The sequence below is a fragment of the Neptunomonas qingdaonensis genome, from assembly GCF_900113275.1.
In the GTDB taxonomy this organism is placed as follows: Bacteria; Pseudomonadota; Gammaproteobacteria; order Pseudomonadales; family Balneatricaceae; genus Neptunomonas; species Neptunomonas qingdaonensis.
This window is the reverse complement of record NZ_FOOU01000007.1, coordinates 57672-115342: the sequence shown is the minus strand read 5'-3', so window position 1 is coordinate 115342 and position 57671 is coordinate 57672. Positions and strand designations below refer to the sequence as shown.

Below are 57671 nucleotides of genomic sequence, written 5' to 3'. Positions count from 1 at the left end.
GACAGCACCGAAGACGAACGCTGCAGGGACAGGCAACCCTGCGAGCCACACGAGTGTTCCAACAAGCAAGGTGGTGAGGAAAACCTGGGCGCTTCCCAACCCAAGAACCTGATGCCGCAGCGCATTCAATTGGGGTAATGAGAAACTAAGCCCGATCGTAAATAGCAAAAAGACGACGCCAAATTCTGCTAGCGATGAGAATTGCTGCAATGCAACCGTTGGCCCCAGCGTGTGTGGGCCAAGAATCACCCCCACTAGCAAATAGCCGAGACTGGTGGGTATCTGAAGGCGCTGAAAAGCCACAACGACAGCAATTGTCACGGCCAGCAAAAGGAGAATTTGTGTGAGATGTTCCATCATTAGTTGTCGTCCCTGTCAGGCCTGGCGCCGCCAGAACACTTAGGTCCAGCACCGCAAGGCTGCTTGTGGCTGGCCTTGTTAAACTTTTATTGCATATTTAGCTGCAGAGAATATATCCAAAGCTGCAAAGTACAGGGCAAGTCCCCTAATATTTTGCCCTTTAAAATCTTTCTTGAGAAGGCTCAGATGAATGAGGTGCTTTTTACCAGCGAGCCTGAATCTGAGTCCCAGCACCACATATTGTCGGGCGTTAAATGAACTCCGCCAATCCAACGATCTTGCTCAATGATTTCTAACCAGTTCCTTTTTCCGGAAAGAACGTCTTTACCCGCTTGGGTAAGAGACAATTCCTGATCAGGGCTCATTGGCAAAGTTAACTCCTTACCTTGGGGTAATTTAAGCAATGCTGGCGATGACGCTAAGAACTCGTGCAGTATTCCCCAAAAACTTGAATCCCCTAGAAACCTCCGATCTTCCGTCGCTTGGGATAAACCAAATATTCTCCCGGGACGTTTTTCGCCCTGTAGAATAATTTCGAGAGCTTTCTGTGCTGTCCGGGACAGGCCATTAACGCAACTCGGATATTCTTCTAACATCCTGATAATGGCCCCTTCCAGAAATGGCAATGCACTAGTATCCGCTTTCAATAAGGCACTCCACTTTTCAGGAGAGCCAGATCGAAAGGCTGCCCAAGCCTTACTGGCGAGCCTCAGGTGGCTTTCTGTAACAGCTTCTTCGTATTCAAATAAACCACTCATTTCATCTGGTGAGAGCATTCCCAAATATTGATCAACACAGATAATTGATAAGGCTGTTTCTTTACGTCTGTTTTGATTAAACCAATCGAGTATTTGCAATATCTGTAGTTGGTCATACAAATCATGTTCAAACCACAATATTATTTTTTCATATTCCTCAAATGAATTAAGCGTTTTATCTCTTTGAATGAAATGTTGTTTGATATGTTCAGGTTCTCCCCACCCCTGATCTATGATGAACTGCGCGCGCACTTGGGAAAGTTTTTCCAACGTAAGATCTGCTGGCACAGGTCCATCATGCAATACATCACGCCATGGTAGAAATACACCTGGAATATCTGCTTTTTCCATTATTTCAACAGCGCAATCACCATTTGTAATGTTTAGGATATTTATCACTTTGTTTTGCATTTACCATTGCACCGATACATCTTGGACTTTCAATGTCTCGCGATCAAAACCGATTGCCCAAAAAACTTTGTACTCACTCTTAGTATATTTTGCCTTGCATAGCGTAAATTTCGAGTCTTTTCTCATCAGGCATTCAATTGGCTCAATCCCTTCTAACACACCCATTTCATTTTCTATGTCCGTACACATATTTATATACATTTCTTCTGTAATTAGCAGCCCCCTGGGATCCCTAGGACTGCTCATTTGAGTCAGAGCGATTGCTTCTGCTCGTTTCAACCCGGCGTTTCAGTGGATAAATCAATCAAGCGTAGCCGTTCCCCAATAAAACATCCCCGATTTTTTCCCTAGGATCGTTGCCGAAATGTGACTATCACTGGGCTTTTCCGCGAGTCCGTAACAGACGTGTAGCGGCAGAAGGTGCTCCTCACGGGGATGACAAAACCGGGCGTAAGGTGCTCTATCCCAGTGGGTCAGTCGCTCCGCGCGCTCCGATTCCTCCATGCCAGCATCGCTACAGGTCTCCTCCAGCCAGTCTTCGAAAGCCTCGTTGCTGGCCTGAATCTCCGGAGTATTTGGCGCAAAGAACGCGCGCATGTTATGGAAAGAGAAACCGGAACCAATCACCAGTAGGTTGTCGTAATCCAGTGCCTGCAACGCACGACCGATCGCGAGGTGCGTGCTGGCATCCAGACTGCTCACCAGTGACAACTGCACACATGGAATATCCGCTTGCGGGTACATTAGTTTGAGCGGTACAAACAGACCGTGATCAAATCCCCGCTGATCATCGAGCCGCGCAGAAATACCAGCCTTTCTCAACGCTTCGTGGATCTGCACCGCCAGCGCAGGCTCACCGGGGCAAGGATGCCGGATCTCATAGGACTCCGGCGCAAAGCCGTAGTAATCGTAGATCAGCGGCGGATTAGTCCCCGAGGTGATGGTCGGTACAGATTCCTCCCAGTGGGCACTGATGACCAGTATGGCGGAGGGCTTGCGCAGCGTGGCAGCGATCTCCGTAAGCCGGTCCACCATTTCACTGTGGCCCGGATCCCCCAGCAACGGCATGGGACCACCGCCGTGGGAGATGAATAGAACGTCGGTATTGGTGCTCATGGCGGCGGTTCCTCAAGTTACGCTTAATGGTCAGGATTGCATCGATCAAGGTCAGATTTCACTGGGTCCCACCGGCACAATCCCAGTGGGATTCAGCGCCTTAATGGAGTAATAGCCTGCCTTGATATGATCAATATTTACCGTGCTTGCAACCCCCTCAAGCGCCAGGATTCGGCGCGTGTAGGCGTGCAGGTTCGGCATGGCCCTCAGGGTGTTTCGGTTGCATTTGAACAGCCCGTGATAAGCGGCATCAAAGCGCACAAGGGTCACGAACAAGCGCACATCGGTTTCCGTCAGACGGTCGCCGAACAGGTAAGCGCGCCCATCGTTCAGCCGCGATTCAAGTTCATCCAGCGCGGCAAACACTTTGCCGTAAGCTTCGTCATAGGCTTCCTGGCTGGATGCAAAACCGGCCTGATAAACACTGTTGTTCAGATCGGTGTAAATGTATTCGTTCAGGACGTTGATCTCGCCGGCAAGATCCTGCGGATAGAGGTCCGGCCCCTGATCCACAATCCCCGCGAAGGCGCTGTTCAGCATTCTCACGATATCCGCAGACTCATTATTAACGATGGTTTCGGTCTGCTTATCCCACAGCACCGGCACAGTGGCACGACCGGAGATCTGCGGATCCGCGAGGGTGTACAACTCATGCATGTAGCGCGCACCATTGAGTGCATCCTCGTCGACACCCGGGTAGCCGCCGAACTGCCAGCCCTGATCGGTCAGCCTCGGGTTGACGACGGTGACACTGATAACATCTTGCAAGCCTTTCAGCTCACGAACCATCAGCGCCCGCGACGCCCAGGGACAGATATACGCGACATACAGGTGATAGCGCCCTTTCTCAGCCTTGAACCCTCCAGAACCCGTGGGACCAGGCGCGCCATCCGGCGTGATCCAGTTGCGAAACGACGAGGTCTGGCGAATAAACCGTCCGTCTTCGTCTTTCGCCTGCACTGGCTGCCAATTCTCTTGCCACACACCGTTAACCAACATAATTAACCCTCCTGTAAGATGACACAAGCGCTCTCGACTCGTAAGAGCGCGTCAGTTCAATCGTTAGACGGTACGCTGCCCGTTTCCGGCACCAGCAAAACGCTCCAGCAGCACCTTATCCAGTGCGAAGCGTCCACCACCCTGAATTGCGAGGGCCAGCGTGACCACAAACAGGGTCAAAGCATACTCGTAGCCGTTGTTGGACATGAACAGGCCATTACCGATATGCACGGCGAAAATGGCGACCAGCATAGCGAAGGCCGTAACCAGCGCAGCCGGACGGGTCAGCAGGCCGAGCACCAGCGCCAGACCACCGAAGAACTCAGCACTACCGGCCAGCAAGGCCATCAGGTATCCCGGCTCAAGGCCGATGCTGGCCAACCACTGCCCGGTCCCTTCCAGACCATAGCCACCGAACCAGCCGAAGAGTTTCTGAGCGCCGTGAGCAGCCAGGGTCAGTCCAACCGGTACCCGTAAAATCAGTGCAGCATAACCGCCATTGGAATTGAATAAAGTCTGCGCAAGTTTGGAGTTCTTCATAGTTACCTCGAATTTTGATCTGTTGATTTGTTCTGAAGCCGCGCTTCAGAAGATGAACACACTTTACTATCACCGGATCAAAAGACTAAGATGCCAATTATTGCTTTATTATAAACAATATGTTGATAGTATTCGAAAGCCACTAAATAAAACCACAAAGACAGGACAAACCAATGGATCGTATCGAAACCATGCGCGCCTTCGTCACCGTGGTGAACGCAGGCTCTTTCACCCGCGCCGCCGACCGGCTGGAAATGTCCCCGCAACTGGTCAGCAAGTACGTTTCCCAACTAGAGCAACATCTGGGGGTACGACTGCTCAACCGCACCACCCGCAAGATCCACATGACCGAGGCGGGAGTGAGCTATCACCAGCGAGCGCAACAGGTACTGAACGACATCGATGACATGGAGAGCCAAGTCGGAGACCTGCAAAGCCAAGCTCAGGGGCTGCTACGTATCAGTGCGCCTGTGTCCTTCGCTATACGCCACATGGCGCCGTTCTTAAGCGAATTCCAGAAAGCGCATCCGGGCGTAGGCATCGATCTGCAACTGAACGACCGCAAGGTCGACGTCGTCGAGGAGGGGTTTGATATAGTGCTGCGGATCGGCCACCTGAAAAGCTCCTCACTGATCGCCAAACGGATCGCACCGGTACGGCTGGTGATGTGTGCCTCACCAGCCTACCTGAAACAACACGGCACCCCCCAACGCCCTGAAGATCTCAGCGGCCATCGTTATCTGCGCTACAGCTACATGGAGCTGGACGCCCGCCAGCCGGTGCATCGCTGGCTGCAAAGCAATAGCCAGAACAACAACAGCAACATGATCAGCAACAACGGTGATGTGCTTGTCGAAGCCGCCATCGCTGGTGCGGGCATCGTCTTACAGCCTACTTTTATTTCAGGCTCTGCAATCAAAGAAGGAAAGCTACAGGTCATCCTGCCGGAGTATGAACCTGAACCGATGGGGCTGTATGCGGTGTATGCACATCGCCAGTTACTGGCGAGCAAGGTTCGAAGTTTTATCGACTTTATACAAGATTTTTATGGTGATCCGCCCTACTGGGATTGAACTTCACCTATTCAGACTTTTGCCTGACCATGTCATATCCGGTCATTTCCAGATAGCCTTGGCCGCGGGGTGCTCCGCTTGCGGCGTCGCTCACGCTAACCGCACCTTCCCAGTAAAGCACCGAGGTATTCATCCAACGATTCGCTTGGCGTGCCACTATCTCCAGCTCGATATTCTGTTCCGGCAGCGTCAAACGCCAGCGCAACGGCACGCGATGGCCGGCGGCCTTGGCGCTTTCCAACGGCACAAGTGTTAACGTCGAAGCATTCAACGGCGTTACCTCGCCATCGGGCGAGATCCAGCTGCCGGAAAGATAATCGTCTTGGTTTGCGCCCCCGCCGCGCAGGCGAAAGGCCATCAGCCTGGCGCCGCTGTCCAGGTGCAGTGAAAACCAGTCCCAGCCGGTTTGACTGGCGCTCAGCAACTGACTACTCCACTCCCGGTCCAACCAGGCGCGACCACTGACCGCCACGTGCTCGCCCTCCAGCATTACCTCGCCACTGACTCGATAAAAGGGCTGGCTGTAATACATAGAGCCCTGCCCATCGGCCGATTTCTGGCTAAAGCCGCGAATGCCATGGCGCACCAGCGGGCCTTCGGCTTCCAGTTCAAGGCGATAGCCAAAGGGGCCATTTTCGTCCTTGGCCTGAGCGGTCAGGCGAAGGTGGTCCAGGGCATCGTCACCGGGATTCCTGGCCTGGCTTTCAAGCTGCCAGTCATCCAGCCAGGCACGAAAGGGTTGAGCCGTGACGCCAGCCTGCTGTGCTGTGTTTGGCAGTGGCACGCTAGCTCCCCGCGCGAAGCGTTCGGCGACGCGATGGTTCTCGCCGCGGGATAGCGCCATGTGTGCCATCCATATTTGATCCGTGGACCAAGGCTCTGCTTTATGCTCAGACTTGGGTTCGGCTTCGATCTTCGCTATTGGCTGCTGAGCCTGGCGGAACAGCGTCCACTGCATCCCCAACGGCTCGCCGTTGTCGTCTACCAGATTAGCCGTGAGATACCACCACTCGATACGAAAATCCGGGTGCGGGCCGTGATCCTCAGGAAAACTGAGATAGGTTGCAGAGCTTGCGTGAGCATAGCCTTGACTTGCAGCCCCCAGATTGGCAAAGCCAGCTCTGCCGCCACCGTTTACATCAGCACCACTATTTTTAGCGCTGTCCGCACGCTTAGCAGACTCAGTCACAGGCTGAGTTTGAGACCCGTGCTCAGAAGCGGGGCCGCAGGCGCCGAGCAGCAGCAGGCACAGCACAGATAAGCCTCGTATCAATGAGTTCAGGTGCCACTGATTGTTCATCAGGTATCCTCCTCGGCTAGCAGTGACCGGGGCGGCGTGCGCCACAGCTTGAGCATTGGCAGGCCCGCCGCCAGCAAGGCAACCAACACGGCGGTTATTAGCGTCAGGCTGATCTCGCCGGGGAAAATATAAAGCGGTAGCCGCCAACCGAAGGCGGCCACATTGATGCCCCACACCAGGCAGGCGGTAATAGCGATGCCCAGAGGAATAGCCAGTAGGCCCGTGATCAGGGCGGCTCCGGCCAACTGAGCCAACTGGATGCCAAGCAACTGACGCAGTGGCACGCCAATCGCCCAAAGTGCTGCCAGCCGTCGGCGTCGTTCCTGGGCCTGAGCCAGCAGCGTCGCCAGCAGCGCCAGCGCCGCCACACCGAGGGTCAGGCCATTCAACGCCCGTGTGATAGCAAAGGTGCGCTCGAAAATCTCAGTAGCCGTGGCCTTAACCTCCCGCTGGTCTCGCAAGCTATGCGCTGTCAGCTTGAAGCGCTCGATCAGCTGCTGGCTTAGCAAGCCCGCATCCTCGCCAGGATGCATCACAATGCCGATGGAGACAGGCGGCACCCTAAATAATTGCTGCAGTTGATGCGTGGCCAGCACCACCTCGCCGCGCGGGTTGCCGTAATCTGGGTAGATACCCACCACTGTTACCGATTCGACGCCGCCGGGCGTGGCCAGGCTTAATCGATCGCCTGGTGCGATGACCTCACCCCGGGCCAGCTGCTCATTGATAAAAGCGTCGCCGTGTTGTAATGCTTGCCAGGCAGCGTCCCGATCGCCAAGGGTGTTGAGCAGCGGCCAGTCAGCCATCAGTGTTTGCCCCGGCGTGATGCCAAAAACCGATAACGGCAGGCCCGGACGGCGGACGCTCTTGTCTGTTGTGTTGCTTGAAGTGATCTCAAGCAGCTGCGATGTGGCGTCGGCGGTGATCAGGCGCTCGTTGACCGCATCGCGCTGGGCAAGCCAGGCATCAATATCGGCGAACTGCGCCGCTGCCGGTCTGAGGTAAAGATCCGCCATCAGCCGCTGGTCGAGCCAGTCAAGGAAGGTCAGGCGAAAACCGCCAACCATGCTGCTGACGCCGAGGTTGGCAGACAGCGCAATCAGTAGCGCCATCATGGCCAGCGACAGCCGGGGCAGCTGCAGTTGCAAATCGGCCAGAGCCCACTGGGTGAGTGGCCAGCTGCGAGCCAAACGGGTTAAATGTGACAGCCCGCTGAGCAATAAGGACAGCACCAAGGCCAACAGCGGTGGTAGCCACAGGGCAGCGGCCAATATGATGGCCGCGACCAGTCCGAAGCCTCCGACCAGCCCCAAATCTAAGCCCTGCCCTTCGCGGGTGCTAAGCCATAGCAGCGCTACAGCCGACAGTGCAGCCGCCCCGCCCAGCAGAGTCTGCACCCGCAGCTGACGTTGAAAACCGGCTCGCCACGCCTGAGCCTGACCTAACCCCAGCAGACTGATGCGACTTGCCCGCCACAACACGCCACTGCCAGCAATGAACAGGCCGCCCAGCGTCACGCCAATACCGCCCAGCCAGTAATGCCACGGTAGGCTGAGCTTACCGCTAACGTCGGCGCCGTAAAGGCTTTGCAGAGTAGCGGCGACGTCTGGCAACAGCGTTTTGGCCAGCCACAGCCCGCTGACCAGCCCTGCCAGTGCGCCCAACAGCCCCAGCAGAACCAGCTCCAGCGCCATCAAGACAACTAACGTGCGGCCCGACACCCCAAGTGCACGTAGCGTGCGCAACAACCCCAGGCGCTGCTCCAGCGCCAGCCCCAGCGCCGCCTGAACGATAAACAGTCCGACAATCAGCGCCAGCAGCGCCATCGCAGTTAGGTTGAGATGAAAGCTTTGGGTCAACTGACCGGGGCTAGTCCGGGTATCGGCGCGAACCAGAGTGAATCCCCGGGGAGCCGCGGGTAGCGCATCCGCGGCGCTGACCAGCGCGGTGATCGAATCACCGGTAGTCAGCAGCTGTGCGACGATGGCGATATCCATCACCAGCGTATTTGGCGGCAATGCGGGCACATCAACCATTGGCGGAAACGGCGTGCCACTGTTCAGTGTCGGTTGGTTGCCCAGTTGGGCGCGGGTATCCGGCGCCAAGCGGGTCTGCCAGGGCGGTGTGATAAAGCCCTGCAGCCCACCAGACGCTCGGGTGCGGGCCAGCGAACTATCACCGGGCAAGGTGAGCGGATCGATACCGATGAGAGTGAGTTTCTCGCCGCTGTCGGTAATAAGCTCACCCTCAATGAGCGGCGACACCAGCACGCCTGCGCGGCGCAGCTGAATGAAGTCATCCCGGGTCAGTGTTTGACCATCCTCACGTTCGAGACGATCAAAGCCGCTACCCAGCAGCGCCTCAGCCCGTGCATAGTTGTCACGCGCCGAGGCATTGATGGCCTGTACACCGCTCCATAGCGCCCCGGCAACCCAAAGGCCCATTAATAGCATGGCCAACTGACCAGGATGCCGGCGATAGTGCGATAACAGCGTCGCCAGCGCAACGCCGATCAAGCGCATGGCAAGTGGCTCTCGGCGGATTCGGCCAGTAGCTGGCCACGGCGCAGGATCAAGCGACGATCCAGCGGGGCGGCTACTTTGAGGCTGTGCGTCACCATCAGCAGACTACTGCCGCTTTCGGCGACCAGCTCCAGCAGCAGCTCGAGCACCGTCTCGGCGGTAGTTTCGTCAAGGTTGCCAGTGGGCTCATCGGCCAGCAGCAGCGCTGGGCGAGGCGCCAGCGCGCGACCAATGGCTAAACGCTGTTGCTGACCACCAGACAGCTGCTCGGGATAATGGCTCTCGCGTCCTGCCAGGCCCAGTCGCTGCAGCAATCTGGCTGACCACGCCGGATCTTCACGCCCCGCCAGTCGGGCCTGCAGGCGCAAGTTGTCAGCCACGTTGAGGCTCGCTACCAAATGAAATTGCTGGAACACCAAACCGAGAGTCTCGCGTCTGACGCGCGCCCGGCCGGGTTCATCCAAGCTGGCCAGTGACTGCTTGCCGATGCATACCTCGCCCCGGTCAGGCAGATCGAGTCCCGCGGCCAAGTGCAACAGCGTCGACTTACCGCTGCCCGATTCGCCCATCAGCGCCAAGCTTTCACCGGCGCGAAGCTGCAGGTCCACGCCTGACAACACACTTAGCGGCCCCTGAGGGGTCGTATAGGTCTTGTGGACATCGCGAAACTCGAGCATAGCGGACTCCGTGTTGCGTAAAGCCACAATAGTGGCATAAATTCCTGGCCGTCCCCAACTGCCGCGATGAAGTGATGTGTTGCGTTCAAGCAATAGGGACAAAGGGTCAGGTTTTATCTCAAACAATATAGATAGTGATTATCCATAAGACTGCAGGCATGACACGGCCAAAAAATGACTCAACCTATCCAAAGCTGCAAGATGCAAGATCTGCCCCCAGCACAACTTCACTAGCAACTTAGCCCCCTAGCAACATCAGGGCTTTGGTGTCCATTTTGCTATCGAAAACAATATGCCAACCGCTATGCAGACTATAGAGTAAACAATTGAAACAACCTCAACCGTATCATTAGCAACAACAAAGAGATCAAAAATGTAAAGGACGTTATCGACGGCAAACAACGTGAAAGGAATGGTAATGGCGCCAAGATAGTACAATATTGGATCTCCCTTGCATTGAACGGACAGTGATACTGCGAAAACTGCCAAAGCGCAGAGCCCAAGAATGAACCCTATTCCGAGGGGCCCTAGTATCATGAAAAGCAAAAGAAGAAACGCCTCCTGCCCTAACGCGATTTCGAATAGGGTGAGTAGCAGTATGCTAAGTCCCAGAGCAGTGAACAACGCATATGCCTTTTTTTGTTTTCTAATATCTGTCATCTTGTAGGTACACTCCTAATGCCCGTATTTGAGGCTGGTTTGAAGCGCAACGAAAAACCAGTCCGCCAACATTCACCTGATACTTGTTCAGCCTTATCCTGAAGATCTCGACATCGGTGTTTAATACATACCGAACATGTCAATTCTGCATTTCTCTTTGACGCATGGGCATTGCGTCAATTTCTAAGAATATTCCCTCTAAGTCCAGACGGTCTTGCCAGGACTTTACGTCCCCATCTTTACCTATCAAGATGACCTGACCCTCCCTCATTTTATATCTGTCGCGAGTATTATTTAACAAATCCTCTGACAAGGTGCCCGAGTAGTTAGAGAAAGCGTGATCGCCTTTGATTATTAGCCAGACTATGTCTCGGTCATTGATTTCAATTATATTTTTTTCAAAAGCAGCCAAAATACTCTCTTCGTTCTGAACATCATTAACCAGAATAATCCTATTGTCCCATTTCAAACTGGTGAGGTCAGAAAGCATAGGCAGCTCATTACTATTCACTGAAATACTAAATAAGAGAAAAATAAATTGAGTCAAGTACTTCATATTTAACTCCAAGAAGCTAATAACCAAATATAAAACAATCCTGAAATTACTATGTACGTAATTTTAATACGCACAATCAACAAAAAAGGATCATCTCACCTACAAATCAGAAAATTCAAAAGTAGATTCAAAAATTTAGAGTTTATCTAAATCATTTAATAACTCAGCGGCTTTATTTCTAATCTCAATCTTCTGCGCTTCTTCCATTTTATTCCAGTTGCGGATAGGAAAACTCATTCTCTGATTTGCCGAAAACTTATCATAATGCTGGTCAATGAAATTCCAATACAGACTATTTAACGGGCAGGCATTGTTGCTGAGTTTTTCTTTCACGTTATAGTGACAATTTTTGCAGTAGTCACTCATTTTGTTAACGTAGTTACCACTGGCCGCATAGGGCTTCGTGGCAATCCAACCACCGTCAGCAAAAAGTGCCATGCCGCGAGTATTGGGTAATTCCACCCATTCAATAGCGTCTATATATATGCCTAAATACCATTCATCGACTTGACCAGGTGCCAGCCCTGCCAGCAAAGCGAAATTTCCGGTAATCATCAATCGTTGAATGTGGTGCGCATAAGCATGTTCAAGCGATTGCGAAATAGCGCTCTTTAAACAATCCATTTTGGTATCACTACTCCAAAACCAAGCAGGTAGGTTTCGTTTGGCATCCAAAAAGTTTTGTTCCGCATAGTTGGGCATATTAGCCCAGTACATCCCTCTCACATATTCTCGCCAGCCTAAAATCTGCCTGATAAACCCCTCTATTTGCGGAAGAGTAATTTTTCCCTCTGCATCTTGATAAGTATTTAATGCTGCTTGAATCACTTCCATTGGGCTTAACATCTTACAGTTAAGTGAAAAGCTAAGACGAGAGTGATATAAACTCCATGCGTAAGGGGACGCTACCGTCATTGCATCCTGGAAATTTCCAAAGTTAGCCAGTTGGTGCTGACAAAAATAGTCCAGCAATACCAATGATTGCTCACGATTAATAGGGTACGACACGCTTGACGCAACATGCCCTATCGTTTGAATATTGTGTTTTTTTATACGCTCTAAGTAAGCATCAGCAGAATTTTCAAACACCAGCGGCTTAGGAATAAACTTAAGGTCAGATTTTTTAAATGATTGACGATTATTAGCATCAAAGTTCCATGCACCACCCGCAGGCGCCTTACCATCCATTAAAATAGAAAAGCGCTTGCGCATATAACGATAAAATTTTTCCATTCTTACATGAGTATCGGCTTTAAAATGATTGGATAGCTCATCAAAAGGTAATAAAAAATGTTCACTGTCTGCTTCAAATACAGGTAAATCTAACTGATCAGATAAGCCAGTTAATTGTGCCCGTAACCTGAATTCATCAGGCCGTTGATAAGCAAAGGTTTCACTGGCATATTCAGACACTAATGTGTGTATGAGTTGGTTAATATCTTGATATTGGGCGGTATCATCTAAGGTTAAGTAACAAACACGATGCCCTTTACTTTCAAGGTACTTAGCCAAGTGAGCCATGGCCGAAAAGAATGCTGTTATTTTTTGAATATGATGCTTGGTATAAGTTGCTTCTTGATGCAGCTCAGCTATGACATAAATAACATCCGAGTCAACACATTCAAACCAACTGTGCGTAGGATTAAGCTGATCGCCCAATATAAGCCTGAGATGCTTTGCCTGCATTAACTTACCTTTCTGTTAATCGAACTTTTACATCGTCGGCATCGCTCTGAGCATTACAAAACACTTCCCCAGCAGTTTTCCCATTTCTTGCGCCATACAAAATCTTTGTTACAAGTAAGGCAACTTTTATGAGGTAATAATAGTTTTTTATGCATTGCTAAGAGATACGCTTCACCGTCAATTGCACACTGCCTGAATTATTCTCATACAGGCTCCAAACATCATTTGGAAAACAGTATAAATAACCGGCGTTTTTAATCTCTAGTGGTGTTTTGTTGTACTGCGCCAACTCGACATATTGATGAGGGCATGGAGTGCCATCATTTGCCACCACAGCTTGTTTGCCGTCATCGTTAGCAATAGCCCCCACCAAGGTAAACCAATTTAAATTTTCCACACGTTTAGTCAGCAAAAAGTCCGTGCAGTTATTGTCGGTTAATCGTTGGTAGGCGTTTTCAAAAGAGCCTAAAAAAGAGCCGGCCGAGCGAATAATGTCGCCAATCGTTAATTTGTCATCCTGGGTGCCCTTCCAGTCACAGACATCATTGCTGTCTTTCCATTCGCCGGTGGCTGAAAATAGATAAGACTGTCCCTTCTCCAGAAATAAGCCCGTTTCATTCCAACGCGTATCGGCAAACACATCGATGGTGACTTGTTCGCCCACTTTCAGTTGTTGAGTGGGGTGGTAACTTGGAAAGTTAATGGGTGAAACTTCCTGACGCTTCAGAACACTTGCATCAAAACTCGCTTTATTGGTTTCGGCAATTAAACCAAAACTGCGAGGCCGTGAACGCATTTTTGAAAACAGTCCGCGGTAAGAGTTATGGATATACCCAACAGGGTTGCCACCCAGACTTTCGACGGCCTCTTTTCTAAAGATCAGCCCAATCGATTCGCTCTCTTTTATCATCCAGCGCAGGGCGATATCCGATATATCGGTATTGGCATAGCCGCCACCGACATCCGAATGCACACCCGGAAACCAAACCTCTTTAGCGTCTTTATGTTTGGCTGCATTATCCCAACGGGTGACCGTAAAACTGGAACGCCTTTCATCCAGCGCCATCGCGTGTCGGGCAGTTTTAATGTGTTTACCCAGTAGCGTGTTATGAAATTCCCACTTGGTTTTATCGTCGAGGATATTTAATATTTCTAAGTCATTAGGTACGCCTAACGCACCCACAGTATCCCACGCCCCGACAAATTGGATATCCACCGCTTTGCCTTGATTAAAAAAACGATAGTCCGCCTTTGCCCAGCTGGCCTGTTTGGAGTTTTTAACGCGGTAGCCTTTATCGTAAGCACGATGCACGCGCTCCCAGGACGCTTTTGAGTTGACTCCTGTAAGGTCTAACAAACCCTTTGCGATAAAACCGGCAAGCGAGCGAACCACAAACGCCCCTCGACTGAATCCGTAAAGATAAATCTCGTCCCCCTCTTCATAGTGAGAGGCTAGCCAGTGATAGGCACTGCAAATGTGCCGGGAAATACCTGCCCCAACCGCACCACCAGCAAATTTCTTAATTAACCCGCCTTCACCGCCTACTCCCGGGTGGTAGTAACGCAATTGGGCAACATTGTTGTCATGATCGTGAGGACTGATCGAGTTAAAAATTTTAACTACATTGGTGGGTGACAGTATGCCGTTATCTTCTTGTTCGGGGTTGTTCCAAGTACCGTCACAGCAAACAATTAACCGTTTCATGGTTGAGTCCCTCTTCAAGTATCCATTAAAAATCAATGTTCCATACTTGGATAAAACGCAAAGGGTCAGGTCGAGACATCACCCACCCCCATGTGAATTACCCCCTAAAGATAATACTCTTTAAATTTATAAATCGAACACAAATCACTCAACATATCCAAAGCTGCAAAATGCAAGACTTGCCCCCTAGGGTTCTTTCAAGTCCTGACCCCTAGGGGGCTTCTTTTAGAGTTTGCTTACCCAAACACCTACATCAAGTTTTGACTTAGCGGAACCAGCGTAAGACCCGGATATAGGAGGGACAGCTTCAGCCAATCGCGATACGGCTACGGGTATATGATCCGTTCCGACAATATCGCCGATCGTCGGGTCAAAGCCTTTCCAGCCTCCCCCGGGTAGATAAACCTCAGCCCATGCATGAGTGGATCCAATCTGACTGGACATAAGCGGCGCATGTAAATATCCGCTGACAAAACGGGAGGCAAGGCCCAGGCACTTAACTGCCTCCATAAAGAGCAAGGCAAAATCACGACAAGAGCCAGAACCGAGCGACAGTGTTTCCTCGGCAGATTGGACTCCGGGTTCTTCTCTGACCTTGTAAACCAGTGTTTTGTTGATAGTTTCAGTAAGCCGCTGAAGTAACGTATAGGTTTGAACCTGCTCTCCCGACTTCCAGACCTGAAATATCCAGTTATTTAAAAGCTCTCGCGTCTTTTGATCTGGCAATACACGATAGGGTGACAATAAAAACTGGTCTCCCTCAGTATAAGAAAAAGGATAATTAATAGCATAATCGGCCACTATAAAATCCAATGGAGATTCATTGTATTGCTGAATAATAACTTCACTTTCAACCGTGAGCTGCTGGGCTGGGCCAGTAAAATTAGCGATGGCAACTGAATTGTCTTCAACATCCCGATGCCAATATATTTGCGCATCGGGTGTAACCTTTAGCACAAAAGACTCGATACGCAGGTCATGACCTTCGCGGGGGCGCAACAGTAAATGATGCGCGCCAAGCGTCACAATATCCGTATAATTGTAATAAGTACGGTGAATGATTTTATAACGTTTCATAATGACCCCGAAATGGAATTTTTTATTACTTAAGGGATCTCTGAATAAATCCCATAAAATCATGTAAAGTCTAAAGCATCATACCCCAAGCGCACTTTGTAGGGGGAAAAACAAAAACACACAAAGCGTCATATTTGGTCCCTCAGGTTCGCAAAGCATTGTAAGCTCCATTTGGAAACGCTACGAGATATAGGCCAGCTCATCACCAAAGTGACGATCTGGCCTTATAGTTAGTTTAACGTTACTGCTTTAACTTTCGGTTGCAAGAGTCCGTAATACATAGTGCAAAATACCACCGTGCTGGTAATAGCCCCACTCACTTTCAGTATCTATTCTTACTTTAAGCTCAAAATTAACGATCTTACCGTCTGTTTTCTTTGCTTGGGCTTTAATGTATTCAGGCTTACCATCTAAGCTACTGAAACTAAAAATCTCAATGCCCTCTAAGCCTAAAGATTCAGCACTGTCGCCCGGCAAATACTCTAGTGGGAGCACGCCAAAACCGACTAAATTGGAACGGTGGATTCGCTCGTAACTTTGCGCAATGACTGCTTCGATACCGAGTAATTTTGTGCCTTTGGCAGCCCAGTCCCGGCTTGAACCTGTACCATATTCTTTGCCCGCCAACACCACCAGTGGTGTTTTGTTTTTTTGATAGCGCATTGCGGCATCGTAAATACTGGTCACTTCGTCATTTGGGAAGTAACAGGTAAAACCACCTTCAGTTTCTGGCGCTAACTGATTACGCAGACGTGTATTAGCGAAGGTACCGCGCATCATCACTTCATGATTACCGCGCCGTGAACCCAAGCTATTGAAGTCTTTAACTGCAATACCCTGGCCCTGCAAATAATGGCCCACAGGACTGTCGGCTTGAATAGCACCTGCCGGTGAAATATGGTCGGTGGTAATAGAGTCACCTACTTTAACAATACAACGGGCGCTTTTTATCGTCGGCAACTCAGGCACATTACGAGTAATACTCTCAAAAAACGGAGGGTTTTTAACGTAAGACGATTCAGGCCAGCTATACGTTTTACCTTCAGGCACAGGCAGTTCCCGCCATTGTTCAGTGCCTTCGAATACGTCTTGATAGCGCGACTTAAACATTTCAGCAGACACCGAACTGGCTATCAAATTGCTGACTTCCTGAGCGGTGGGCCAAATATCTTTTAAGAATACTGGCTTGCCCTCATGATCATGACCCAGAGGTTCCTTGGTTAAATCTTTTGTCATAGTACCTGCTATGGCATAAGCAACCACTAACGGTGGTGATGCCAGGTAGTTGGCACGCGTATCCTGATGAATTCTGCCTTCAAAATTTCGGTTACCGGACAGCACCGAACTGACCGTGAGTTTACCTTTATGGATTGCATCACTAACCACCTTCGGGAGAGGGCCTGAGTTGCCAATACAGGTGGTGCAACCAAAACCCACTACATCGAAGCGCAGTGCCTGAAGATCATCTAATACGCCCGCTTTCTCTAGATAAGCAGGAACAACCTGAGAGCCCGGTGCGAGCGACGTTTTAACCCATGGCTTGGTGGTTAACCCGCGAGCTCTTGCTTTTTGTGCTACTAACCCCGCAGCGATCATCACAGCCGGGTTAGACGTGTTTGTACAAGAGGTTATCGCTGCAATTACCACGTCACCATGTTGAAGGTAGTGAGTGTTGCCATCAATTTCTATTTCTACTGCACCTAACACAGGTTGATTGCCAATGGCGGTTGAACCTCCTTCATTGGCAAATCGACTGAGTGTGTCGTTATCAAGCTCAACGCCTTGTAATTGCATATGCTCAAGGAAGGCCCGTTTCGCATCAGTGAGCGCTATTTTGTCTTGAGGGCGCTTAGGACCCGCAATGCTAGGCACAACCTCTGCTAAATCAAGTTGTAAGCTATCAGAGTAGTTTGCGGGTGTAGCACCCTCTTCGCGCCACAGGCCTTGCGCTTTGGCGTAGGCTTCAACAATTCGAATCTGGTCTTCTTCGCGACCACTTAAGCGCATGTAGGTAAGTGTTTCATCGTCAATCGGGAATATGCCGCAAGTAGCACCATATTCAGGTGCCATATTGGCGATGGTAGCGCGATCAGCTACGGGCAGATTGGCAAGACCATCACCATAAAACTCAACAAATTTACCGACGACGCCTTTCTCGCGTAAGGTTTTGGTTACCGTTAATACGAGGTCGGTTGCTGTTGCGCCTTCATTCAGAGATCCTTTGAGTTCAAAACCTATGACCTCGGGCAGCAACATGCTGACGGGTTGTCCTAACATGGCAGCTTCAGCTTCAATGCCACCAACGCCCCAGCCAAGCACGCCAAGACCATTAATCATGGTGGTATGTGAGTCAGTACCGACTAAGGTGTCTGGTAGCAAAAACGTTTCGTCCTCTTTTGTTTTTTGCATAACAACATGCGCGAGATATTCAAGGTTAACCTGATGCACGATACCCGTACCCGGTGGCACTACACGAAAATTAGAGAATGCTTTTTGCCCCCAACGTAAAAACTGATAACGCTCTTTGTTGCGTTCAAACTCAATAGCGGTGTTCTTGCTCAAGGCGTCTGTTGAGCCATAGAAGTCGACCATCACCGAGTGGTCTATTACCAGATCCACAGGAACTAATGGATTGATTTGGTCTGGATCGCCATCGAGTTTAATCATAGCATCGCGCATTGCTGCTAAATCGACGATTGCAGGTACACCGGTGAAATCTTGTAACACCACTCGTGCTGGTGTAAATGCAACTTGTTGCTGGGACGGCGTTTTAGCATCCCAGGCACATAAGGCTTCAATATCTTGTTTGTGAGTATGATGACCATCCTCATTTCGTAACAAGTTTTCGAGTAAAATCTTCATGCTATAGGGAAGCTTTTGCACAGCATCCTGGTTTGGCAAGCGGCTAATATCGTATATTGAAAAAGTTGACTGGTTAACTTCTATGGTGCGTTTAGTATTAAAGCTATTGTTGCTCATGTGTCTGAACTCCTTACTTATATACATTAAACCTGGTCTATCAAGAAGAACAAAAGGTCAGGCCTTGCATCTTGCAGCCATTCTAATTGATCGACTGTGCGCCGAATAACTTACACCGCTGATCCCACCCAAGTAATCACCGACACATCTCTATCTTTGCATTTCTCATCATAATATGTGAGCTCTTTTCTGAACCATCGATTAAAAATCACACGACCGCATGTAAAGCTACAATATGCAAGACCTGCCCCTGGACCCCCGACGCACTAGATTATCGCCCTTCCACAATTTGACATTATTCAACGTACCGCAACCCAAACCCTTACTGCTATACTTCGCCCTATTCTCCTTATCACGACCTATCTGAGCCTCTATGCCATTTTCAAACCTTGGATTGTGTAATCCTATTCTACAAGCGATTGAAGACTTGGGTTATATAGCCTTTACTCCTATCCAGAACCAAGCCATTCCCATCATTCTTTCTGGTAAAGACCTGATTGCCACCGCTCAAACCGGAACAGGCAAAACCGCCGCGTTCGTTCTACCGATTTTAGAGATCTTTAACAAAGAGCGTACATTGCGTGGTAAACGCATACGCGCGCTTATCCTGACCCCGACACGTGAATTAGCGGTTCAGGTTGCTGCGAGTGTTGCTGCCTACAGTAAACATCTCAACCTTAGCTCCCTGGCGGTTTATGGCGGTGTTGATTCTGAGGCCCAAAAGCAGCGCTTAATCGAAGGCGTTGATATTTTAGTGGCGACACCGGGCAGGTTGCTTGATTTAGCTCATCAGCGGGCACTGCATTTTGATGAGCTTGAAATACTGGTATTAGATGAAGCGGACAGAATGGTAGATATGGGTTTTGTTGATGATATCTATAAGATCATTGACCGCTTACCCAAAGCCCGTCAGAACCTATTGTTTTCGGCAACCATGAGCGACGACGTTCGCGCCCTCGCCTTTGAATTTTCTGATAGCAAAACGAGCAGTCCAGCCGCTGAGATATCGACTTCACCCAAAACCACAGCGGCAGCCACTATAAACCAGTGGTTAATCACGGTAGATAAAGACACAAAGTCCGCATTGTTGAGTCATTTAATTAACGAGCAACAGTGGGATCAGGCGCTGATTTTTATCGAGAAAAAACACGGTGCCGCCAAACTGGTCGCGCAGCTTGCAAAACGCGGTATTCAAGCCGAGGCCATTCATGGTGATAAAAGCCAAGCCATGCGGGAAAAGATTTTGGCCGACTTTAAGTCTGGCAAACTAAAATACTTAGTCGCCACAGGGGTTGCCGCCCGCGGTTTAGATATTGGTGAGCTGAGTCGCGTTGTTAATTACGACCTACCCTTTAAACCAGAAGAATATATCCACCGCATTGGCCGAACGGGTCGTGCGGGTGCCACAGGTGAAGCCATCTCGTTTGTTGCGATGGGCGATTTTAAAAACCTATGCGCCATTGAAAGCCGTTTAAACCATATAATTGACCGCAAAGAAATTGAAGGTTTTCCGGTAAGAAAAGTGGTGCCCGTTTCAATTTTGAATTATGTGCGCAAAAGCGAACGGTAATCTAAAGTCACATCAAAACCTAAAAAAGTGCACATGGAAGTTCACATAGGGTAAGGTCTAGCGAGTGTTTTGATTTGTCAGCCAAGCTTGGGCAATTCTTGATAGACTTTCTGCACTAGGTCTTTACCATGCTTACGTTCCAAACGCCGTACAACAAAATGTCCTTTAGCCATATCCTGAAAATGATCCATGAATACTGTATTAATGATGGCGCCTCCTGCAGCACCAATGGCAGGCAAGGCCTGAGCAGCTGCCTTTTGAGTTATTTGTACGCTAAATCTCTCTGCAACCTTGGCAATAAATCTAATTAAAAAAGGAGCGCCCTCCTCAGTAATGGTTTTAGCTGTCAAAAATTCTGCTGCATCTGCTATCGACTTAGCTAAAACAGCTCTAACTGCATAGTATCCACTCTCGGTTCCATCATCAGATTCACTAGGTCCGCCAAGTGCAAAAACTTCAAGGCAGGCAAGCTTAGCCTCTATTTCCGAGATTGACTCCCCTTCACTCCTGGCAATGTCCGCAATTGACCTAAGCATGATGGTGGTCGAAATAGGCAGTTCTACAGCGATAGCGGCTATCCCAAAAAAACCACCCACCCCGCCCGACGCAGCAACGCCTAATTTGTGCCATATATTTGATGATGATTCTCCGGGAAGGTCTTTCATGGTAAAAATTGCAGCGTCTGAAGCTTTCATTAATGCCGTTTTAGTGACGTCACCAATGCTTGCTTTCCAATTATCAGGCAGTAAACCAAGACCTTTTTCTATTGGTGTACCAATAAAATTGGTGACCTTTGCTGCGACTCCGGGGTTTTCCAACAGGTTCTTTGCAGATTGAAGCTCTTTCCTATCACTTTCGGGGAATGCTATTTCCATGTTTTATCATCACTCAAGTTTTGAATGGGGTCAGAACAGATTTATTTTAGAGTACATTCATTTTCAGCCAAACTGGTAGCACAGCGTGCAACACTCGCTATTCAAGCCAATGCCACTCATGGTGAGAAAAGTGCTGCCCTTTTCGATTTAGAATGTAGAAATGTCCTACACGCCGGTGAGATTTCCTATTTATTGCGCTTAGCTTTGCCCTTTTTATAGGAACCCTTTAATAGCTTGCCGAGCACATCACACGCGGGGTGTTCAGGGTGCTTTTCGAGGACCTCGGCTGCGCGTTGAAGACCTATCGGATATCGATTGCGTCTGCCAACGCCAACGCCCATTGCGACCAACTTACCCACTTCTTCATTTAGCAATAGCGCTGCGACGGCATTGTCATCTGTGGTTATTGGATAATCCACCCAAACATCGATGCCTCCACGAGCGCCCAGAATCAACCCATCAACGTCCCATAACAAGATGACTTCGACGCGATGGCGCCCTGGTGAATCAAAAGCAAATCCATTCTGGCTCCAGAATAAGGTCGCTTCAGCCTTACGTGACGCTCCCGCTTTTAGCGCTGACACCGGGTGACTTGAACATGCAGCGGTTACTACCGATTTCATATAACGAATAGCGCCTGCAGGGTTTGTCACACTTATATGAGCAGCATGGCCATAAGTATCAATCTGATCTGGAGTTGGGATGCTGGCATCAGATCTGTTGGTCAAAGTCCAACTTGCATTGACCGGCTCGCCTAGTTTAACTCTCGTTTTTAGCTTAATCACAAGCTCAAGATCGTCAGTGTCAAAGAAGTTAACGTCGGATTCGGGAACAGAAATTGAATTCCCGAAGAATTGCATGGCGCCTGGGCGGACTGCCGGGTCTGGCAGATGTATGAGGTGGCGTTGAACTGTTGCGTTAAACGCTAGATCGATGTCATCAGGAAACGTCTCACCGGCGCCATCCAGTACGCTAGCGACAGCAGGGGTAACGGTCATAATGGAATTATCTGAACCACTCTCAAAGCTTTGATGAATTTGATTAAAAGTGTGGCCAACTTCATGGGCCGCACTACGCAAAAAAGCACGGGGATGATCTTTTTGCAACTCGTTTTCGGCAATACCGTACTCAACACCATCTCCGGACGGATAGCCGTCATGGCTATGCGTAACGGCACCTTCACGGCCAATACTGTTGACGTCACCACCGCTATTAATACTGTCAAACATCCAACCACGACTGCATCCCAGAGCTGCCGGGATAGCAACAAGATAAGCCTTCCAGCGTGAATCCAGAATGCCAGGATCATAGCCAGGCAAAGAATCCATCAGGTCATGCATATTGTCAAAATTTGGATTCCAACAGGTATCAGGATCTTGGACACCCGCCAGACTAGCGGGCAATGCTACAGCTGTGTCATCGCGAGTGACACTCAAATGCCAACCTGCAGTAGCGAAAATACTGGAGAAATCTTCGGTACCAGTACCGGAAGAAGCTGTCACGGGTTGAGGGATAACCGCACCCTCCAGTCGTTGTATTTTAAGTTCGGCTCGCCGAAAAAATGGCGAGACCCACTCCAGTCTGATACTACCTAGTTCGCTGTCCCCGCTGTAAAGTTTGCCCTCAAAGTAATCAGCCTTATCAGTTTCTTTCAACTGCATCCGGATTGTGCGATCGGCTACAGCGGGGAAGGAACCATCGAAACCGGAAGCGGGATGAACATAGAAAAACTCGTCGAAGGTCAACGAAAAATTGCAAGGCCTTCCAACGAACCCTATAGAAGAGAGTTGAGCAGACACACCTTGAAGATAAGAGTAGTACCTATTGCGTGGGTAGATGGGGATAGTCTTAACCGGTGGTAGTTTAGCGGGGCCAACCGTCGGGGCTTCGGGTTGCCGGAACCCAAAGCCGATACTCTGAGCTTCCTCACCGATAGTAAGATGTCCCCATCGCTGCTTATACTTTTGGGAAATCCGATAGTATTTGAGGGGAAAGATAGTTTTGAACTTGTACAGATCGGCACTAACAATAATCTCGCTGCCCTTTTCTTCGAAACGCATTGTTCCTTTGTAGGTTGTAGCAAAGAGTGTCGGGCGAAGCCCTGACTTTGGGAAAAACGTTAAACGATAGCAGCCCTGCAGAGGCTTAATGGAACAGCGCTTAAAGAGCTTCGCTTTTAAGTCCAGGTCAGGGGCTGTCGGTTGCAGATCGTCGAAGAGTCTCGGGATTATATCCGCAGTGGGAACGGGAAATCTTCCAATGCGCTGATCAAATTCATTGCGGTTTTTCATCGTTATTACGCCTTATGAGTATTGGCAGGTAATCCCCTTACTGTTAGCGGAATTCACTGGATCAGTTGCGCCCTCAGGCGGTCAACTGCAGCCGCTTTTTAAACGCAAGAAGCATCAGATACCTCAGCGATAAGCCTCACTGGCTCAAATGGTTCGCTTTATTACTTACAACGATCGTTACAAGTTCCGTGCCAATAGCCCGCATAACCTAATGAGTTGAAATAAATGGAAACATCCCATATCACCTCATCGTTTATTTATCTAAGCGGGTCAAAACATCCCCACCACTCACAACAAATAATCACAATAATTCTATTTTATATATGAAAATCAGTGGTTTACTGATAAACTAGCTGGACAGGTAGGGTGGGGTATAAACAACCCGCCTATTGCAGGGGAAAAACCAAGTTGCTCTCAACTATTTAAATAACAACTAAATTGCACATAGGGTTAGGTCTTGTATTTTGAATCCCCGCGTGATTTGCCTTGTATGACAATTTATTTACGTAAATCTCGAACGGCATAATCTTTAACAACATCAACCCCACCAAGTAGCAATCCTACTTTCTTCACCAGCGCTTTCCAAAAAATATCTCTTAGCTTGAGAGCCGCAATGTAGTCAGATATCTCCCATGTATCACCCGCTTGCCCCGCCTTGATTGGCGCCAATAAGCCACTCACAATCAACTCACTTAATTGAGTCCATTCATTTTTCAGTAATAGGGTTGTAATATTCAGTGGTATCGCTTGAGAAAAATCAAACGTCCCAGTGCCTTTATTTATATCAAATACATAATCAACAATAATTAAATGAGACCCGCCGTTCTCCCGCCAATTTAACCGGGCTTCTAAATCAGATATGCAGGCAATGTAACTATCTTCCATATAAGCAGGCCCTGCATCATATCCCCAACCCAAGAATATGCCATCAAAGTAATGTGCCGTTCTGGAGTTCCAATATTCAAAACTACTCATTACCTCCCTCGCTAATTTTGAGCCGTTCGCTCCGTCCTCTCGAATTAAAAACAAGCCCACCGGCCCCCTAAAAACACTCCCCTTTTCTGTAGTTTTATTATTCGTCATTCGTTCTTTATATATAGAAGCAAGAATCTCTTCTGCTGAATTTATACTGTCAATTGCAAACATATGCTAATACCCCTACTAAATAATGGATACAATAACTCCCACGCGATATCACCTCCGTTTATCCTAGAATAAAATCCACAACCCGCCAAGACTCTACCGATTGTTTATTGCACAGAATATTTTCTTTCTTTATTCTAATAAAATCAGAAGGAGATTGAATGCTATGACAGACCTTTTTATTTTCGTATTCGGTGCGTTTATTGGTGGTTTGGTATCCTTTTTTATCGGCTATGAATTTTTAATAAGAGCCGAACAACTAAATGAAGAGAAATTCTCTTATGGCAGCAGCGAATTACCCTATTCAGTTGAGAAAGTATGGGAATTTTTAACCAACTCAAATCTATTATCTTGCTACAAATCTTATGAAATAGCTGACTTGAGCAGAGATTTATCACAAGGCCTGCAACCCGTTTTTGAAGGAGCAAAAATTAATACTCGTGCATCCGATGTGTTTATTAATAAGTGTCAGGAAAAAAGCTGTTTGTATTATGGCATGAGCCCTTTCTCTTCTGACCATGCCTTTCATATATATCCGTTATCATCTGACAGAACACATATTGAACTAAAGAGAACAGTCACCCCTGACGACTTACTAAAACGATCGACAATTACCAGGTTTATTCATTTCCTTACTCCCAAGAAGTATAGATTTTATCAGCCTGACAGCTTAGCAAATGTAACATTATCAACAATAGATTATGGCTTGAATCGCTATTATGAAAAACTTAAATAAATGATTGTAATACAACCAAGGCACATGCAGTTCAGCCCTGCTTTACAAGATCGCTCCCATGCGCCTGAGTACAAACTCAGCGTTAAATTTTCCTAACTATTTGCAGCATGTCTTTTTTCGAACGCTTGTACAAAAAACAAACAAGGAGCAGAATTAAATCAGTAACACACGAAGGGAGGTCGTTTCGATGGTCGTTTCAATGATAGCATCGCAAATTTTCTCAAGTGTTGGCATAGGATCACTGATAGGTATTCTACTGGGCTTGTCCAGCTCACCTGTTGTTGGTTTGGTTGTCGGTTCAATCACTGCATTGCTGGCATCGTTAATAGGTTTAAAAACCCCAGCCACAGATGATGATTCAGGTTCTCAGGTTTTAACAGGCGCTCAACTTAAATTGGCTGGTTTACGTACCGGGTCTTTTGGACTGGCTTGCGTGCTGGGTATTTTTGTTGGTATTTATATGAGAACGCATAATGTACTTTCACCTACAGAACCCACCCTTCAAGTCCAATTTAGCGAGCTGACTCAAATTGGCTTCAGCCCAAAAGAAGCGAGAGACTTGTTAGTTCTTAAGAAATTTAATAATAAAAGCACACAAGATAAGAGCCCAGGTTCGTCACCAACAGCATCATTAGAGAAAACAGTGCTGTTCGCCACTGACTCAAAGTTATGTGAAAAGATTGCTGTTGATCGTTTTGAAAATTTTAGTGCTTTGATGAGCTTCTATCGTTCTATGGAGTTGACTGAACTTTCTGCCATGGCCGTGGCTATTAATCAGCATGTAACTGATGAGGATACCAAAATGGCTATTATCCGATCCACAGTGGCAGGCATATGCACCCCCGCATAGCCCGTTATTTTTGTGGCTTAGTTTGTTTCTTTATATCACTGTGCTCAGCGGAAGTTTTTGCGCAGCCGGCACATGAGGTATTGGAGCGAGTCAGTCAATCGGTTGTTAAGATAGAAGCGGGCACCTCATCTGCTACTGGCTTTATATGGAAAGAAACTCAGTTTGTGGTGACGTCGTTACATGTAATAGATGGTCAACGAACAATCACAGCGAACTATGTGAATGCTAACGGGCAGATTGTTGCATCGTCTCCGGCAGTGGTTGATCGAGTCTTAAAAAAATCTGATCTGGTACTGCTACGCCTCCAGAATCCACTAGAACGGCCGGTACTAGATGCAGATTCATCTCCCTTAAAAGTTAAGCAGTCTCTTGATGCGGTAGGTTTTCCGCTTAATATTGCGGGATATAGCAGCACGGAAGTTAAAGTGCGATTTGGAGGAGATCAGTTGCGCTCTATTCTGCCTTCCAAAGTCCTGCAAAAGATAGGTGAATATCCAAGTACTACCCTGAAAATATTAAACCTGGAAGGTAATTTAGTGCCTGGATTATCGGGCGGTCCTATTGTGAATAACAAAGGACAAGTGGTAGGTATTGTAGATGGAGGGCTGGAGAGTGGCGCTATTGGAATAAGCTGGGGAATACCGGCAAGTGAGTTACAGCACCTTGATCAATCAACAGATAACCAGCTACCTAATGCACCAGGCATTACTGAGCTGTTCGCTGCTGATTTAGATGCCAATGTTGGAAAAACGCAGTTGGTGGGAGATATTCGTTTAACCAAATTACGAAGCCGTTCTTTTCAGCAACTCGCTGAAACAGCGGATGATAAATTAGGCCTCAACCAGCTTGCCTCTTTATTTAATGGCTTTAACCCTTATGCTTTTAACTATGATATTTATCAGGACCTGGGCTCAGGGGCGACAATCGTTGTGCCAATGGGAGCTGATATTAGTAAAGCTGATAATTTTACGACTGTCGCGCTGGGCGATCCACGCATGGAAATGGTATTTAATATCTGGCGTGTTCAGAACTTCAACGAAGCGCAATATTATTCTATCGAGTTTGAAAATATATTGACCCAGTTGGATAGCTACTCGCAAGTTTTTCCAGACCCCTATTGGAGTTACTTAACACCACTATCTCAGTTTGGTGTGACTGTGAACCGTAAGGCGATTTATCGTAATATTTTTAATGGCATGATGTGGCAAACAGATAAGTATTATTTTGAAACGCTGGCAACCAACGGCTCAACTTTACTCGCGGTTGCTGCGGTTAATCATGATAACAGCCCCGAGATGCTGCAACTTGAAATGTGGTGCGCCCAAGGGGGTTACCACAATGACTGTGCGCAAGTCGCGGCTTCCAGAAAGCTATGGGCTCAAATGGTGTTAGGTGTCCAGTTTGCAAGCTTCCCGCAACATCAAATGCAGTAATTACAAATGGCTGCCCATTTTCATAATCTTACCCAATGCAGAACAAAGGGTCATATGGCCCGCCCTTCTTTGTAAGGCCTTCACATGGCGTTTCTAGTAAACTAGCGGAGTTTTGTATCAAATTAAGTAGGAACTCATCATTTTGCATACGCTTTCTCAACTTAAATCTGGCGAACTCTCTGGTATTCGGCACTTAACATTATCAGAAAATTTAACATCATTTCCTTTGGAAATTTTATCCCTGGCTGATAGCTTAGAAATTCTTGATCTGTCCAACAACCAATTAACATCGCTGCCAAAAGAAGTCATACAGCTGCAAAATCTTAAAATATTTTTTGCCTCTAACAACCATTTTGAGACAGTACCGGAAGCACTTGGCCAATGCCGCAACTTAGAAATGGTTGGTTTTAAATCAAATAAAATTAATCATGTCCCTGAAAACTCATTACCAGCAAAATTACGTTGGCTCATTTTAACTGATAACCAGATAAGCGCGCTGCCTGACTCGTTGGGCGAGCGGCCCAGACTACAAAAATTAGCATTAGCGGGTAATCGCTTAACCCACCTACCTCAAACCTTAGCTCAATCGACAAACCTTGAATTAGTGCGTATTTCAGCTAACCAGTTGGTTGAGTGTCCTGATCAATTACTAAGCTTACCCAAACTTGCCTGGTTTGCGTTTTCTGGCAATCCATTTAGCCAGTCCGATGTCAACATTCAGTCAGTTCCAGAAATGCCATCAACGAGTTTCACATTACAAGATGTACTTGGACAAGGCGCGTCTGGTGTTATTTCAAAAGCACAGTGGAATCATCATCAAGTTCTCTTTCCTGATGATATTGCCGTGAAAGAATTTAAAGGCGAAGTAACCAGCGACGGCTATCCAAAAGATGAATTACAAGCGTGCCTAAAAGTAGGCAACCATCCAAACCTGGTTAAGTCTGTGGCTCAAGTGAAGGAAGATGGATATTTAGCGTTAATCATGAGCTTGATACCACCTCACTATAAGAATTTAGGCTTACCACCCTGCTTTCAAAGCTGTACACGTGACACCTTCCCACTTGGTTTTTCTTTATCAATTGAACAGATTGATAAAATCGTTACTCAAATGGAAGAGGTGTTTATACATTTACATGTAAACCAGGTATGCCATGGCGACTTATACGCACATAACGCCCTGTTTGATGATGAAGCCAACCTCATTGTTGGCGACTTTGGTGCAGCAACGATGTATCACATGCTTAATGAAAAACAACAAGCGCAAATAAAGCAAATTGAACATCGCGCACTTCATCACTTTATTGACGACTTATTAAGTGTTTGTGCAGATGACGATAAACTCAGCAAACAGTTTATACGTCTCAAACAGAAGATTACTCATTGTTAAATAAAAAGTGGGGGCAGATGTAAGACCCGGATCACCCTCTTTTTATTCGTACTACTTTCATCACTTCAAAATTCATGCCCGCGACAGTTTCCTGTTCTGAGTAATACGTCATATTCACTCTGGCACCTTTTAAGCTTTGATAATTACCTTTGCGCTTAAATTTAAACGGTACATCACAACCCTCTACCATTAAGGAATGCAAAATCCAATCGCCCTGCTCTCGCTGAACATGTGAGACTACCTTCATTAATTCGGAGTGGGTAAGGTTTCTGTTTTTTTCTACCAGTTTTTTGGGATCTGATTGCATATTAGATATTTTTTTTAATTATTAATTTGTTAGTCCATGGGGTCATATATGACCCCATGTGAAGTGTTATGACCCACGCTGACCCGTCCCAGTCGCATCCGGCGATGAAGAACTGCTCACTTTTGCCGCATCGACCAGATGCTCTTCCGCCAAGACGGTCCCGGGGTCGATGCCGCAGCGCAAGGCGCTATCGTACACCGCCGTACGAATCATTGAACTGCGTTTGAGAAGACGGCGGAACGGCCGTTCGGAAAGCACTAGCAGAGTCGAGGGCACGATCGTCCGGACCTTGATACGTTTGGGCCGGTGCGGCGACACCACCATCTGACTAAACATTTCGCCCCGACCCAGGCGCCAGGTTCGCCCCGAAGCTTCGACTTCGACAGCACCGGAGGCGATGAAATACACACTTTTTTCCACGCTGTCTTTATCTACGACCGTCGTTCCCGCACTAACGTAGCGCATCTTCAGACTGCCGCTCAAACGCTTCAGTGCGACCTTGTCGAGGTCGGCGAATAGCGGAAACTGTTGTACAAGTTCAGTGCGCTGCACAACCAGATCGAGATTTGGACGCTGTTCAGCTATGCTGCGTCGCGTGCTGATGTCCTGCATCAGCGCCGTATACACTTCGGTGCCAATCAGACCGTCGGCACGCAAGGAGCCGTACTCGCGCTCTTCCAGACGCAGAGCCGTTCGGCGAATGAAGCGACGACTGATTTCTTCAGCGTAGCCGGGGAACTGCAGTCGCATACCATCGAGTGCCGTCTCGACCATCTCCTGACGACTGCGCAGTATCCCGCGTAACAGATCCGCCACCCGCCGACCGTGCAGGCGCCGGATACGGGCATCGATAAAGCCCTCCAGATCGCGCAGTATCAAACGCTGCGAAAGCAGCACGCCGAAGCGCTCTGAACTCATCCGCGCCAGCGGGGCCGACCAGTGCAGGTGATTGTAAGCGAACAGCGCGGCACGAAAATACCGCCCGTACCTGAGGTTTCTGCGAGCCGTGCGCTGATAGCCGACACGCCCGCCAGAGCGCGCACCTTCGATCAGGCGGCTCGCATCAGCAACCGCGCGCTCGGCCAAGCGAACCGAAAACGTACGTTCGCGGATTCGGTCGATGATGGCGTTGCGCTCGGCAACCGCCAGAGCGATCAAACCGAGTGTGATGCGATCACGCTCAAGCACGCCGGCGTTTTCCTCGGCCTTGCCCACCGCCTCGTCGAGGCGCTCGGCGAAAAGTTTTGCTTCCGAGCGCTGCAGATCATGTGGCAACTCGAACTTGCTGGCAGTATCGCGCATGTCATCGCGCACCTTCTGTAATGCCACCGCGATAACCTGATTGGATAATGCCTGATCGATAGGCGAGAGACGGTCGAGTCCGAGACGGCTGATCACCCAACGAAGGGAGGGCCCCTGGACGATCAGCGTAAACAGCGTGAAACCCGTGGCGAGAACGCCAACCAGACGTTTGATCTCGACGGGTACCGCAGCATTTTCGGTGACGGCAAGCGCCAGCGCCAACGTCACCGCGCCGCGTAGGCCACCCCAAAGAATCGCCGCGCGATAAGGCACATCCACCACAGGCGAGATCCGTAACAGCGACAGCAGAGGCATAAGTCCAAACAGGATGGCGGAACGCGCCGTGATCGCAGCAGCGACAACGACCAGAATCAGCCCGATGTCGCCGATTTCCACCGATTCAAGCAGCCGAGGAATCAGCAACGCGGCCAGGATGAAGATCAGAGCCCCGGCCCAGTGCGCCAGCAGATCCCATGTTTCCCGCAGATTTGCCCACGACACCGGAGGCAAACGGCTGGGACCGGCAAGCGAGAGCGTCAGGCCTGCTGCAACGACGGCGATGACTCCGGATGCCCCCACGGTTTGCTCGGCACCGATGTAGGCAAGATAGGGCAGCGCAACCGACACCGAAACCAATGCGCGGTCGTAGCTTGCAAACAGCGCCATGATCCATAGCGCGATGCGTGCCGCAACCCATCCGGTGAGCGCTCCGCCAATAATCAGCACCGGGAAATGTGCCAGGGCACCGCTGACTGTGGGATCGGGCACGTTGAGCATGACATAGCCTAAAAACACGCCGAACAGCGCAATCGCTGCCGCATCGTTGAGCAGGCTTTCCCCTTCGATGATCCGCACCAGGCGCCGCGGCGCAGCAATCGAACGGAAAATACTCACCACGGCCGAGGGATCAGTGGTCGATACGATAGCGCCTATCAACAGACATGCGGTCAACGGCAGAGCACTCGTCCAGACGAGCGCAAACCCCACCGTAAACGTTGCCACAACCACCGCCAATACTGCCAGCACCAATATCGGCACCCAGTCGTCGAGCATTCGCCGCAGATTCATTCCGAGTGTGGCCTGAAACAACAGCGTCGGCAGAAACACGTAGAGAAACACGTCTGCCCGTATTGGCAAATCGAGAATCGCCTTCGCTACCGGATTTAAGGCATCGGTCAGTTCGGTGTTGAGAAAAAACGTAGCCCCTAAACCGATCAGAATGCCGAGCGCAGCGAGCATCGCGGTGTAGGGTAGCCGCAGCCAGGCGGCCAGTGGCTCGGCCGCCGCAATAACCAGGAACAACGAGGTAATAATCGTGGTAAGTAAGACGATATCCATAATTAAAAACCGATTTTCCCTCTATGGGTTAGTTGCGCGGGTCGTGAATCTTGCGCCGTGCTGTCGAGTAGCTGAGTATATCCGCCTGCTACCCCTTTGTGTAATAGGGCCTGTCCCTTATTGTTGAAGAATGCAATCTTGTCACTCATACCATAAATTTACATGGATAAAGGAGTCTTTTTTGGTTTGAGTGAGGATTCACTCGACTCAATGCCTTCGTTATTCATCGTCAGAAAATGGAGAATTCGTTGCTCAAGATAGAAGCGTGGTTTGAGTGGAGTGCCGCCATCAATAAAGCCGACATGCCCACCATGTGGATGCAGTTCATACGTCACATCTGTGCCGAGCTGGCTAATTGCGGGAATAACATCGGCAGTCATAAACGGATCATCAGCGGCATGTATCAGTAACGTGGGCCGATTAATCTTGCTTAAGTAGCCAAGCCCACTCGATTTAGCGTAATAATCATCAACACCCTCAAAACCATGCAAAGGTGCAGTGACCTGATGATCAAATTGATAAAAGGTTTTCAGCTTACCAACTTGCTTCAAAGTGATGGCTGCTTGATTGACACTGGTTTGATTGGCACTGGTTTGATTGATAAAAGTTTTTTTATTCAATTTATCGATGACCTTCTGCCTAAGCTGCTTAATCAGATGCCATTGGTAAACAGTCGAAAACCCCTTTTCCAGCCGTTTGGCGCAGGCTGATAATTGCAGAGGAGCCGAAACAATAACGGCGCGGTCTATGGCGCTATTACCTTGCAACTCTCCAAGATATTTGGCCAACACATTACCGCCTAAGCTATAACCGACAGCATGCAGCTTTGCTTGAGGAAAATGCTGTTGGAGATACGCTAAGGTATGACTAATATCCTGGGTATCCCCACTATGATAACTGCGAGCCAAACGGTTGGTTTCGCCAGAACAACCACGATGATGATGCACAACAGCGCATAAGCCTAGCCGATGACAATCCCGCAGTAAGCGGCGCACATAATGGGAATCAGAGCTACCTTCCAGCCCATGCAAAATAACAACAATGCTGCTGGCGTTACAGGGATCGCCTAACCAATCAAGATCAATAAAATCGCCATCGCTTAACTCCAGGCGTTGACGCGATAGCACTGGGAGGTCGACCTTTGTAAGCACAGGTAAAATCGTCTGCACATGTGGATTTTTTGCCCACCAAGGCGGTAAAAAAGGTCGCGTCATGTTCGATAAACTCTTATCAAGAGGTTATTTACGTTTACAAAAAAGATCTTCATCACTTAGTGTTGAAATGCTTAAAAGATAGCGCCGCTTTTACGATCAACAGTAATGGAAACAAACCATGCAGTAAAAGATCAAAAATATCTATGCCGCGGGATAGCTCCCCATTGATAAGCATTTGTATTTTTTCAAACAGATGTGGCTGAGGGGTAAAAGGAGCCAAGCCTAGCGTTATCGTTCCAAGGATCAGCACAACCCAGGGTAACCTTCTCATCAAGTTTGTCATAACTCCTTTCCTTTTAGTGCGAATAGCTGAGTGTGCTCTTATAAATAGGTTACAGAATTATTCAACGTGACCCAAGCTGTAAAATGCAGACCTGTCATCCAGGATTCTGTAAAGTAGTTATACATGCAGCGCTACAGCACTGTAAAATCAGCCGTTTTTCTCTATATCGGTATCTCCACATTACTGCTTAAGTATCTGAGGTGTTTCAAGTGACATTAACTATGCTGCGGACTAAAAATGTTTAAGCGCTTTCGTAACTGGTTGGAAAATCGTCGCGTAAAAAAAATGGGCCTTAGTGCTGCGCAGTGGGAGGCCGCTATAGCGGACTGGCCGGTGATGCATCGCTATCAGGGTGCTGAGCGCGAAGCTCTCCACGACATGACGTGTCGCTTCCTGGTTCGCAAAAACTTCACTTCCGGCGGTGGTTTTCAATTTACCGATACCATGTGTCTGAAGCTCGCCACCATGGCCTGCGTTCCCATTCTTCATCTTGGCTTAGACTGGTACGACCACTGGTCCACTATCATTATTTACGAGGGTGATTTTGTTCCCAATCGCCCCTATCACAGTGACGATGGTGTCGTTCATGCCAAAGGGCCCGGCTTGAGTGGAGAAGCATGGCTTCGGGGGCCGGTGATTTTATCGTGGCAATCAGTTCGTGAGAGCGGCGCACACGTGCGTCACGGTAAAGCCAGTAATGTGGTGATTCACGAGTTGGCGCACAAGCTTGATATGTTACGTGATGGTGCCAACGGAGCACCGCCCATGCACCCCGATATGCGCGCGGGTGAATGGCACGATATTTTTACCGCAGCGTGGCAGCGATTGCAGAAAGATTGGAAACACCACCGCCCGTTGCCACTCGATGACTATGCGCTGACCAGTCCGGCAGAATTCTTTGCAGTGTGCAGTGAGACTTTTTTCGAGGCGCCAGAAAGTATCAAAGAAAAGATGCCTGAGGTGTATCGGTTGCTGTGCCAGTTTTATCGTCAACAGCCTGCAACTGGGCTTGCAACTGTGATCTGATCCCTTTTTTTTACCGACCCGAAGAGAACGGCAGAACTTTGTCCTGTTCGGCGGGGTCATTACGAGCGACGACGGCCCGCGCAGGTTCGGTTTCACTGAGATTGATTGCTTCGTGAGGCATACCCGGCGGGATAAAGAGGAAGTCGCCTGCCTGGCTAATCACTTCATGCTCCAGTGCCGGTCCCCAACGTGTGCATACGGTACCTTCCAGGACATAGATACCGGTTTCGTAACCGACGTGAATATGAGGCTCTGCCCGAGCGCCTGGTGGGATAACCACCAGATGCATGGAAAGTCCCGTGGCATTGACTGTCTGTCCAGAAATGCCAATAAAGTAGGGCAAACGCTGTTGCGTCATGACTTCACGGTCTGGCCTGACACTCTGAACCTTTGGCTCGTGGTTGTTCATTGCGGTAGTCCTTCAGTATAGGTGCTCATGATGTCTAACAGGTAATGAAAAAGACGTAGCCTTCATACCCTTACAGGTATTCATTCCCTTATTCATGATCATAAACCTCCTACATTAAAGATCTATTAGTTATCACTATTTCCCCTAAACTCTGCACACCATTTTGCAGCCATCGCATCGCTCACGTGCCATCAACCAACCCCTTGTGGGACTGAGTTCAGCAGAACAATGCAGTTATATTAGCAACAACTGTGATCTGACCCCATTTTTATAAAACTGCAACAGCCCCATCGTAGTCTGGCTCATCAGCCGTTTCAGCTACCTGTTGGGTATAAAGTACGGTTCCATTATCATCAATGACAACGATAGCCCGTGACAATAACCCCTTTAAGGGTCCATCAACAAAACTCACACCATAGTCAGTACCAAAAGTTGCACGAAAACTGGAGCCCGTCTCAACATTTTCAATGCCTTCGGCCCCGCAAAAACGAGCGGCGGCGAAAGGTAAATCAGCAGAAACACACAATACTTTAGTATTGTTTAGCTTACTCGCTTGCTGATTAAATTTTCTAACCGATGCTGCACAAGTGCCGGTATCCACTGAAGGGAAAATATTCAATATCAAACGTGTGCCCTTATAATCGCTCAAGGTAACTTCGGATAAATCAGTTTTAACTAAATTAAAATCCGCAGCCTTGTCCCCGACAGCGGGTAAACTGCCAACGGTATTAAAAGGATTGCCTTGTAAAGTCACTGTGCTCATATGTTCACCTGATAATATAGATGCTAATAAATGCGGCTAACGTTAACAAAGTTTCCACTGAAATATAGCCATTGCGTTAACCTTACAAGATTAACATAAATGGGGTCACATAAATGGGTCAGAGTAGAATGGCGCTAAGTTAAGCGTGCTTAGCAGCCATCGCAGCGCTCACGTGCCATCACCCCACCTCCTTGTGGGTCCGATGTTCAGCGGAATAATGCAGTTATATTAGCAATAACTGTTATATGACCCCATTTTTTCTGCGCTAGTCAAAAGTAGTTATTTTCCACGTACAGAATTCAGTAATGATGAAACCTCTGCGATAGAAATGCTCTTTTTTGTGCATAATACAGAGCCAAGTACTGCGAGCATAAAGGAGGCAAACAAAAAGTATGATACGTTTGATTTATCTTCCCAGCTCAAGCATAGAGCAAAGAGTAGGCTCAATAAGCTGAAGAGAAAGACAGTAAGAATTGAAAATGTGAGGTGATCTTTAAGAGTCACGGCTGCCCCCATTATGACAGTATACCGTCCTCCTTGACGCCCGAACGCACCATCATGGTACGAGAAATAAATTATGTTGGTTAAAGTATCCACTTTTATCCTTGGTGTCAACTTCAGTGATTCCTAACATCGCCAACCACTTATTACAGGGAGAGTTTACTAAACCCAGCCTACTTTTAGGCCCAGGTTTTCCTTTACGTAAAATATGCTTTGGCGGAACTCCGAACTCCGGGGATAATTTACATAGTCCAACCTACCTTAAGAAATTAATGAACTGCCCCCCGGAATTCGATTTTTTCTTGACCCATTTTTTCGCGGTCGGGAATTCCGGGGACAGTTTACTTAATTCAATTCTGACCCGATTTATTTACCTAGGATTTTGCCGTTATATTAGCAAAAACTGTGATCTGACCCCGTTTTTCCTGGTAGTCCAGCCCACACTTTTTATGGGCGATTGTGATTTGCCTTGTTATGCATTAAGCCTTTGCCAAACTTCTTTTTCTGGGAACTCCGGGGCCAATTTACTTAATACCTTAAGTAAACTGGCCCCGAAATCCCTATTTATCAAGCTAAAAAAGGTAAGACCTACCCCTAGAATTCTGCAGCTATATTATTAACAACTGTGAACTGTCACGTTCCACCTTCATGAAAAACTCCTGTTTTAAAAAGAACTACTTTACATTAGTAGGGTGGTGGATTTCATACATAGATCAGGCCGATATTAGAACAGTGAACCGGTTTTATTTTTTATAGATTCGATTTTGTTCGTTAACTTTATTTTCTCGTCAGCTTTTTTAAACGCAAAAGCACTCATATGAGTAACCAGATTCTCTAGATCATTAATTTCAGCAACCCGAACGAATAGCTTTTCTTTATTAACGTATACTCTAGATTTTTTCTCGGAGCTAAGTAACTCAATAGTATTACTAAGTGTCCCTGTACTTTTGGTATCCCAGATCATTAAACCGAAATCACAATCTTCGGCCATAGCTAAGTCTTTAGCTGTAAAATAAGCCCTAGTACCTTTGGTTGCGGTACTTTGAATGTTTTTTACTGGCCACCTACCAACGTTGTTTCTTGGTTGACCGCCCGTACAATATACAGTTACCTTTGAGTAGGTATGTTGAAGGAAGAAATTTTGAATAGATGCATCTACGCCATCAGCATCGCCAACGATAACCTCATAACCAGATTCAATAATATGAGTTAAGCGGAACTTTACATTATCATCTAAATTTTTGATTCTCATCGAACCAGATATAAAAACTTTACCCATTAAATAGTCCTAGTAACAGTAGCAACCAATACTTGATCGATTTTACCACATTCTCTTAGTTTTTTAGTTACGGCCTCTAAAGATGTACCTGTATCAAAAAGATCATCAATAATGAATATATTATATTTTTCTTTCGGTAGCCTATTTTTCACAACATTAGTATTAACCACAAAAGCATCTAGCAAAGTATTTACCCTATCTTCTCTATTCTCTATATCTTTCATTTGAGGAGTTGTTTTAGACTTTATAAGGATGTCGTTAATGCATGGTTTATCTGTAAGTTTAGATAAAGCATGTCCAATTTCAATGACAGGCTGCTTAGGCCTGACTTTTGAAGGAGGCATTGCGAATATGAATGAAACAAAAGGTAAAAGTGGAACTATAAGATTATTGAGATTAGCTGCAATCACATCACATTGAGAAAAATCGGCTTTATATTTCAATTGATACAAAGCCTCACCAATATCAGTACGTAACGTATTAAATGTTGGGTGTCCATATTCGTTTTCTCCCGCATAAGTACTGCTAATCTTATGTTTATCTAGTGAAAAACCTTTATCCCATACGCCATTAATTTCTTTAACATTTACGTTCATAAATCATCCCTAAATATATGCCAATACTGATTATTGAAGAGGCCTAATTCTTTTATAGCGGGCAGCTTGTGGCGAAGCCACTCTTTAGGCTGCTCAGACACGAAGTGGCGTTAGTTAATAAACTTTTTAGAGCTTACTTAACTTTTATCCAATTCTTGGATGTTTCATAAGTCTCTAGTATTGTTTCATCAATTTTTTCTGATTTTCTTAGCCTTTCAACTTTCTCAGTAAGCTCGCCAATAAATATTTCTTTATCTGTATAGTCGCCGCCTAGGCTGATATTTTCCCAATTTCCTTCAGCATCTTTCATCATTATTAATAATGCAGGTTTTGGTGATTGATCTGTACCTACTAAAGGCTCAACTTTATCAATGTATATACTCCATACAAGCGATCCTATTGCTGCAACTGAGGCAGTATGACCAAGCACGCCTTTCCAATTGATAGATGCATATACTACGCCGGGCTCAAATACTTGAGTAAATAAGTGAAAATCATCAACTTCCTTAGATAAAGTTTCTAGAACTGTGTTTTTCTCAGGGCCATGCTCAATGTATGCGAGGGCACTGAAAAACTCTATTGATTTTGGCACAAAACCTCCTTGGCTCTAACAGCTAATGATAAAGCACCTAACCTGATAACTCGTCGCCCCTTACCAAGGAGACAAGCAATAAGGCTCGCAGTAAAAATATTAAAAATCAATAACTTGAAGGAGGCACGGGCGGGTTGTCGGCTGACAAAAGAAGCTTCCATGCGCTTGCTGTTATTCATTCCGTTAATGCGATAATAAACCTCTTGTTTCAAAGATCAATCAGTTATCACTGTTTTCCCTAAATTCTGCACACAACTTGGCTGCCATCGCAGCGCCCATCATCGGGTGAGGTATTGGCGCTACAGCCAGCACGATATCGACGGCTGGCAGTTCTGGTAGTTTAGCGGCCTGATCAACTACCAGCAGCCCCGGTGATACGCTGGAACGGGCCATGGCGCTGATGCCTACACCGCGTTTTATCAGGCTTTTGATGGCGGTGGCGCTGGAGGTGGTGCAGACCAGATGGTAGTTTTTTCCCTGTTTTTCTAATCCATCAATCGCGCTGCTGTGGAACTTGCAGTCGGCTTCGTACATGACCAGTGGCAGGATTTGTTTTTCGAGTAACGCTGGATAGCCGCCATGTACCCATACGCCGCTATCGTGTTTGAGCAGGTAGCCTTCCTCTTTTTCGGGTGCGCGGGTGAGGATGGCGATGTCGATCTCGCCGTTATCCAGCATTAACCTTAACTGGGTGCTGCAGTCGCAGTGGATTCGCAGACATTGCTGGGGTAGCTGTTGTATTAATAGCTCGGTGAGTTGTGGCAGTACGGATTCGGCATAATCGTCCGGGCAACCGATGCGTATGGGTGGATGCACAGCATGGCTGGCGAGTGAGCCAAGTACTTCGTCATGCATGCCAACGATGCGCCGCGCATAGCTGACAAGTGATTGCCCCTGATCGGTTAAGGTGAGGTAACGGCCATTTTTTCTGAACAATACCTGCCCTGCTTCCTCTTCCAGCTTTTTCATCTGCATACTGACGGCACCTTGGGTGCGGCACACTTGTTTTGCTGCGCGGGTAAAGCTACCGGTATCAACAAAAGCGATAAAGCTTCGTAATGCTTCTATATCCATGCGGTTAGCTCCTGCGCTATCTATTAGTTATTCAAATAGGTGCTATAAAAACTATTCGATAGTCAGACACAAAGCAAGATTGCACAATGATCTCGACTTAATACGTGAATACAAAAAGTGAAGCTAAAAAGTAAAGCCAAAAAGTGAAGCTATGTAGACACAGAACTTCACAAAGCATCACTTCACTTCACAAAATCAGGGTAGGAGAATCACATGGAACTGATCATCGGTAATAAAAACTATTCGTCCTGGTCGCTGCGGGCATGGTTTATGTTGAAGGCATTTGATCTGCCTTTTACTGAAACGCGGCTGGCGCTGTTTGAACCGGATTTTTATTCGTCATTAGCGAACTACTCCCCTGCCGGAAAAGTGCCGGTGCTGATTGATACCGACATCACTGTGTGGGATTCGCTGGCGATTTGTGAATATATCAACGAAACCTATCTTTCGCATAAAGGCTGGCCTGCCGATGTGGCTGATCGGGCGTTGGCCAGAGCGATTAGTTGCGAGATGCATTCGGGTTTCTTTGGTTTACGTCATGAGTTACCGATGAACTGCCGCGCCACACGTGCGGTTACTCCGACAGACGCAGCACTTAAAGATATCGCCAGAATTGATGCGATCTGGACAGAGCTTTTGCAAAAGAACAGTGGAAACGGCCCTTGGTTATTCGGCGATATCAGTATTGCGGATATGATGTTTGCACCGGTAACGCTACGTTTTCATACCTACAATGTAGAAGTATCAAAGCAGAGCCGTACTTATGTGGAGACGGTGTTGGCGCATCCGGCTATTCAGGCATGGGTTGCTGCGGCAAAACTTGAGTCCGAAACGATTACTGAAGAAGAAGTGGGCGAGCCTGTTTAGCCTTTTTATAATCAGTAATCTTGCTGCTCGTAATCGCAGCGATTAAGCGGCGCTGCTTATAAATGGCAGCGCACCTGTGGTTTTTTGCTTTGTTTACTATCGCCGCGCACACGGCAATACACCAGCTGCCCGCTGCTTGTCATGGCGTATGCTGAGGCGATAGCAGGATCACTATTGATAATCGCTTCGACACTGGCAAAACGCAGTCTATTCGGCTGATCTTGCCCGTAACACTGAATAGCCGCGCCTTTATTTTCACTGCCTTTTGTAGCGCCCTTTGTACTGCCCTTGGCTTCGCTGCGGCAATATTCTATGCTGCTATCGGTACGAATCACCCATACATCAGCGGACGAACCCGCAGAAAAAGACTGTATCGGGAAGACCCGGGTTGATGCACCACCTGCTGTTATTTCAGCCGACGCCGTTGCTGCCAGAGAGATAAGGATAATGCCCGCACTTACCGCTCTCCCGCTCATGCCAGCTATCGATTTTATACGCGTGATCATCTCTTATACTCCTTGACGATATGTGAAAGCGCTTACGCCCCTGCTACCTGTTCTCTTACGCCCCTTAATACAAATACTATTCCTCGGCGAATACAAACACTGCTCTGCCAGCTTGGGCTTTTACTCAGAGTAAATCTAGATTAAATTTGATAACATTAGGGCATTCACCTAGGAGCCTGTTGGACTCCTGGCAGCAAACAAATTTGATGATGGGATTTTACTATGGCTTTTAACGGCTCCGAGCGCTATGTCGCTACCGATGAATTGCAGATGGCGGTTAGGGCATCAATCACCATGCAGCGCCCGCTGTTGATTAAGGGCGAGCCCGGTACCGGCAAAACTATGCTGGCCGAAGAGGTCGCGCTGTCTTTAGGCAAGAAGCTATACCGCTGGCATATTAAGTCGACCACCAAAGCGCAACAAGGCTTATACGAATACGACGCTGTATCGCGTTTACGTGATTCGCAGCTGGGCGATGAGAAAGTCTATGATATCGGCAACTACATCAAGAAAGGCCTGTTATGGCAGGCGTTTGATGCCGATGAGCAGGTCGTGTTGTTGATCGATGAGATTGATAAAGCCGATATCGAGTTCCCCAACGATCTGTTGGTCGAGCTGGATAAGATGGAGTTTTTTGTTTACGAAACAGGTGAGCGTGTCGTCGCGAAACACCGTCCGATTATTATCATCACATCGAACAATGAAAAAGAGCTGCCGGATGCTTTCCTGCGTCGCTGCTTCTTCCATTACATCACCTTCCCGGACCGGGCGACGATGCAGCAGATTGTTGATGTGCATTATCCGGGTATTCAGCAGGCATTAGTTAACGAGGCCTTAGAAGTTTTCTTCAAAATCCGTGAGATGAATAACCTGAAGAAAAAGCCATCTACGTCTGAACTCATCGATTGGCTGAAACTGCTGATTGCTGACGACATTCCTGTAGACCTGCTACAAAACAAAGATATTGCTCAGGCGATGCCGCCGCTGTATGGCGCTTTGTTGAAAAATGAGCAGGATGTGCATATGTTGCAGCGTCTGGCATTTATGGCAAGACGAGAAAACCGCTAATGCTGATCGACTTTTTCAACACGCTGAAACGGGCTGATATTCCCGTTTCTTTAAACGAACTGCTGGTGTTGCTCGATGCGCTGAAAAAGGGCGTCGCGTTTGCCAGCGTCGATGATTTTTATCTGCTCAGCCGTATTTGTCTGATCAAAGATGAAAAGCATTTTGATCGATTTGATCGTGCTTTTGGCCATTACTTCAAAGGCCTTGACGCACTCAATCTGTTTCCTGATAACGTTATTCCGGAAGACTGGTTACGCTCAGAGTTTTTGAAGAACCTCTCAGAAGAGGAAAAAGCCAAGATTGAAGCGTTGGGCGGGCTGGATAAGCTGCTTGAAACGCTGAACGAACGTCTTAATGATCAGCATGATCGCCATGCAGGCGGTAATAAATGGATCGGCACCGGCGGCACCTCTCCTTTTGGGCATAGCGGTTATAACCCGGAAGGGATTCGGATCGGCGGCGAGAGTAAACATAAGCGTGCGGTTAAAGTATGGGAAAAACGCGAGTTTAAAAACCTCGATGATCAGGTCGAACTAGGCACGCGCAATATGAAAGTGGCGTTGCGTAAGCTGCGAAAATTTGCCCGCACCGGCTCCGCCGAAGAACTGGACCTGAACGATACGATTCGCTCCACCGCGGCTAATGCCGGGCTGCTGGATATCAAGATGGTGCCAGAGCGCCACAACGCCGCTAAAGTGCTGATTTTTCTTGATATCGGCGGTTCGATGGACCCGTATATTCATCTGTGTGAGCAGCTGTTTTCGGCGGCACGTTCTGAGTTTAAGCATCTGGAGTATTTCTACTTTCATAACTGCGTTTATGAAAAAGTCTGGAAAGATAACAACCGCCGCTACCATGACACACTGTCCACCATGGATGTTATCCACACTTACGGCAAAGACTACCGGGTGATCTTTATCGGTGATGCGGCCATGTCGCCTTATGAGCTGATACAGCGCTACGGCAGTGTGGAACATATGAACGAAGAAGCCGGCCAAGTATGGCTAGAGCGGATTCTGAATACCTGGGAGAAAGCGATCTGGTTAAACCCCACGCAAGAGCGCCACTGGGTCTACACCCACACGACGGGGTTCATCAAGCAGCTACTTGACGGCCACATGTACCCGTTGACCCTTGCGGGACTTGAGGCAGGCATCAAGCATCTGTCCAAATAAATTAATAAATTAATGTGGGCGACCTTATCAGCCAAGGCTAGGCAGCAGGCCTGCCGGGAGTAAGGCGTTATAGTCGCCCCGCTGAATCAGCGCCTGTGCCCGCGCTATATCCGGCGAAAAGTAGCGATCTTTAGCATAAAACGCCACTTCTGCTCTTAACTGGCTATGTGCCTGCTGTAACCCTGCGCTTGTTTTTAGCGGCGCCCTGAAGTCGATTCCCTGACACGCCGCCAGCAGCTCAACCGCCAAAATCCCTGCGGTATTTTCAGACATATCGCGTAAACGCCGCGCTGCAAAGGTTGCCATCGAGACATGATCTTCCTGATTAGCAGAGGTCGGCAAGCTATCCACGGAAGCAGGATGTGCCAGTGATTTATTCTCAGACGCCAGTGCAGCGCCGGTGACTTGCGCAATCATAAATCCTGAGTTGACGCCGCCGTTGTCGACCAAAAAAGGCGGCAGTTTGGAGAGGTTAGCATCAATCAGCAAGGCCATTCTGCGCTCTGATAATGCGCCTATCTCGGCAATCGCTAATGCCAGGTTATCTGCCAGCATCGCAATAGGCTCAGCATGAAAATTCCCCCCCGAGATAATGTCGTTGTCATCTGCAAACACCAGCGGATTATCCGATACGGCATTCGACTCCACCAGCAATACCTGCGCGGCCTGGCGGATCTGCTGTAAACAAGCGCCCATCACTTGTGGCTGACATCGCAATGAGTATGGGTCTTGCACCTTTTCACATTTTTGATGCGAGTTACCAATCTCCGATTCTTCTTCCAGCAAATAACGATACGCGGCGGCCGCATCGATTTGTGTTTGATGGCCGCGCACCTGATGCACCCGATCATCAAACGGCCGACGGCTACCTAAGGCGGCTTCGACTGACAACGCGCCGGTGACGGTGGCGGCAGCATACAGATCTTCCGCTGCAAACAGCCCTTGTAACGCGAAGGCCGCCGACGCTTGTGTCCCATTTAACAAGGCCAAACCTTCTTTCGGGCCTAACGCGATAGGCTCCAGCCCAGCCACTTTCAATGCGGCGGCGCCACTGATACGTTCGCCGTTATACAGTGCTTCGCCTTCGCCCAGCAAGACGGTACTCATATGAGCCAAAGGCGCCAGGTCACCCGATGCGCCTACTGAGCCTTTTTCCGGAATGCAGGGGTACACTTCGGCATTGAGCAAGGTGATCAGCGCCTCAATCACCTGTAAACGAATACCCGAGTAACCTCGTGCTAACGAGTTAATCTTTAACACCATCATCAAGCGAACGGTAGATGGCTGCATAAACTGGCCCACGCCGGCCGCATGAGATAAGACAATACTGCGCTGTAGCAGCTCCAAGTCATCGCTTGAAATACGTGTATTGGCCAGCATGCCAAAGCCGGTATTGATACCATAAACCACACGGTCTTCTGCCAATACTTGCTGTACGCTGGCAACACTCTTGGCAATAGCGTCGTGACAACCCGGATCAAGCCGCAGCTTGACGGGTTTCTGATGAATACGCCGCAAGGCGGCTAGCGCTAACTGACCCGGTGTTAAGGTTAATTCATACATAGTGTCGATTCCGCTATTCGTTATCTAGCTATTCTTATCTAACTAGTCGTTATCAAGCTAGTCGTCATCCAACATCGGCAGATCCAGTGCTTGCTCACGGGCGCATTGCTTGGCTAAAGGGTAGCCTGCATCGGCATGTCGCATCACGCCGGTACCCGGATCATTACGTAATACCCGGCCTAAACGAGCCGCAGCCGCCTCTGTGCCATCCGCGACGACCACCAGGCCTGCATGCTGGCTAAACCCCATACCTACACCCCCACCATGATGGATCGATACCCAGGTTGCGCCACCGGAAGCACTGAGTAATGCGTTGAGTAGCGGCCAGTCAGATACCGCATCCGAGCCATCCAGCATCGCTTCTGTTTCCCGGTTAGGGCTGGCAACGGAGCCTGAGTCAAGATGGTCACGGCCAATCACGATCGGCGCTTGCAGCTCCCCCTTGCTGACCATCTCATTAAACGCTAAGGCTAAACGCGCACGATCTTTTAAGCCCACCCAGCAAATACGCGCCGGTAAGCCCTGAAAAGCAATACGCTGGCGCGCCATATCCAACCAGTTATGCAGGTGCGGATCATCAGGAATAAGTTCTTTAACCTTAGCATCGGTTTTATAGATATCTTCAGGATCACCCGACAGCGCCACCCACCTGAACGGTCCAATCCCTTCGCAAAACAGAGGTCTGACATAAGCCGGCACGAAACCCGGGAAATCAAACGCATTTGTCACCCCTTCTTCAAAGGCCATCTGGCGAATATTATTGCCATAATCCAGTGTAGCGGCACCGTTTGATTGCAACGTCAGCATCGCTGTCACCTGCACCGCCATTGACTGCTTGGCGGCTTTTACGACGGCTGCTTCATCTTTTTGACGCATCATGGCGGCATGCTCCATTGTCCAGCCCTGCGGCAAATAGCCGTTGAGCGGGTCATGCGCTGAAGTCTGATCCGTCACGACATCCGGGGTAATACCACGCGCAACTAATTCGCTGAATATATCAGCAGCATTGCCCAGCAAGCCGACGGAAACCGCTTTGCCTTCAGCTTTAGCCTGTTCCAGCATGGCCAATGCGCTGTCGAGTGTGTCTGCTTTTTTATCCAGGTAAGCGGTTCGTAAACGAAAATCGATTCTGCTTTCATCACATTCAACCGCTAACATGGAGAATCCCGCCATGGTGGCCGCTAACGGCTGCGCGCCACCCATTCCACCTAAGCCACCCGTCAGTATCCAGCGCCCGGCAGCGACACCATCAAAGTGCTTTTTCGCCACCGCTACGAATGTCTCGTAAGTGCCCTGCACTATCCCTTGCGAGCCTATATAAATCCATGAGCCGGCTGTCATCTGGCCATACATAGCCAAACCTTTTTTGTCTAACTCGTTAAAGTGTTCCCAGTTTGCCCAGTGCGGCACAAGGTTAGAGTTAGCAATCAGCACTCTGGGCGCATCAGTATGGGTTTGAAAAACACCGACGGGCTTACCCGATTGGATGAGTAATGTTTGATCTGCTTCAAGGCGCTGCAATACTTGAATAATCTTATCGAAACACTCCCAACTACGTGCTGCACGGCCAATGCCGCCATACACCACCAGCGATTGCGGATGTTCAGCCACGTCCGGATCCAGATTATTCATCAACATACGCATAGCGGCTTCAGTCAACCAGCTTTTACAACGTAACTGGCTACCATGAGGCGCACGAATCACACGGGATTCATCGAGTCGGGTAAAGCTCATAATAGGACTCCTTTTAGTCTTTACTGTATTAACGGGCGATCAAACCGAGTAGTCGTGCCGCCGTGCGTGCCGTGTGCTGATCAATATCCAGTTGTGGATTCAATTCGGCGATGTCTGCCAGTTTCAACTTGCCGCTGGCTTTTATATCGGCTATCAGTGTTTCAAGGACTTCTAAGCCAACACCTCTGGCCGCCGGGGCACTTACTCCAGGCGCTATGGCCGCAGGTAGCACATCAAGATCAATGGTCAGATAAAGCCAATCACACTTTTTGATAAATGCTGCGAGCTGCTGTTGAGTCTCTGTTAGATAAACCACGCCCATCTGTTCATCCAGGCGATAACTCACGCCCAGAGCATCGGCACGCGCAAACAATGCCTGCGTGTTGGAGCTTTGCGCCACCCCCAGACAGCAGTAATGAAAAGGCGTATTCTGCGCTGAGCATTTATCTGCTATCTGCTTAAATGGCGTTCCTGAACTGCCTAATGCTTCATAAGCGCGCAGATCAAAATGCGCATCAAAGTTGATAATGCCGATCACGGGTGGTTTTGCTTGTTCATGCGCAAACTGGTTGAGTCCCTGCCAGCTGCCATAGGCCATTTCATGGCCACCGCCCATAATCAGAGGAAACTGCTGCTGCTCTAACAAACGCTTTACACAATCACCTAGCTGCTGCTGGGCTGATTCCAAATCACAGTCATCACAACCGATATCGCCCGCATCATAAACGGGCTTTGTCATGTGCCATGCGTGAGACGCCAAGGCACGGCGGATCGCCTGCGGACCCGTTTTCGCACCCGTGCGCCCTAAGTTGCGCGACACCCCTTGCTCACAAGGAAAGCCAAACAGGGCAACACCTGGCGCTGCGCCTTCATGCCAGGCACTCACCTGTTGGTGCCAACGCGTCCCCAAAGCGCCTTCAAGGAAGTCTTCACGGCCGTTCCACACACTCATATCCGGTACTTTAAACATCAGAAACATCTCCCTGATAAATACGTTGTTTAAGCATTGGCACGCCTATTTGATAGGCTAACTCTGATGGGTGCTGGATATCCCATAACAGCATGTCGGCACGTGCCCCCACCACTAGCTTGCCTGTATCGTCAGATAAGCCTAACGCTTGTGCCGCATTGCAGGTTACACCAGCCAACGCTTCTTCAGGTGTTAAACGAAACAAGGTACACGCCATGTTCATCATCAAACGCAAAGAAGCCAACGGTGAGGTGCCGGGGTTAAAGTCTGTCGCAACCGCCATGGGAATGCCGGCATCCCGTAATGCCTGAACAGGCGGCAGTTGTGTTTCGCGTAAAAAATAGAAAGCCCCCGGTAACAAGACGGCAACAGTGCCATTCTCAACCAAGGGCTGTAGCGCGCTGGCATCAAGGTATTCCAGATGATCAACCGATAATGCGCCATAGCTGGCCGCGAGTTGTGAACCTTTCAAATCTGATAACTGTTCGGTGTGGCCTTTGATCGCCAGGCCGTAGTTTTGCGCGGCTTTGAATACCCGTTCGCACTGTGCCGCTGAAAAACCGATCCCCTCACAAAAAACATCGACAGCATCCGCGAGTTTTTGCTCAGCCGCGGCCGGTATCATCTGCCGACAAACCAGATCAATATAAGCATCGCTACCCTTTGATAACTCAGATGAAAATTCGGACGAGAACTCAGGCGAGAACTCTGGCGAAAACTCAGGCGGGAGCGCATGCGCGCCGAGCAAGCTGGTACAAACCTGTACAGGGAAGGCATCCCCCAATTGGCGCGCCACGCGTAACATTTTGAGTTCATCTTTAAGGGTTAAACCATAGCCAGACTTAATCTCTAGCGTCGTGACCCCTTCCCTCATCAAGGCTTGCAAGCGCGGCACTGCTAAATCAAATAACTGCTGCTCAGAAGCGGCACGAGTAGCCCGCACAGTAGAGAGAATCCCTCCTCCCTCGCGTGCTATCTGCGCATACGGCACACCTTGCAACCGCTGCTCAAATTCCTCAGCACGGCTTCCGGCAAAGACAAGATGCGTATGGCAATCGATCAATCCCGGCGTCATCCAGCCACCACGCCCGGCAATGCTGGCTTTTGGCAATAACGGCTCATCGACAACAGCCATGGGAGCAATCGCACTGATACGGCCATTTTTAACCGCCAATGCCATACTCTGCTGCATCCCATAGGTTGCGGGGCTCTTATTTGCGCTCATGCCTGAGCTCATTCCAGAACTCGTATCAGAGCCAGCAGCGCTCGACATCGTTGCCAGATCAAGATCGAGCCAAACTTTATCGGCGTCCCGAAAGTCGTTCATTATCATGTCTAACCACAACAGATCATTTGTATATACAAATACAGCAGATAAACGCATGCGTCAAATAGAGAGCACCTCAAAATAACCGGGAAAGGGCGATAAACAGACCTTATAAAATCCAGTTCTCGCTATTTCTTATGACATACAGAAACAGCTTAGTAATATTTGTATATACAAATAAATGTTTTAGCAGGGAAATTACAGGTGGACTTGAGAGCGCAATTTATAGCGGCTACCGGGATGTGTCAGCTGCGCAAAACTAATCAGGTGTTGTTGAGACCAGGTTCTACGCTGCAATAACAAACATGGCTCGGTTGATTTGATATCGAGTAGTTCAGCCACAGAGGCATCAGGCATAATAGCTTCGACAATGTGCTCAACGTCGGTGAGTGGACAATGTTGGTTTAGATACTCGTTAGGTGTGCACTGAGTAAAATCCTGAGCCAGATATTCGGGTGCCCAGTCCGGGTTAATATAACGCTCTTCTAACTGCAGCGGCATTTTATCTTCGTAGTGAACAATCAAGGAGTGAAAAACCAGCGTTCCCACCCTTACACCCAACTGCACGGCGACCCACTCCCGGGCAGTTTGCTCTTCTAAGCGAATCACCACACTGTGATACTGGCGTCCACGACTGCGCACTTCATCAGCAATATTGTTAATATTTTGTAACGGAGACTCTGCTTTTAAGTCCGTGACATAGGTGCCTTGTCCGGCCGTACGAATCAACAACCCGACTTGCACCAAATCACGAATGGCTTTGTTCACGGTCATTCTGCTAACAGCAAACTGATCTGCCAACGCATGCTCGGTAGGAATCTGACTGTGAGGGAGGTAATCCCCTTTCTCGATCGCATCAAGAATGAAGTTTTTAATTTGCTGATAACGAGGAATTTTGCTGCTCAAACGAAAAGCTCTTTGTAAGGGTACGAAATATTTAATAACAATAGCGTAAAATCATACTCTTACGGGGAAAGAAGATGCAAGGCAGTCACACCTGCGGCCTGCATCTATTCGTTTAATGCGGCGATTTTAATGAATTTCAATCAACGGCAACCAGCGTTTATCTGTGTCCACTTCATCACGCTCTGCCTCGCCTATCGGCGGTTCATCAAGGTTATCCGGAGGTGATGCCAGATTGTTCAGATCAATCGCCTGTGCTTCACCTTTAATCATCCCATCTACTACCTCCAATTTGTAATAGATGCCATTCCAGAAGTTCGCGCCAAACTCTTTAGGTGTCTTGAACATAAACAGAAGATCATGCTCCAGCCATCGAAGGTCGTCAGCTGTGACTATGCGGGGTTGCTCATAAGGATAGGCAAGATGGCACCACAACTCGGGGCCCTCAAGACATTTCATCTCTTTCATAGAAAGAAAATAATCACGAAACTGTTCACGCTCCATGGTTAATACGTAACGGCTACCCTGCTCCACCGGCTCAAAGATGACTCGGGCAATTTCAGTACGATTGCCTGCTTTATCAAGCAGAGAAATGGTTTTTTCACCCTGCAAGGCTGTGTCGGATGTAGCGTCTGATGCAGTGTCTGGTGTGGCGACATCAGCCGACGCGTGATAGCTGACAAGCAGACAATTCAAAACCAAATAGCCCAATATCAGAGGCAATCTACAAACGCGCCTCAGGGCTGCTGCACTTTTTATTTGTACATGTTTTATTTGTGCACTTTTTATTCGTGCAAGTTTTATTTTCCCAGCTCTCATCATGTCACCTCAGCAGCTATCCAGCTCTCGCCTTTCTAGCTGTTACCTTGTCACCTCTGAATAAGGCCATTAACAGCTTCTCTAAAAACGTTAATGGCTTTATATGATGATGGCTATGGTACTTGAGTACTGGTTTTTAGCAGAGCATCGTCCTCCACCACTCTTAGCGCAATCAGGTCACTGTCCTTGGTAATCACCAGTGTCGGATCCACGCGCAGGCAACTACCGCCAAAATGTCCGGCCACAGAGAAGGTGCACACCTGGCCGTTATAGCCTACAATTTCTGGCAGTTTCCACAACTCCTGATAGATTTGATCCTGTGCAGAGAATCGCCCCTGCGTTTCTTCAAGCAAGCCCGTATCCGCATCATACAAGCTGATATTAAAACCACAGCGACCGGCTATCGGCTTAGTAACATAACCGCCTGTTTTAAGCTCCTCTGTTAAATCAAAGCTGGAATTAAGCAGGTAAGGGTGATTAGGAAACAACATCCATAGCACCGGAAGTATCGCTTTATTACTCGGTATCAAGGTCCATAATGGCTCATATACCATGACACCTTCACGCAGCAGAACATCTACCAGCCGGGGTGCGGCGATTCTCACCTGATCAGTTTTATAGGTGCGCAAACGCTCTGCATCATCATCACATTCAGCACGAATCTGATCTAAAGCCGTTTCCCATGCCCAGGTTTTCCACACCCAACGAATCTGCACGCCGTCCGCATCAATAACATTCCCTTCTGCATCCCACGCCAAACCTTTGACACCATGAATCACTTTGCAGGGAATGCCCGCTTGCTCAATCGCTTTTTGCATATACAGCGCGTGATAGGTTTCTTCCAGATCACCATCCTGCATGATATGTAGCACACGCTTTGCGTCACGGTTGTCACCCACAGCAGCATCACTGGCTTTCCAGGCTTCTATCAAGTGCTCGAGTAAGCCTTCGCCTGAGCTTTCGCCTTCATTACAGCCAAAGTGATTAGCCCACTTCTCCTGAACCAAGCCCGCTTCCATATAACAGGATGCTGAATCACAGTTGTATTCGTAGACTTTAATACCACGACCCGACACGCTGAAATCAAAACGTCCGGTAATCATCTGATTACGGCGGTTATCCCAGGATTGATGAATCTTAGGCCACAATGCCACTGGAATATTAAATTTTTCCAATAAAGCGTCATCTTGTAATACATAGTCAGTGGCGTGCATAAACAATGCATGTAGCTCATTGGTTGCCCGTTTTAACTCACGCTGCGCGGTTTCTGACTGCACAAAATAACGATGTTGATCTTCTGCACGGCTACCCAACTTATGACTGCCCATCATAGCCACGTACGCTTCTTCGTCAGGGTTAGCCATATTTAACCACGCCCGCGACGTCTGTCCTTTATCCGCCAATTGACGCAGCTGAAGGTCAAACAGTTCAGGCTTGGGTGGTTCAATCACTTCGGCATAGGTATCGTCTTCTGTCTGCACGACCCAGCCAAGAATAGTCGCATCTCCATACGAGCAACGCAGCCAATAGCTACCATCGGCGGTTATTCTTGCGGGTATTTCGCGCGAATACTGTTGCCCTTCCTGCCAGACGCTATGGGTGACATTTTGTTCAATGAGCCGCAAACAGGTTGGCGTAACTTCGGTAATCACAGCGACATGCCCGGTAACTTCAAACTCGCCGCCTTCACTCCAGATCAAGAGTGCACCTGGTTCAGGATGACGCAAAGAGCCATTGCGAAATGACTTCAAAGGCAAACGACTGTTGTCAGCGATGACGCGGACCGATTGCAAATGAAAGATTTCATAGGCCATCGCCACATCATCAAAAATGTACCCTTTGTTGATATATAACCAGCGTCTCGCTAACTCAACACACTGCCACTTATATCCCATGAAAATGCCATCAACATAGCTACGATAGGCATGTCGGTTTGGCAATTCATTATCGTCCGCGGAAGGATAATGGGAGGAATAGACAGGCACATCACCCGAGGCAACGCCCAAAAGCGTCCCGAACTTTGAAGCGATAGGCTGAGTTTCAGATTTCATTGCTGTAATGTTCCTACTGGAATAAAAAATCAGTGTGTTATTAAAAGCTGTTGTAGAAAAAGTGGCCGGCATTATCGGGCGATAATGGCGTAAAGATGAGCGCAGCATATGCCCAGATAAAATTCTCTGCAATAGCTTTTCAGTATATATTTCGACTTATTTTTTGGTTATAAAACGCCTCTATCCGGGCATAAAAAAACCCTGCCAAAGCAGGGTTTTGCTAACATCGAAAGACTTAACGAGTATGCTCAATTAAGTCATCAATCACCGCTTGCTCTTCATGCAGATCGTCACATTCCAGCTCTTCTTTTGGCAAAATCAAGTTGAGTAAAATAGCGACCACACCACACAGGCTGATCCCCTGAAGATTGAAATCATTGCCGCCAATCGCCATGCCGCCGATACCGAATATCAACACAGTCGCGACAATCACCAGATTACGCTGTTCTGCCAGGTCGACACGCGCTTTGATGAGTGTATTCAAGCCTACCGCCGCAATAGAACCAAACAACAAAATCAAAATCCCACCCATGACCGGTGCCGGAATCGTTTGTAATGCGGCACCAAACTTAGCGACGAGCGCCATCGACATAGCGATGCACGCCGCCCAGATCATAACGATCGGATTGAAGGTTTTTGTCAGCATGACCGCGCCGGTGACTTCTGAATAGGTCGTATTCGGTGGCCCACCCAACAGTGCCGCTGCCGACGTAGCCAAGCCATCACCAAACAGTGTGCGGTGCAGCCCTGGATTTTTGACGTAGTCTTTACCGGTAACATTACTAATGGCCAGCACGTCACCCACATGTTCAATGGCGGGTGCAATCGACACAGGAATCATAAAAAGAATGGCCGCCCAGTTGAGCGTAGGAGATACAAACTCAGGAACCGCGAATAGCGGCGCTATCGTTACCGCATCAAAATTCACCATCCCCATAAAGAAGGCGATGACGTAACCAACAATCACGCCGAATAAAATAGGAATGAGGCGGAAGATACCTTTTGCCAGCGTCGCCACCAGCAAGGTGGTCAATAAAGCACTCATCGACACTATCATGGCGTCCATATACGGAAATATCACCATGCTACCATCGCCGGTTTTACCCATCGCCATATTCACAGCCACCGGTGCCAGACCCAATCCGATCACCATAATCACCGGCCCTGTCACGACAGGCGGCATTAAATGGTGTATAAAACCAACACCTTTCACTTTCACCAAGACACCCAGCAACATGTAGACGATACCGGCAGCCAACAACGCCCCTAAGGTATCCGACATACCCCAGGTTTGGACGCTATAAAGAATCGGCGCGATAAATGCAAAAGATGACGCCAGAAAAATAGGCACTCTGTTTTTGGTGACGAAATGAAAAAGCAAGGTTCCAAGACCTGCCGTAAATAAAGCGACACTAGGATCCATCCCGGTCAAAAGTGGCATCAATACCAGCGCACCAAATGCGACAAACAACATTTGCGAGCCGGCTAACGCGCTTTTCCACAAGGGTTCATGTGCGTTCATTTATATTCCAATTTCAGGTTAACAGTTATTTTGTGCCGAAAATTTTATCGCCCGCATCACCCAATCCAGGAATAATGTAGCCATTTTCATTCAAGTGGCTATCAATCGACGCGGTATAAATATCTACATCCGGATGCGCAGCCTGCACCTTTGCAATGCCTTCCGGGGCAGCAACTAAAACAAGTGCCCGAATACTAGTACATCCTGCGGCTTTTAGCATTTCAATGGTGGCGATCATCGAGCCACCTGTCGCCAGCATTGGATCAACGATTAGCGCCATACGCTCTTCAATATCATGTGCTAACTTTTCAAAATAAGGCACAGGCTCCAATGTTTCCTCATCACGATATAGCCCAACCACACTAATTTTTGCACTGGGCACCAGATCCAATACGCCATCTAACATACCAATACCGGCGCGCAAAATAGGAACTACCGTGAATTTTTTTCCTTTAATCTGCTCCCCTTTAATCGGACCACACCAACCCTCGATATCGTGTTCTTCAAGTTCGAGGTCCTTTGTTGCTTCATAGGTCAAAAGAGCGCCAACTTCTGCTGCTAACTGTCGAAAACTTCGGGTACTGACGGATGAAACGCGCATTAAACTTAATTTGTGACGCACTAACGGGTGTTTTATCTCGAGGACGCTCATATTTTTTTCTCACTATTCGATGCGCTTCCAGGCATCTTGATCTATTCGTTATCCTTAGGTCGAAAGAGTAACCAAACCCGACTCTAATGTCATGAATTGATCTGTCAAACTTGCCCTTTTTCGCCTTGATCAGTATGTTTATGCTCTTGCAATCTTACTTATTTAACAATCAACTTCCTTCTGAGAAGCCGCCCTTGATTAACAGCACGCCCAACACCGACCTTGAACATATCAAAAAAATTTACAGCGAAGCTGATCAACTCTTCAGTGAAACTGACGTTGAAGCGTCCATCGAACAGATGGCTAAAGAGATCACCGAGTCGTTAGCCGAACGAAATCCAGTAATTTTTACGGTGATGAATGGCGGACTGGTGATTGGCGGAAAGTTACTGACAAAACTTAATTTCCCGCTCGAAGCCAGCTATATGCATGCCACACGTTACCGGAACGGCACATCGGGCCATGAACTGGAATGGAAAGTTGCGCCGATGATCGATTTTAACGGCCGCCCGGTTCTTATTGTTGATGATATTCTGGATGAAGGACACACGTTGGCCGAAATTATCGACTATTGCCGTAAAAATGGCGCTACCGAAGTGCATTCTGCCGTACTGGTAAATAAGCTGCATAGCCGAAAAGCACGCCAGGACCTGAAAGCCGATTTTGTCGGACTTGAAGTTGAAGACCGTTACATCTTCGGTTTCGGTATGGACTATCATGGCTACTGGCGCAATGCGCCTGGAATATTTGCAGTCAAGGGGATGTAATACACACTTTTGCTGCGCACAAACAATGTGAATAAGTATTCAACAATAAAAAACGGAGCATAGGCTCCGTTTTTTATTGTGCATGCATAATGCTATCTAAGGATGCAACTCATTGAACAGTTCTATAAATTCCTGCGTCAACTTATGCTTGGGCGCGTAGTGAACCAAAGGCATCGATACGTTATGCGATTCACGCATTTTCACCGAAGAAGAGATCTTAGAATTAAGCACAGGCAGTTTTTCGGCTTGCAGCGCTTCCACCATTTGTCTCGGCAATGTGGCTCTTGGCTGAAACTGATTAACCACAATGCCTTCAACTTCGAGTGCAGCGTTATGATCCATACGCGTTTCATTGACATTATCCAGTAATGAATAAAGAGCATGACGTGCAAATTCATCACAATCAAAAGGAATCAGACAACGTTCAGCAGCGACCAGCGCAGATAAGGTAAAGAAGTTAAACGCAGGGGGTGTATCGATATAAATAGCATCAAAGTGCGTCAATTTTTCAACGGCTTCTTTCAACTTATAAATTTTGTGTTTCGTTTCCAGCTTGGTTTGAAGATCCGCCACATCACGATTGGCAGGGATCAGAAATAGATTGTCATAAGGTGTCTCATGAATAAACGCGTCTGCTCCCTGTGGTTTCATTTGAAAAGTTAATGTTTGCTCAAAAAAAGCTTTAACATCCTGTGTTAACTCATCGCTCCCGGCACCATAAATGTACTGAGTTGAGTTGCACTGCGGGTCCAGATCAATCACTAATGTTTTCAGACCTTTCGCCGCACTGATAGCCGCTAAATTCGATGTAATACTCGACTTGCCGACACCACCTTTCTGGTTAAAAACCACACGTATCATCAGTTATTCCTTATTATTATCCCTGAGCCAGCAATTCACGCAGATCTATAATGGCAGCGTTAGCACGCGATATATAAGATGCCATTACCAATGAGTGATTCGCCAGAAGACCAAATTCGTTACCGTTAAGAATTATCGGGCTCCAGATAGTGCCCTGTGTTGACTCGAGTTCACGCACGATCTGCAACAAACTCACGCGGGCATTTTTCTTCTCTAACGCCGGTCCGAAATCCTGCTCTATTCCTTTTAACAGTTGAATCAGCGCCCACGCGGTACCACGCGCTTCGTAAAACACATCATCCAATTCAAACCATGAGGTTTTTACCTCCATGTCCTGCTTAGAAGAGGTCGACTGCTGCGCAGACTTCTCACCTGCGAGGTCTGTATTCAATCGTTTTTGTCCCACACTCGCGCTCAGCCTCTGTGACAGACTACCTAAACGGGTGCTGACATCAGCCAACCAGTTATTAAGATTATCGGCGCGGGCATAAAACTGGGCGTCCGGCTGACTCGGATCTTGCAGGCGCCCATAGTAGCTATACAGCCCTTTTAGCGCTTTTTTGTATTCAGTTTCAGTCGCAGGAAATAGCCAGCTGTTATTATTAAAATTAAGCATAGGCTCAGCAGGAGCCAGATCAGCATCTTCGGTAGATTGTGATTGAGAGCGACTGAAATCCTTACGCATCGCACGGGCCATATCACGCGCCTGTACAAGCACACCAAACTCCCAGTTCGGTGTATTATCAAGCCATACGCCCGGAGGCGTACGATCATTGCTCAGATAACCACCGGGTTTTTCTAATAATGTCTGTACAACACTGATCAGCGCGCCTGTCGTTCCTACACCGACAACACTCTTATCAGTGGTCTGCTCGATGTGCACCGCTACAGGATCCGGCTCCCAGCTCCAATAAACGCCAATAGCCCCCGCAACCAATAGATAAAGCACCGCTATCGAAAAAATTCCTTGGATAATTCGCCCTCCCCCTATTTTTGCGGTGAGTGCGTCCCAAAAGGTCAACCAGATCTGCTGTAACTTATCCAAAATCATCCCTCTATATAATCAGAAACCGTAAACTTTCTGTACTGCGCGGCACTATTACTCATTTAGACACTATAATCAATAAGGCGTATGAGGTAGACAGAATCCAAAAGACTTCTATTAATCTAGCCTTAACCTACCAGCCTGCAACGCCCCATAGAAATAGAATAGTGACGAACGTCGCCTAACGGCTGCCATCCTGCAAATAAATCACCATTTTCTGGACAGCCTTATTCCTTTCATGCAAACTATCTCGCAAGTTTACTGTCATCATGAACTCACTGCAGACGAGGCATTTATAAATGTCCAGATTTCTACTCCTAAACGGGCCCAATCTAAATTTATTGGGTAGCCGCGAACCTGAAGTTTATGGTTCAACGACGCTTCAGGAGGTCGAACTGGATTTGCGACAAAATGCGTTACTGGCCGGCCATGAGCTTGATTATTTTCAAAGCA

General features: G+C 48.1%; 52 protein-coding genes (2 of these 52 cut by a window edge). 12 read left to right on the top strand and 40 right to left on the bottom strand.

The window, feature by feature from the left end:
- The 5 genes from BM099_RS11790 to BM099_RS11765 all read right to left on the bottom strand — a co-directional run.
- Positions 1–360: the start of a cation:proton antiporter gene (locus tag BM099_RS11790; protein ID WP_090728321.1), read on the bottom strand. 1350 nt of this gene lie to the left of the window's left edge; only the first 360 of its 1710 coding nucleotides appear in the window; its start codon is at positions 358–360; the stop codon falls past the left edge of the window.
- A gap of 182 nt (positions 361–542) precedes the next feature.
- Positions 543–1529, bottom strand: coding sequence for a hypothetical protein (locus BM099_RS11785; protein ID WP_090728320.1), 987 nt, complete (start codon positions 1527–1529; stop codon positions 543–545).
- A gap of 300 nt (positions 1530–1829) precedes the next feature.
- Positions 1830–2645: a DODA-type extradiol aromatic ring-opening family dioxygenase gene (locus tag BM099_RS11775; RefSeq protein ID WP_090728318.1), complete on the bottom strand. Its 816-nt coding sequence runs from the start codon at positions 2643–2645 to the stop codon at positions 1830–1832.
- A gap of 51 nt (positions 2646–2696) precedes the next feature.
- Positions 2697–3644, bottom strand: a complete 948-nt coding sequence (locus BM099_RS11770; RefSeq protein WP_090728317.1) for a glutathione S-transferase family protein — start codon at positions 3642–3644, stop codon at positions 2697–2699.
- Between the two features lie 63 nt (positions 3645–3707).
- Positions 3708–4184, bottom strand: coding sequence for a DoxX family protein (locus BM099_RS11765; RefSeq protein ID WP_090728316.1), 477 nt, complete (start codon positions 4182–4184; stop codon positions 3708–3710).
- 173 nt (positions 4185–4357) lie between these two features.
- Here BM099_RS11765 and BM099_RS11760 point away from each other — a divergent pair, with 173 nt between their 5' ends.
- Positions 4358–5257 (top strand): LysR family transcriptional regulator, encoded by a 900-nt coding sequence (locus BM099_RS11760; protein ID WP_090728315.1) that lies wholly within the window; start codon positions 4358–4360, stop codon positions 5255–5257.
- 7 nt (positions 5258–5264) lie between these two features.
- On the opposite strand, the gene BM099_RS11755 is transcribed toward BM099_RS11760, so the two are convergent.
- From BM099_RS11755 to acnA, 10 genes are all read right to left on the bottom strand, one after another.
- A complete protein-coding gene (locus BM099_RS11755) occupies positions 5265–6557 on the bottom strand; it encodes a lipocalin-like domain-containing protein (protein ID WP_090728314.1) in 1293 nt (430 codons plus the stop codon).
- Positions 6557–9079 carry an ABC transporter permease gene (locus BM099_RS11750; protein WP_177201160.1) on the bottom strand — a complete coding sequence of 841 codons (2523 nt, stop codon included), beginning with the start codon at positions 9077–9079 and terminating at the stop codon, positions 6557–6559. The genes BM099_RS11755 and BM099_RS11750 overlap by 1 nt, the downstream gene beginning before the upstream one ends.
- A complete protein-coding gene (locus BM099_RS11745) occupies positions 9070–9756 on the bottom strand; it encodes an ABC transporter ATP-binding protein (protein WP_090728313.1) in 687 nt (228 codons plus the stop codon). Before BM099_RS11745 ends, BM099_RS11750 begins: the two co-directional genes overlap by 10 nt.
- Before the next feature lie 255 nt (positions 9757–10011).
- Complete coding sequence (locus BM099_RS11740) at positions 10012–10416, bottom strand: hypothetical protein (RefSeq protein WP_090728312.1); 405 nt, start codon at positions 10414–10416, stop codon at positions 10012–10014.
- Positions 10417–10555: 139 nt separating this feature from the next.
- Complete coding sequence (locus BM099_RS11735; RefSeq protein WP_090728311.1) at positions 10556–10972, bottom strand: DUF4174 domain-containing protein; 417 nt, start codon at positions 10970–10972, stop codon at positions 10556–10558.
- Between the two features lie 135 nt (positions 10973–11107).
- Entirely contained in the window at positions 11108–12658 is a 1551-nt protein-coding gene (locus BM099_RS11730; RefSeq protein ID WP_090728310.1) for a cryptochrome/photolyase family protein, read from the bottom strand.
- Between the two features lie 53 nt (positions 12659–12711).
- Positions 12712–12813, bottom strand: coding sequence for a DUF2256 domain-containing protein (locus BM099_RS11725; RefSeq protein ID WP_090728309.1), 102 nt, complete (start codon positions 12811–12813; stop codon positions 12712–12714).
- Between the two features lie 2 nt (positions 12814–12815).
- On the bottom strand, positions 12816–14363 hold the full coding sequence (locus BM099_RS11720; RefSeq protein ID WP_090728308.1) for a DUF2235 domain-containing protein: 1548 nt from the start codon (positions 14361–14363) through the stop codon (positions 12816–12818).
- Positions 14364–14588: 225 nt separating this feature from the next.
- Complete coding sequence (locus BM099_RS11715) at positions 14589–15440, bottom strand: transglutaminase family protein (protein ID WP_090728390.1); 852 nt, start codon at positions 15438–15440, stop codon at positions 14589–14591.
- Between the two features lie 249 nt (positions 15441–15689).
- Positions 15690–18419, bottom strand: a complete 2730-nt coding sequence (acnA, locus tag BM099_RS11710; RefSeq protein WP_090728307.1) for an aconitate hydratase AcnA — start codon at positions 18417–18419, stop codon at positions 15690–15692.
- A 373-nt stretch (positions 18420–18792) separates the two neighbouring features.
- On the opposite strand from acnA, the gene BM099_RS11705 reads away from it, so the two are divergent.
- Positions 18793–19989, top strand: coding sequence for a DEAD/DEAH box helicase (locus tag BM099_RS11705; RefSeq protein WP_090728306.1), 1197 nt, complete (start codon positions 18793–18795; stop codon positions 19987–19989).
- A gap of 77 nt (positions 19990–20066) precedes the next feature.
- On the opposite strand, the gene BM099_RS11700 is transcribed toward BM099_RS11705, so the two are convergent.
- The 3 genes from BM099_RS11700 to BM099_RS11690 all read right to left on the bottom strand — a co-directional run bounded on the left by BM099_RS11700 (position 20067) and on the right by BM099_RS11690 (position 24301).
- Complete coding sequence (locus tag BM099_RS11700) at positions 20067–20864, bottom strand: EcsC family protein (protein ID WP_090728305.1); 798 nt, start codon at positions 20862–20864, stop codon at positions 20067–20069.
- Between the two features lie 185 nt (positions 20865–21049).
- A complete protein-coding gene (locus BM099_RS11695; protein WP_090728304.1) occupies positions 21050–23155 on the bottom strand; it encodes a hypothetical protein in 2106 nt (701 codons plus the stop codon).
- A 498-nt stretch (positions 23156–23653) separates the two neighbouring features.
- Positions 23654–24301: a hypothetical protein gene (locus BM099_RS11690; RefSeq protein WP_090728303.1), complete on the bottom strand. Its 648-nt coding sequence runs from the start codon at positions 24299–24301 to the stop codon at positions 23654–23656.
- A gap of 163 nt (positions 24302–24464) precedes the next feature.
- Between BM099_RS11690 and BM099_RS11685 the strand changes: the two genes are divergently transcribed.
- From BM099_RS11685 to BM099_RS11670, 4 genes are all read left to right on the top strand, one after another.
- Positions 24465–25034 (top strand): hypothetical protein, encoded by a 570-nt coding sequence (locus BM099_RS11685; RefSeq protein ID WP_090728302.1) that lies wholly within the window; start codon positions 24465–24467, stop codon positions 25032–25034.
- A 199-nt stretch (positions 25035–25233) separates the two neighbouring features.
- Positions 25234–25884: a hypothetical protein gene (locus BM099_RS11680; RefSeq protein WP_177201159.1), complete on the top strand. Its 651-nt coding sequence runs from the start codon at positions 25234–25236 to the stop codon at positions 25882–25884.
- A complete protein-coding gene (locus BM099_RS11675) occupies positions 25869–27317 on the top strand; it encodes a S1 family peptidase (RefSeq protein ID WP_090728300.1) in 1449 nt (482 codons plus the stop codon). The genes BM099_RS11680 and BM099_RS11675 overlap by 16 nt, the downstream gene beginning before the upstream one ends.
- A gap of 142 nt (positions 27318–27459) precedes the next feature.
- A complete protein-coding gene (locus BM099_RS11670; RefSeq protein WP_090728299.1) occupies positions 27460–28704 on the top strand; it encodes a leucine-rich repeat-containing protein kinase family protein in 1245 nt (414 codons plus the stop codon).
- A gap of 31 nt (positions 28705–28735) precedes the next feature.
- Here the strand turns inward: BM099_RS11670 and BM099_RS11665 are convergent, their stop codons facing one another.
- From BM099_RS11665 to BM099_RS11650, 4 genes are all read right to left on the bottom strand, one after another.
- Entirely contained in the window at positions 28736–29011 is a 276-nt protein-coding gene (locus BM099_RS11665) for a hypothetical protein (RefSeq protein WP_090728298.1), read from the bottom strand.
- 66 nt (positions 29012–29077) lie between these two features.
- Complete coding sequence (locus BM099_RS11660) at positions 29078–31651, bottom strand: cation:proton antiporter (protein WP_090728297.1); 2574 nt, start codon at positions 31649–31651, stop codon at positions 29078–29080.
- 158 nt (positions 31652–31809) lie between these two features.
- Positions 31810–32865 (bottom strand): hydrolase, encoded by a 1056-nt coding sequence (locus tag BM099_RS11655; protein ID WP_090728296.1) that lies wholly within the window; start codon positions 32863–32865, stop codon positions 31810–31812.
- Between the two features lie 52 nt (positions 32866–32917).
- On the bottom strand, positions 32918–33148 hold the full coding sequence (locus BM099_RS11650; RefSeq protein WP_090728295.1) for a hypothetical protein: 231 nt from the start codon (positions 33146–33148) through the stop codon (positions 32918–32920).
- Between the two features lie 237 nt (positions 33149–33385).
- Between BM099_RS11650 and BM099_RS11645 the strand changes: the two genes are divergently transcribed.
- Positions 33386–34174, top strand: a complete 789-nt coding sequence (locus BM099_RS11645) for a M90 family metallopeptidase (RefSeq protein WP_090728294.1) — start codon at positions 33386–33388, stop codon at positions 34172–34174.
- Positions 34175–34184: 10 nt separating this feature from the next.
- Here BM099_RS11645 and BM099_RS11640 read toward each other — a convergent pair whose 3' ends face one another.
- From BM099_RS11640 to BM099_RS11615, 6 genes are all read right to left on the bottom strand, one after another.
- Entirely contained in the window at positions 34185–34583 is a 399-nt protein-coding gene (locus BM099_RS11640) for a cupin domain-containing protein (protein WP_090728293.1), read from the bottom strand.
- A gap of 268 nt (positions 34584–34851) precedes the next feature.
- Positions 34852–35346 carry a thiol peroxidase gene (gene tpx / locus BM099_RS11635; protein ID WP_090728292.1) on the bottom strand — a complete coding sequence of 165 codons (495 nt, stop codon included), beginning with the start codon at positions 35344–35346 and terminating at the stop codon, positions 34852–34854.
- 1225 nt (positions 35347–36571) lie between these two features.
- Entirely contained in the window at positions 36572–37126 is a 555-nt protein-coding gene (locus BM099_RS11630; RefSeq protein WP_090728291.1) for a hypothetical protein, read from the bottom strand.
- Positions 37126–37722, bottom strand: a complete 597-nt coding sequence (locus BM099_RS11625; RefSeq protein ID WP_090728290.1) for a ComF family protein — start codon at positions 37720–37722, stop codon at positions 37126–37128. Before BM099_RS11625 ends, BM099_RS11630 begins: the two co-directional genes overlap by 1 nt.
- Before the next feature lie 133 nt (positions 37723–37855).
- Positions 37856–38314: a hypothetical protein gene (locus tag BM099_RS11620; RefSeq protein ID WP_090728289.1), complete on the bottom strand. Its 459-nt coding sequence runs from the start codon at positions 38312–38314 to the stop codon at positions 37856–37858.
- Between the two features lie 219 nt (positions 38315–38533).
- Positions 38534–39388 (bottom strand): LysR substrate-binding domain-containing protein, encoded by an 855-nt coding sequence (locus tag BM099_RS11615; RefSeq protein ID WP_090728287.1) that lies wholly within the window; start codon positions 39386–39388, stop codon positions 38534–38536.
- A 213-nt stretch (positions 39389–39601) separates the two neighbouring features.
- Between BM099_RS11615 and BM099_RS11610 the strand changes: the two genes are divergently transcribed.
- Positions 39602–40255 carry a glutathione S-transferase family protein gene (locus tag BM099_RS11610; protein WP_090728285.1) on the top strand — a complete coding sequence of 218 codons (654 nt, stop codon included), beginning with the start codon at positions 39602–39604 and terminating at the stop codon, positions 40253–40255.
- 56 nt (positions 40256–40311) lie between these two features.
- Here BM099_RS11610 and BM099_RS11605 read toward each other — a convergent pair whose 3' ends face one another.
- The gene (locus tag BM099_RS11605) at positions 40312–40761 is read right to left on the bottom strand and encodes a hypothetical protein (protein ID WP_090728283.1); all 450 of its coding nucleotides are present in this window, start codon (positions 40759–40761) and stop codon (positions 40312–40314) included.
- 222 nt (positions 40762–40983) lie between these two features.
- On the opposite strand from BM099_RS11605, the gene BM099_RS11600 reads away from it, so the two are divergent.
- Together BM099_RS11600 and BM099_RS11595 are read left to right on the top strand one after the other, a co-directional pair.
- Complete coding sequence (locus BM099_RS11600; RefSeq protein ID WP_090728281.1) at positions 40984–41829, top strand: AAA family ATPase; 846 nt, start codon at positions 40984–40986, stop codon at positions 41827–41829.
- Positions 41829–43004 (top strand): vWA domain-containing protein, encoded by a 1176-nt coding sequence (locus BM099_RS11595; protein ID WP_090728278.1) that lies wholly within the window; start codon positions 41829–41831, stop codon positions 43002–43004. The genes BM099_RS11600 and BM099_RS11595 overlap by 1 nt, the downstream gene beginning before the upstream one ends.
- A 27-nt stretch (positions 43005–43031) precedes the next feature.
- On the opposite strand, the gene hutH is transcribed toward BM099_RS11595, so the two are convergent.
- The 9 genes from hutH to upp all read right to left on the bottom strand — a co-directional run bounded on the left by hutH (position 43032) and on the right by upp (position 54545).
- Positions 43032–44567 (bottom strand): histidine ammonia-lyase, encoded by a 1536-nt coding sequence (gene hutH, locus BM099_RS11590; protein ID WP_090728275.1) that lies wholly within the window; start codon positions 44565–44567, stop codon positions 43032–43034.
- A 57-nt stretch (positions 44568–44624) separates the two neighbouring features.
- The gene (gene hutU, locus BM099_RS11585) at positions 44625–46301 is read right to left on the bottom strand and encodes a urocanate hydratase (RefSeq protein WP_090728272.1); all 1677 of its coding nucleotides are present in this window, start codon (positions 46299–46301) and stop codon (positions 44625–44627) included.
- A gap of 28 nt (positions 46302–46329) precedes the next feature.
- The gene (gene hutG, locus BM099_RS11580) at positions 46330–47271 is read right to left on the bottom strand and encodes a formimidoylglutamase (RefSeq protein WP_090728269.1); all 942 of its coding nucleotides are present in this window, start codon (positions 47269–47271) and stop codon (positions 46330–46332) included.
- Positions 47264–48598, bottom strand: coding sequence for an imidazolonepropionase (hutI, locus tag BM099_RS11575; protein ID WP_232349158.1), 1335 nt, complete (start codon positions 48596–48598; stop codon positions 47264–47266). The genes hutG and hutI overlap by 8 nt, the downstream gene beginning before the upstream one ends.
- 198 nt (positions 48599–48796) lie before the next feature.
- The gene (hutC, locus tag BM099_RS11570; RefSeq protein WP_090728267.1) at positions 48797–49504 is read right to left on the bottom strand and encodes a histidine utilization transcriptional repressor HutC; all 708 of its coding nucleotides are present in this window, start codon (positions 49502–49504) and stop codon (positions 48797–48799) included.
- 126 nt (positions 49505–49630) lie between these two features.
- Entirely contained in the window at positions 49631–50224 is a 594-nt protein-coding gene (locus tag BM099_RS11565; protein ID WP_090728388.1) for a hypothetical protein, read from the bottom strand.
- Positions 50225–50433: 209 nt separating this feature from the next.
- A complete protein-coding gene (gss, locus tag BM099_RS11560; protein ID WP_090728264.1) occupies positions 50434–52371 on the bottom strand; it encodes a bifunctional glutathionylspermidine amidase/synthase in 1938 nt (645 codons plus the stop codon).
- A 235-nt stretch (positions 52372–52606) separates the two neighbouring features.
- Positions 52607–53893, bottom strand: coding sequence for a uracil-xanthine permease family protein (locus tag BM099_RS11555; RefSeq protein ID WP_090728263.1), 1287 nt, complete (start codon positions 53891–53893; stop codon positions 52607–52609).
- Positions 53894–53918: 25 nt separating this feature from the next.
- On the bottom strand, positions 53919–54545 hold the full coding sequence (gene upp / locus BM099_RS11550; protein ID WP_090728261.1) for a uracil phosphoribosyltransferase: 627 nt from the start codon (positions 54543–54545) through the stop codon (positions 53919–53921).
- Positions 54546–54739: 194 nt separating this feature from the next.
- On the opposite strand from upp, the gene BM099_RS11545 reads away from it, so the two are divergent.
- Positions 54740–55312, top strand: a complete 573-nt coding sequence (locus BM099_RS11545) for a hypoxanthine-guanine phosphoribosyltransferase (RefSeq protein ID WP_232349159.1) — start codon at positions 54740–54742, stop codon at positions 55310–55312.
- 96 nt (positions 55313–55408) lie between these two features.
- Here BM099_RS11545 and BM099_RS11540 read toward each other — a convergent pair whose 3' ends face one another.
- Together BM099_RS11540 and BM099_RS11535 are read right to left on the bottom strand one after the other, a co-directional pair.
- A complete protein-coding gene (locus BM099_RS11540; protein ID WP_090728259.1) occupies positions 55409–56173 on the bottom strand; it encodes a ParA family protein in 765 nt (254 codons plus the stop codon).
- Between the two features lie 16 nt (positions 56174–56189).
- A complete protein-coding gene (locus BM099_RS11535) occupies positions 56190–57224 on the bottom strand; it encodes a DUF2333 family protein (protein WP_090728257.1) in 1035 nt (344 codons plus the stop codon).
- A gap of 293 nt (positions 57225–57517) precedes the next feature.
- On the opposite strand from BM099_RS11535, the gene aroQ reads away from it, so the two are divergent.
- On the top strand, positions 57518–57671 hold the 5' portion of the coding sequence (gene aroQ / locus BM099_RS11530) for a type II 3-dehydroquinate dehydratase (protein WP_090728255.1). The gene runs 290 nt beyond the window's last position; only the first 154 of its 444 coding nucleotides appear in the window; its start codon is at positions 57518–57520; its stop codon lies off the right edge, out of view.

What these genes read in the sequence shown, in the direction of transcription:
- BM099_RS11690 (WP_090728303.1), bottom strand. Translation starts at nt 24,301, where the DNA reads ATGTTTGCAATTGACAGTATAAATTCAGCAGAAGAGATTCTTGCTTCT.
- BM099_RS11595 (WP_090728278.1), top strand. Translation starts at nt 41,829, where the DNA reads ATGCTGATCGACTTTTTCAACACGCTGAAACGGGCTGATATTCCCGTT.
- BM099_RS11680 (WP_177201159.1), top strand. Translation starts at nt 25,234, where the DNA reads ATGATAGCATCGCAAATTTTCTCAAGTGTTGGCATAGGATCACTGATA.
- BM099_RS11555 (WP_090728263.1), bottom strand. Translation starts at nt 53,893, where the DNA reads ATGAACGCACATGAACCCTTGTGGAAAAGCGCGTTAGCCGGCTCGCAA.
- hutG (WP_090728269.1), bottom strand. Translation starts at nt 47,271, where the DNA reads ATGTTTAAAGTACCGGATATGAGTGTGTGGAACGGCCGTGAAGACTTC.
- BM099_RS11665 (WP_090728298.1), bottom strand. Translation starts at nt 29,011, where the DNA reads ATGCAATCAGATCCCAAAAAACTGGTAGAAAAAAACAGAAACCTTACC.
- BM099_RS11745 (WP_090728313.1), bottom strand. Translation starts at nt 9,756, where the DNA reads ATGCTCGAGTTTCGCGATGTCCACAAGACCTATACGACCCCTCAGGGG.
- BM099_RS11600 (WP_090728281.1), top strand. Translation starts at nt 40,984, where the DNA reads ATGGCTTTTAACGGCTCCGAGCGCTATGTCGCTACCGATGAATTGCAG.
- BM099_RS11785 (WP_090728320.1), bottom strand. Translation starts at nt 1,529, where the DNA reads ATGCAAAACAAAGTGATAAATATCCTAAACATTACAAATGGTGATTGC.
- gss (WP_090728264.1), bottom strand. Translation starts at nt 52,371, where the DNA reads ATGAAATCTGAAACTCAGCCTATCGCTTCAAAGTTCGGGACGCTTTTG.
- BM099_RS11705 (WP_090728306.1), top strand. Translation starts at nt 18,793, where the DNA reads ATGCCATTTTCAAACCTTGGATTGTGTAATCCTATTCTACAAGCGATT.
- BM099_RS11640 (WP_090728293.1), bottom strand. Translation starts at nt 34,583, where the DNA reads ATGAACAACCACGAGCCAAAGGTTCAGAGTGTCAGGCCAGACCGTGAA.
- BM099_RS11615 (WP_090728287.1), bottom strand. Translation starts at nt 39,388, where the DNA reads ATGGATATAGAAGCATTACGAAGCTTTATCGCTTTTGTTGATACCGGT.
- BM099_RS11740 (WP_090728312.1), bottom strand. Translation starts at nt 10,416, where the DNA reads ATGACAGATATTAGAAAACAAAAAAAGGCATATGCGTTGTTCACTGCT.
- BM099_RS11660 (WP_090728297.1), bottom strand. Translation starts at nt 31,651, where the DNA reads ATGGATATCGTCTTACTTACCACGATTATTACCTCGTTGTTCCTGGTT.
- BM099_RS11645 (WP_090728294.1), top strand. Translation starts at nt 33,386, where the DNA reads ATGTTTAAGCGCTTTCGTAACTGGTTGGAAAATCGTCGCGTAAAAAAA.
- BM099_RS11735 (WP_090728311.1), bottom strand. Translation starts at nt 10,972, where the DNA reads ATGAAGTACTTGACTCAATTTATTTTTCTCTTATTTAGTATTTCAGTG.
- BM099_RS11760 (WP_090728315.1), top strand. Translation starts at nt 4,358, where the DNA reads ATGGATCGTATCGAAACCATGCGCGCCTTCGTCACCGTGGTGAACGCA.
- BM099_RS11725 (WP_090728309.1), bottom strand. Translation starts at nt 12,813, where the DNA reads ATGCATAAAAAACTATTATTACCTCATAAAAGTTGCCTTACTTGTAAC.
- BM099_RS11775 (WP_090728318.1), bottom strand. Translation starts at nt 2,645, where the DNA reads ATGAGCACCAATACCGACGTTCTATTCATCTCCCACGGCGGTGGTCCC.
- BM099_RS11655 (WP_090728296.1), bottom strand. Translation starts at nt 32,865, where the DNA reads ATGACGCGACCTTTTTTACCGCCTTGGTGGGCAAAAAATCCACATGTG.
- BM099_RS11730 (WP_090728310.1), bottom strand. Translation starts at nt 12,658, where the DNA reads ATGCAGGCAAAGCATCTCAGGCTTATATTGGGCGATCAGCTTAATCCT.
- BM099_RS11695 (WP_090728304.1), bottom strand. Translation starts at nt 23,155, where the DNA reads ATGAAAAACCGCAATGAATTTGATCAGCGCATTGGAAGATTTCCCGTT.
- hutH (WP_090728275.1), bottom strand. Translation starts at nt 44,567, where the DNA reads ATGTATGAATTAACCTTAACACCGGGTCAGTTAGCGCTAGCCGCCTTG.
- BM099_RS11765 (WP_090728316.1), bottom strand. Translation starts at nt 4,184, where the DNA reads ATGAAGAACTCCAAACTTGCGCAGACTTTATTCAATTCCAATGGCGGT.
- acnA (WP_090728307.1), bottom strand. Translation starts at nt 18,419, where the DNA reads ATGAGCAACAATAGCTTTAATACTAAACGCACCATAGAAGTTAACCAG.
- hutU (WP_090728272.1), bottom strand. Translation starts at nt 46,301, where the DNA reads ATGAGCTTTACCCGACTCGATGAATCCCGTGTGATTCGTGCGCCTCAT.
- BM099_RS11605 (WP_090728283.1), bottom strand. Translation starts at nt 40,761, where the DNA reads ATGATCACGCGTATAAAATCGATAGCTGGCATGAGCGGGAGAGCGGTA.
- BM099_RS11755 (WP_090728314.1), bottom strand. Translation starts at nt 6,557, where the DNA reads ATGAACAATCAGTGGCACCTGAACTCATTGATACGAGGCTTATCTGTG.
- BM099_RS11720 (WP_090728308.1), bottom strand. Translation starts at nt 14,363, where the DNA reads ATGAAACGGTTAATTGTTTGCTGTGACGGTACTTGGAACAACCCCGAA.
- BM099_RS11770 (WP_090728317.1), bottom strand. Translation starts at nt 3,644, where the DNA reads ATGTTGGTTAACGGTGTGTGGCAAGAGAATTGGCAGCCAGTGCAGGCG.
- upp (WP_090728261.1), bottom strand. Translation starts at nt 54,545, where the DNA reads ATGAGCGTCCTCGAGATAAAACACCCGTTAGTGCGTCACAAATTAAGT.
- BM099_RS11610 (WP_090728285.1), top strand. Translation starts at nt 39,602, where the DNA reads ATGGAACTGATCATCGGTAATAAAAACTATTCGTCCTGGTCGCTGCGG.
- BM099_RS11535 (WP_090728257.1), bottom strand. Translation starts at nt 57,224, where the DNA reads ATGATTTTGGATAAGTTACAGCAGATCTGGTTGACCTTTTGGGACGCA.
- hutI (WP_232349158.1), bottom strand. Translation starts at nt 48,598, where the DNA reads ATGAACGACTTTCGGGACGCCGATAAAGTTTGGCTCGATCTTGATCTG.
- BM099_RS11625 (WP_090728290.1), bottom strand. Translation starts at nt 37,722, where the DNA reads ATGAACGTAAATGTTAAAGAAATTAATGGCGTATGGGATAAAGGTTTT.
- BM099_RS11700 (WP_090728305.1), bottom strand. Translation starts at nt 20,864, where the DNA reads ATGGAAATAGCATTCCCCGAAAGTGATAGGAAAGAGCTTCAATCTGCA.
- BM099_RS11685 (WP_090728302.1), top strand. Translation starts at nt 24,465, where the DNA reads ATGACAGACCTTTTTATTTTCGTATTCGGTGCGTTTATTGGTGGTTTG.
- BM099_RS11650 (WP_090728295.1), bottom strand. Translation starts at nt 33,148, where the DNA reads ATGACAAACTTGATGAGAAGGTTACCCTGGGTTGTGCTGATCCTTGGA.
- BM099_RS11630 (WP_090728291.1), bottom strand. Translation starts at nt 37,126, where the DNA reads ATGGGTAAAGTTTTTATATCTGGTTCGATGAGAATCAAAAATTTAGAT.
- BM099_RS11540 (WP_090728259.1), bottom strand. Translation starts at nt 56,173, where the DNA reads ATGATACGTGTGGTTTTTAACCAGAAAGGTGGTGTCGGCAAGTCGAGT.
- BM099_RS11675 (WP_090728300.1), top strand. Translation starts at nt 25,869, where the DNA reads ATGCACCCCCGCATAGCCCGTTATTTTTGTGGCTTAGTTTGTTTCTTT.
- BM099_RS11750 (WP_177201160.1), bottom strand. Translation starts at nt 9,079, where the DNA reads ATGCGCTTGATCGGCGTTGCGCTGGCGACGCTGTTATCGCACTATCGC.
- BM099_RS11715 (WP_090728390.1), bottom strand. Translation starts at nt 15,440, where the DNA reads ATGAAACGTTATAAAATCATTCACCGTACTTATTACAATTATACGGAT.
- tpx (WP_090728292.1), bottom strand. Translation starts at nt 35,346, where the DNA reads ATGAGCACAGTGACTTTACAAGGCAATCCTTTTAATACCGTTGGCAGT.